Origin of the sequence: Streptomyces sp. NPDC058741, from assembly GCF_042746715.1 — a bacterium.
In the GTDB taxonomy this organism is placed as follows: Bacteria; Actinomycetota; Actinomycetes; order Streptomycetales; family Streptomycetaceae; genus Streptomyces.
This window is the reverse complement of the sequence record NZ_JBHYQH010000020.1, coordinates 57672-113588: the sequence shown is the minus strand read 5'-3', so window position 1 is coordinate 113588 and position 55917 is coordinate 57672. Positions and strand designations below refer to the sequence as shown.

Sequence of the window (55917 nt, the reverse complement as noted above, 5' to 3'; positions counted from 1 at the left end):
TTCGCGGCCGGCCGGCCCTTCTGCCAGATCGTTTCTGCACGGGCCTGGACGGCTTCTTAGGCCTCCCGACCAGTTGTGACGTTCCGTGAGTGCTTCGGGGGTGTCGGCGTCCGGGATCATTCGGTCCCTTCACCCAACCGGTGCAGGCAAACAGGACGAAGTACAACAATTCGCCACAGGCTGGGTGCGGTGTCCCGCGAACCGTACCCGGAGGTATCCGTGCCGCGTCCGTTCCCGCGCGCCCGACTGCGCAGCACCGCGGCCGTGTTCACCACCATGTCCGCCCTCGCGGCGACCTCCCTCGGCACCGGCCCCTCGGCCGCCGAGACCGACCCGGCGGCGCCCTGCGCCCTGGAGCGCACCGAGGCCCATCACTCGGAGGGCCTCGACACCTGGAACGCCGCCTACCCGCGCCCGACCCGGTCGCTGGACGCGGTCATGATCTTCCTGTCCTTCCCAGACGCCCACCCGCGGACCACGCCGCGGGAGCTGACCGCCGACCACTTCCCGGCCACCACCCGTTTCTTCGAACGGGCCTCCTACGGCCGCTTCACCCTGCGCCCGCACGCGCTGCGGCACTGGATCCGGATGCCGCAGCAGTCCACGGCGTACGCCATACGCCGCGACTGGGGCCCCGAGCACCGGGCCGCCTACCTGCGCGACGCGCTGGCCGTCGCCGATCCGCAGGTGGACTTCTCGCGCTATGAGGTCGTGTACTTCGTCGCCGACCCGGACGCACCCGGTGTGGACTCCGACGCGACCAAGGTCGTGAACCTCACGAGTCCGCTGCGCGCCGACGGGACCGATCTGCGGCGGATCGTCACGGTGTTCGAGCGGCATCCGCCGGATCGGCTGGTTCTGGCCCATGAAACCGGGCATGTGTTCGACCTGCCCGACCTCTACCACCGGCCCGCCGACGGCAAGGGCGACTGGGACACCCATGTCGGCGACTGGGACCTGATGGGCAGCCAGTTCGGACTCGCCCCGGATCTGTTCGGCTGGCACAAGTGGAAGCTGGGCTGGCTGGACCCGCGCCAGGTGTACTGCGTCCAGGACGCCGGCCCCACCCGGCTGACCCTGGAGCCGCTGGCGGCGGCGCCCGGCGTGCGGGTGGCGGGGGCCGCGGGAGCACCGGCCTTCGGGCTCGGCCGGGGCACCAAGCTCGCGGTGGTGCGGACCGGGCAGGACACCGTGCTCGGCCTGGAGGCGCGGGGTCCGGCGGGCAACGACACGGCCGCGTGCCGGCAGGGGGTGCTGGTGTACCGGGTGCGGGCCGGCGCGCAGTCCGGGAGCGGCCCGATCGAGGTGATCGACGCCCATCCGCGCACCGAGGCGTGCTGGGTGGAGTCGGTCTACCCGCCCCTCGCGGACGCGCCGATCGCCCCCGGCGAGAGCTTCACGGTGCCGGGGGAGGGTGTGCGGGTGGAGGTGGAGGGGCGCACGGCGTCGGGGGCGTGGACGGTGAAGATCGCGGTGGGGCGCTGAGCGCCCCGCGCCGTCTCCGGGGAGACGTGAAGGGCCCCTCGCGAGCGCGAGGGGCCCTTCACTGTCGGTGCGCCGCCAGGGACTCGAACCCCGGACCCGCTGATTAAGAGTCAGCTGCTCTAACCAACTGAGCTAGCGGCGCCTGCTGACGTCGTAGACCCTAGCATCCTGGTCGGCGCGAGGAAAAATCGATATCCGCACGGCGGAGCGGGCCGCACGCACCGCCGCCCACAGCAGTACCTCGGGCCCCGGGAGCCAGGGCAGACGGGTGCCGGGGGCGACCAGCCAGCGGGGGCCGGGCCGGGCGCAGGCCTGGTCCGAGGCCTCGGGGCAGGACGGGGCCGGGAGCGCCTCCGTGACCGCCGCCGCACTGCCCGCCGGTGCCGGGAGGGTCACCGCGTCGCCGGTGCCGTGGCACAGGAGCGGCGGCAGGGCGTCCGTGCGGCAGCCCTCCCGGCTGTCCCGGCCGTGCGCGTTCCACTCCTCCCACTCCAGCAGCGCCGGCAGTCGCTGGGCCGTGCCCGGCGCGGCGAACAGCAGCATCCGGCCCCGGAACTCCGCGACCGGGCCCGAGCCCGGGCCGTCGTCCCACAGCCGGTCGAGCATCCGCCGCCCGAACATCGCGGGCGCGCTGACCACGTCGAAGACCGACCCGCAGGGCAGTACGACCGGGGCGTCGGGCCGCTCCTCCCCGAGGGCGAGCGTGCTCCGCCGGTACGTTCCTGCCGAGGCCAGCCAGGCGGCTCCGTCCGGGGTGACGTGGGAGACGTTCCATGCGCTGCTCATGGCATCCACATCTACCCGGCGTGCACGCGCGGTTCCCCAGAGTTGCCGAAAACCGGGACGGCGGGGGAGGGGAGCGGGTATCTTGCCCGCCTGGCATATGCCATGAAGGGGACGGGACGCGTGTCACACGGGGTCGCCGGGCCCCCGGCCCTCGACGCCGCCCCGCAGCAGGTCCCGGCCGAACTCGACCATCTTCTTGGCGTAGTCCTCGGTCCACCCGGCCCGCTCGGCGATGTCCGCCGTCGTCAGCCGGTCGAAGCGCCGCGGATCGGCCAGCTGCGCCGCCGCGATCGCCTGGAACTCCAGCGCCCGGTCCGCCGCGGCCCGGAACGCCAGTGTCAGCTCCGTCGCCCGGGTCAGCAGCGCCCGGGGGTCGTCGATCGACTCGAGGTCGAAGAAGTGCTCAGGGTCGGAGGCCGCCTCCGCGGGCTCGAAGAGCAGGGGCGCGGGGCGTAGCCGCGGTTCGTTCCGACGCGGCGTGGGCTCCGCCATGTCTTCTCCTCCTCGTACGTCGCGCTGGGCCCGCCCGGTGGAGCGGGCCACCGTCCATTGTCTCGCGGGCGCGCAAGAGGGCATCGCCGTGGTGGGAACGGGCGGCGCACCACCCGGTGTTCGCCCTGGGCCCCCGGAACGCGCGGTGCGCGGCCACGTTCGGCCACCCGGCGCCGGTCACGGCTGCCACGCCACCCGGTGCTCCGCCAGATGAGCCAGCACCGCGTGGTTCGCCTCCCAACCGTCGGGGAACTTCACGACCGTCCCGAGCTGTACCGGCTCCGTCGACGGATAGTCGTCCAGCAGTCCGCTCACCCCGGCCCGGCAGACCACGACGCAGGCGTGCCGGTGGCGGGAGGCGAGGACGCAGAGGCGGCCGGTCTCCAGATGGAAGGCCGTGGCGTCGGGGCGGCCGGACAGGGGGTGCAGGACGACCGTGACGTCGTACTCCCGGCCCTGCAGCCGGTTCGCCGTGTCCACGACGACGTCGGTGACGCCGAGGTCGGCCAGGGCCGCGCGGACGGCCGCCGCCTGGTCCCGGTGGGCCGTGCCGACGGCGATCCGGTCGGCGGTCAGCGGCGCGGGGTCCGGTGAGCGCTCCGACGTCGCCGCGCCGCCCCGCTCCAGCAGGCGCCGTACCACCCGCGCCACCGCGCGCACCGCCTCCGGGTCCGTGCGCGGGGTGTGCCGGGCGGGCAGCTCCAGCAGGCCCCAGCCCGACGCGGCCGCCTCGTCGATCACCCGGTCGGGGCCCGAGCCGTCCGACGGCACCGCGAAGGACAGGGCGCGGTCCCCGGGGCCGGTGCCGCTGCGGAACGGGGTGTACGGGTAGAACGCGTCCGACACCAGCGGCGCCGCCGAGGCCGGGAGCCGCCAGGAGACCGGCAGGCGGTGCTGGGGCAGGTCGGGGTTGTGCGCGAGCAGGGTCGTCACCGCCGACGCGGACGGGTCGTAGGCGAGGCCGGCCCACTGCTCGCTGCCCACGATCGCGAACGGGTCGAGCTGCCCCGGGTCGCCCACGAACAGCGCCCGCTCGAACAGTCCGGCCACCGCGAGCAGCGCGTCGGAACGCATCTGGTACGCCTCGTCGACGATCGCGTGCCGCCACGGCTCGTCGGCCTTCACGTGCGCCCACTTCGCCGCCGTGGAGATCACCACCGCCAGCCCGGCGAGGTCTCCGGCCTTCGCCGACTTGCGGACGTTCGGCAGGCCGTCGAGCGCCTTGTCGTACGGGTCGGCGTCACTGCTGTGCAGCCGGCCCACCGGCAGCTCGGGGTTCTTCTCGGCGAGCCGCAGCACGAGGTCGTCGACCTGGGCGTTGGTCTGCGCGACCACCATCAGCGGGCGACCGGCCTCGGCCAGTTCCAGCGCCGCGCGGACGACCAGCGTGGACTTGCCCGCGCCGGGCGGGGAGTCGACCACCACCCCGCGCGCGGTGCCGTGCAGGGTGTCGTGCAGGATCGCGTCGGTCGCCCGGGCCGCGGCGGCCGAGGGGTCGAACACCGTGGTCACAGGACGTCCTCCTCGGTCACCGGGTCCGCCGCCTCCAGCGCCGGTTCGCCGGACGGCCCGCCGTGCGTCCACGGCGTCCGCTCCGGGTCGGGCAGCTTCGCGCCGCCGCGCTGCTCGTGCTCGAACAGGGTGAAGCAGACCCGGTCGCCCTTCTCTGGCACCGACCCCGGCTCGGGCTCCTTGCCCCGGCCCATCCTGTCCAGGATCCGCAGCACGAGGTACGCGCCGTCCTCCTCGGACGCGACGAACTCCGCCGACTGCTGCTTCCCGCCCAGCGACCGGTGGACCTTCGTGCGCTCCCCGAGATGCGGCCGGTCGTCCGTGCGGACCGTGACCAGGGGACGGGGGCTGGGCCGTCTGCCGTCGCTGTACGCCATGACGACATCGGTGACCTCCCCCGCGAAGGCCTCCCCGGACAGCCGCCGCCCCGCCATCACCAGCGGGTCGTCGAGGGCCTCCTGCGCCTCCAGCCGGTCCTGTTCGCGCTCGCGCGTGGCCAGCTTGTTCGCCGCGGTGACCGCGTCGTCGCGGCGCGGCTGCGGGGGCTCGCCGGCCAGCACCCGGTCGCGGTGGCCCGTGAACGACCAGCGGTCGCGGGTCCACCGCTCCTCGGCATGCGCCCCCTCGGGCAGCTCCCGCAGCAGGTCCAGGCCGCGCCAGACCGCGTCCCAGGTGGGCCGGGTGCGGCTGAGCACCAGGGCGCGGATCTCCCGCTCGGCGGCGGTCAGCGCACCGAGCCGGTCGTCGGCCTCCAGCCCGTCCTCGGCCGCCGCGAGAGCCGTACGGGCGCGGTCGTAGCGCTCGATGGCCGGGGCCAGGAGCTTGTTGTCGAACGCCGGGTCGGTGGCGGGACCGGCCGGGGGGCAGGTCAACTGGCCCTCGGCGTCCCGCTCCAGCTCCGCCCGCAGGGCCGCCTCGGCGCCGGTCTCGCCCCCGGGCGGGTCGATCCAGGCGAGCAGCGCCCCCAGGTGCTGGTCCTCCAGCGAGGACTGCCCCGTCGCCCAGTGCCGGCCGAGGACGTCGGTCATCGCCAGCAGCAGGCAGGAACCGGGCACCCGGGCGCGCTCCCCGAAGTGCGTGAGCCACCGCCCGAGCAACGGCACCCGCGGCGGCGCCGGGTAGGGGGCGTCCGGATCCTGCTCGGCCGTGCGCCGGAACCGCGTCGACCGCCCCAGCAGCCGCACCAGGTCGACGCCCGCCCGGCTCGGCACGATCAGCTGCGGCGCGTCCGCGCACAGGTCGACCTCGACCTTGACGCGCTTGCCGGTCTCCGGGTCGGCCTCGGTGCGCTCGGCGGGCTCCACGACGTCGGCGAAGGCGTCGACGTACGGCAGCACCACGTCCGCCAGCCGGGCCAGGAACGCGAACCGCAGGTCGCGGTCGCGGGGCTGCGGGACGGCCAGCAGGAGCGGCGTGTCCCGCTCGGTGCCGACCAGCGCGCCCAGCGGGGCACCGGCCTCGCCGGCGGTCATGAGCGGCACCAGGACCAGCGGACGGTCGGAGAGGTGGCGGTGCCGGACGGTGGCGGCGGGCTGCGCGCGGCCCGTGCTGACCGCCTCGAGGCGGGCCAGTGTGGAGATCAGCGACACACCGCCTCCAGGGCCTCGGCGCGCAGGGCCGCCGCGCGCCGCAGGGCCGCGACCGCCGGGTCGTCCGGGTCCCCGGCCTCGCCGCGCGCGGCCGCCAGGACGTCCTCGACGGTCGCCAGACCGCCCAGCTCGGCACGGACCGGCCGCCCCAGGGACGTCACGGCGCCCTCCTCGCGGGAGCGGGTCCGGCAGTGGAAGGCCAGCTCGCACGCGGACAGGCACTCGGGCGCGTAGGCCGCCGGGACCGACTCCACGGCCGCCGTCAGCTCCTCGGCGGGCAGCTCGGGCGAGAAGCACGTGCCCTCGGGCAGCGCGTCGGCGATGTCCTCGATGCGGGTGAGCCGGGTCAGCTGGCGTGCCGTGACCGCGCGCTGCTTGCGGATGTCCACGGCGGACGCGGCGGGCAGGTTGGAGAAGTCCCGGGGGCAGACCAGCAGGACGCGGTGCCGCACGCGCGGGGCGGGATCGAGCCGGGCCGCGACCTCCTCCAGCGCCAGCACGTACACCGCCGCCTGCCGGGCCGCCGCACCCACCTTCGCCGGGTCCGCCGAACCGTCCAGCAGCGGGAACGACTTGATCTCCACGACCGTCCAGCTGCCGTCCGGGTGCACTACGACCGCGTCCGGCTCCAGGAACGCGGGGGAGCCGGCGACGTCCAGCGCGAGCATCGGGTGGTCGAGCAGCGTCCACGCACCCGCGTGCGCGGCGGCCTCCCGCAGCTCCAGCGCCGTACGGGCCGTCCGCCCCTGGGGGCCGGTGGCGGTCAGGTCGGGCACGCGCGCGTCGGAGGGCGGCTCCGCGGAGCGGTCCAGTTTCTCGTGCACCAGCCGCAGCAGCTCCGCGCCGCCGTCGGCCTTGACCCGCGCCTCGAAGGCGTGGCCCCGCGTGAGCGCGAACTGCGACTGCCCGAAGGCCGAGGGCGAGCCCAGCGCGCTCGCCAGCACCGCCTTGTCCACCCCGGCGCCGTCCAGGATCGCGCGGCGCGCACAGCCGGGGTTGGCGGCCAGCGCCGCCAACGCGCGCGCGTCCAGCGCCTTCGCGGGTACGTCGGGTCCGCGCAGCTCAGCGAGCCTTCCCCAAGCTCTCGACTGCGCTCGAGCAGGGGAGACCCCTATCCGGAGTGCCGTCCCCAGCGTCCTGGGGGGAGGCACTCGGGTCGGCTCCCGCTCCGAGGTGCGACTCGCGCTGCCGTGGAATTCGCTCACCCGCGGAAGTCTTGCATCCGGCACTGACAATCGGGGAACCAGCGGCGGAGGAGGCCGCCGGGACCGGCGCGAGAGCCGGTGCGAAGCGGGTCCGCACCCGGTCCGCCGTCCGCGTCACGAAGGGCGCCAGCAGCAGGCCCGCGCCCATGACGGCCGCGCCCGCGACCGCGTCGAGGAAGTAGTGGTTGGCGGTGCCCATGACCACGATCGTGGTGATCAGCGGGTAGGCGACCCCGGCCGCCTTCGCCGTGCGCGTCCCGCCGTGACGCCACAGCATCACCCCGCACCACAGGGCCCAGCCCACGTGCAGACTCGGCATGGCCGCGTACTGGTTGGTCATGCCCCCCAGGCCGCGCGGCGCGCTCGCCGCACCGCCCCACCAGCCGTAGGAGCTGTACTGGGCCATCGTGTCCACGAAGCCGTGGCTCGCGTCGAGGAGCCGGGGCGGGCAGGTCGGCAGCAGGGTGAAGCCGATCAGGCCTATGAGGGTCGAGGTCATCAGCCAGGTCCGCTCGGCCCGGTAGCGCACGGCCCGGGACCGGAACAGCCACACGAGGATCGCCGGCGTGGCCAGGTAGTGCAGGGACGCGTACCAGAAGTCCGCCGGTACGCCTATCCATGCCTCGCGCGTGAAGAGACGGTTCAGCGGATGCTCGAAGTTGATGCGCAGCGCCTTCTCGAAGCGCAGCAGCGCCAGACCGTGGTCGACCGCCCCCGAGACGTCGCTCCGGGCGAGGAGCCGACCCGCCGTGTAGCACGCGTAGACCAGCACGATCAGCGGCAGCTCGGTCCACCAGCGCAGCAGGGGGGCGGGAGCCGCCACCTCGGTGCCCGGTGTCTCGGTGTGCGGCAATCCGATCGCCCTCCCCCTTCTCGTCACGCGGCGCCCGGCCGTCCGGTCGTGCCACTTTACGGCGTACGTGCGCTCCCTGGGGGGCGCCCCCGCCCCTTGAAGACGCAGGGGTCGACCCCTGGGTTGCCCGTCACGGGGGTGCGCGATGATGGAGGAGTTCCGCTTGCGTTGTTCTTCCGGAAAGGTTCCCCATGGCTGCGCGCATCCTGCTGGCCCGCCACGGACAGACCGAGTGGTCCCTGTCCGGCAAGCACACCGGCAGGACCGACGTGCCCCTCCTGGAGGAGGGCCGGCGCGGGGCGAAGCTGCTCGGCGAGCGCCTGCACCGGGCGCCGTACGAGGGCCTGCCGGACGTGGAGGTGCGCACCAGCCCGCTGGCACGCGCGCGTGAGACGTGCGAACTGGCCGGTTTCGGCGACCGCGCGCAGCCCTGGGACGCGCTGCTGGAGTGGCACTACGGGGCGTACGAGGGCATGACCCCCGCGGACATCCACGCCGTCCGGCCCGGCTGGCTGATCTGGCGCGACGGGGTCCCCGAGGGCGAGACCCTCGCGGAGGTCACGGCCCGGGCCGACGAGGTGGTCTCCTGGGCCCGCTCCGCCGACCGCGACGTCCTCGTCTTCGCCCACGGGCACATCCTGCGTTCCATCGGCGCGCGGTGGCTCGGCCTGCCGCTCGACTTCGCGGCACGGATCCGGCTCAGTCCGACGTCCCTGTCGGTGCTGGGCTGGGCCTACGGGGAGCCGGCGATCGAGAGCTGGAACGACCTGGGCCACATGGCCTAGATCGTTCGCGGTGACGAGGCGTGCCGCTCCAGGAACGCCGACACCCCCGACGCCCTCCGGTGCGGCGCCAGCACCCGTGCCGTGGCCGCCAGCATCGTCTGGATGCGGGACGACTGGACCTCCTCCAGCAGGTCCAGCACGCGCATGCCCGCCACGGCCGCCTCGTCCGGCCACCCGTGCCGCGCGAGGTCGTCCGCCAGTTCCGCCGTGTACAGCGCGATGTTGCGCTTGAAGTGCGGGTCCTGCAGTTGGGCCGCCCGGCGCGCGTGCCGGGCCGCCCGGCGCCAGTCGCCGAGGGCGGACCAGCACTGCGCCTCCAGGCCCTCCAGTTCGGCCTCGCCGTAGAAGCTCATCCACTCGGGGTCGGCGTCCGAGGGGCCCCGGTCGAAGAGGGCCTGGGCCCGCACCAGGGCCTGTTCGCAGCCGACGCGGTCCGCGAGGCCGGCCCAGCCGCCCGCCTCGCGCAGCGCGAGCAGCGACATCAGCCGGGGCGAGCCCACCGGCCGGGCCACGCGCTGGGCCGCCTGGGCCGCCCGCACCGCCTCGCGCGGCCGGCCCGCGTCACGCGCGAGGAACGCGGTGTTGCAGAACGCGTGCGCCTCCAGGCCAGGGTCGCCGGTCATCCGGGCGGTCGCCAGCGCCTCCGCGTAGTGCGAGCGGGCGTCGTCGAACCGCCCCGAGTCATGGGCCAGCCAGCCCACGGAGATGGCCAGTTCGCCGGCGCCCGAGTACAGCCGGTCCACCGTCGTCTGCCGGGTCGCCCCGGCGTCCAGCAGGGCGTAGGCGGCGCGCAGCGGTGCGGCCGCGCGGCGGTAGAGGCCGTCCGCGCCGTGCCGGTCGTCCAGCAGCCGGATCCGGCGGACGGCTTCTTCCAGGGCACCCGCGTCACTCGCCCCGGCCCGGCGCGCGGGGCGCTGTGCCGCCGCGGCGTCGAGGGCGAGGCCGACGGGTCCCAGCGAGGCGGCGGCCACCGTGGCGCCCCCGCCGGTCATGAACGCGCGACGCAGCACGTCGCTCTCCTCGTAGGTGTCGTGCGGTTGGTACGGGTCGTACGGGTTCCGTGTCTCATACGGTTCGCACACCCCGCCGGACCCACTGGTGGCGTCCACCGGGTCCGTGGCGCACGCCAGGGGCGCGTCCTCGGCGGCGTGCACCCGGCGTCCGCGTACCGACGAGCGGGGCGCGAACCCCAGGTCGGCGAGCGTGCGGCCGGGGAACAGGTGCAGGAACACCCGTTCGTAGGCGTAGTTGGGACAGCGGATCTCGCCCGCCTCGACCCGGCCGATGTAGCGCGCGTCGCAGCTGACCCGCTCGCCGATCTCCAGTCCGGCCCGGCGGACCGCCGCGGCGAACTCGGCCGGCGAGCGCCCGCCGCGCAGCTGCCGGAAGGCGAGGTTCGGCCGCGGGGGCCGGTCGGGCTGGGACGAGGTCACCGTTGACGACGCCATGGCCGGGTCCTCTCGTGCGAACCGTCGAACCATGCCGGACGCGAGGCGACGTGGGATCTTGTGCCCGCATGGTCGGTCTCGTGTCCGGCGGGCAAGAACGTACCTGCTGTGTCGGATCCCTCACGCCGGGTTTGGCGACAAAGCGGGTATCTCCTCTGTGATCTGCCATGAAGTGCCATCCTTTACGGCTGACTTCCGCCGTAGCCGTTGACGGGCCCGCCGCGTTGAGCCCTGTGGACCGGGAGAGGGCCCTTTCTCCCGGCCGCTCGTCCTAGCAGGGGTTCTCGTGGTGGAGGCCGGGATGCAGACCAGCCGGATCAACAACCCTCGTACGCAGCCGAGTACACCGTCGGCGGCGGTACGCGCACCGGGCGTGGAGGGCGGCGCGCCCCCACCCGGCTGCGACGTGGTGAGGGTGCCCGCCCGGCAGGGCCTGGAGGCGGTCGACATCCTGCGGCGCGGAACCGCCGAGGCCGTAGGCCCCGTGCTGCACGACGACGGCGGCGACACCCTGGGCTTCCTGGTCCCACCGGGCACGGCCGCGGCGTGGGACGTGCCGGGCAGCACGTGCACGGAGACCGACGGCCGCGGCACGGTCCTCTCGCCCGAGCCCCCGGTGGAGGGCTCGGACTGGCTGCTGCCGCCCGGCGAGGCCGACCTCGCCACGGACCCGGCGGTGCTGCGCGAGGCCCTGGGGGAGGCGGCCCGGATGATCAGAGCGGCCGACAGCTGCCGCTGAGGCACCGGTGCGGCCCGGGCGTACGCCCCGGCCGACGCCCGCCCCGATAATGACCCCATGGGGAAGTCCAGGGGCCGGCGCAGACAGGCCGACACGGAGGCCGTCGTCGAGAACGTCGACGGCGGTCTCGCCGAGCTGATCCCGGACCGCGACCGGCCCCGCGCCCGGACCCTGGTGATCGACGGCGCCCCGCAGTCCCATGTCGACCCGGACGACCCGGCGTACCTGTCCTTCGAGTACCAGCGCCGGCTCGGGCACGTGATCGACCTCGCCGCACCGCCGGGCCGGCCCGTGCACGCCGTGCACCTCGGCGGCGGCGCGTTCACCCTCGCCCGCTACGTCGCCGCCACCCGCCCCCGCTCCACCCAGCAGGTCGTCGAACGGGACGCGGCCCTGGTGCGACTGGTCCGCCGCGCGCTGCCGCTGGACCCGAACGCGCGGATCCGGGTGCGGTCCGTCGACGCCCGCGAGGGCCTCGCCAAGGTGCCGGACGGCTGGGCCGACCTGGTGATCACCGACGTCTTCAGCGGTGCCCGCACCCCGGCCCATCTGACCTCCACCGAGTTCCTCGACGACGTGCGCCGGGCCCTGGCACCCGGCGGGATCCACGCCGCGAACCTCGCCGACGGGCCGCCGCTCGCCCACCTGCGCGGCCAGATCGCCACCGCCGCCGCCCGCTTCGCGGAGCTCGCCCTGATCGCGGACCCGCCGGTGCTGCGGGGCAAGCGCTTCGGGAACGCCGTCCTGGTCGCCTCCGACGCCCCCCTGCCCCTGGCCGAGCTGACCCGCCGGGCTGCCTCCGACCCGCACCCCGGGCGGGTCGAACACGGCAGGGCCCTCACGGACTTCACCGGCGGCGCCCCGCCGGTCACGGACCTCGCGGCGGTGGCCTCGCCCGCACCGCCGGCTTCGGTGTTCCGGTGACCGCGCCGGTCGGCGTCGCCCCTGAGGCGGTGTCGATGTCCCTGTGACCGTGACGTCGGCGTGGGTGGCCCGGTGCCCCCCGGGCCCCGTTGACCGTGCCGGTCGCCTCACGCCCTCGGCACGGTCAGTACGTGCCGATCTCCACACGCGGCGGCCCGTCGTGCCAGGTGCAGAACACCGACACCCGGTCCGCGCCCGAGGAGAACTCCACGCGGATCCACGACTCCGTCCTCCACACCTGCATCGACCAGCCCGCGCCGGGAGTCGCCGAGACCAGTGAGGCGGAGGTCCTGCCGAGGTCGAAGACCGCCCGGCCGCCGTCGGTGTCGTAGCTCCTGACCTCACCGGTGGCGGTGGGGGAGGGGGACGGGGACGGAGGGCCGGACGGTGCGGGGGTGGGGGCGGGGCCCGGCCTCCTGGGCTCCGGCGGGGCGGTGCTCGGCGCCGGAGCCTTCGGCGGCGTCGTCCGCGCCGCCCGCTCCGGTGGCGCGGCCGACTGCTTCGGCGCCCGCGTGGCCGCGTCGGCGGCCTTGATGGGCAGGGCGCGCGGCGGATCGTAGGCGGTGCCCGCCATCACCGTGTGGACACCCCACCACGACAGCGTGACCGCCGCGCCCGTGGCGAGCAGCCAGGCCAGTACGTGTACGAGTCCTCTGCGCATCGCCGGCCATACTGCCTCACGCACCCCGGGCGTTGTCCACGAACGGACCTCGTACGGCGACCGGTTGTCCCCAGCCGCGGAGTTGTCCACAGGCCCCCACCCGGCTGTTCGGGATGGCGTACGGTGCGGCGCATGGCACGTGTGCTCGTGGTCGAGGACGACCAGTTCGTACGCTCCTCGCTCATCCGGCACCTGACCGACGCCTCGCACACCGTGCGCAGCGTCGGGACGGCACTGGAAGCGCTGCGCGAGGTCGCCCATTTCCGCTTCGACGTCGTCATCCTGGACCTCGGGCTGCCCGATCTCGACGGGTCCGAGGCCCTGAAGATGCTGCGCGGCATCACGGACGTCCCGGTGATCGTGGCCACCGCCCGGGACGACGAGACGGAGATCGTCCGGCTGCTCAACGCCGGGGCGGACGACTACCTCACCAAGCCCTTCTCGGTCGAGCACCTGTCGGCCCGCATGGCCGCCGTGCTGCGCCGCGCCCGCTCCGCCGCGGGGCAGGGGGAGTCGTCCCCGGTGATCCGGGTCGGCGGCCTCACCGTCGATCCGCTGCGCCGCCGGGCCGAGTTGGACGGCACCCGCCTCGACCTCACCCGCCGCGAGTTCGACCTGCTCGCCTTCCTGGCCGGCCGCCCCGGCGTCGTCGTCCCCCGCAAGGAACTGCTCGCCGAGGTCTGGCAGCAGTCCTACGGCGACGACCAGACCATCGACGTCCATCTGTCCTGGCTGCGGCGGAAACTGGGCGAGACGGCCGCCAATCCCCGCTATCTGCACACCCTGCGTGGTGTCGGGGTGAAGCTCGAACCACCGGTCGCGGAGGTCCCGCGATGAGGTGGGCCCTGGTGAAGGTCGCGCTGGCGGTGACGACCATGGTGGTGCTCGCCTTCGCCGTCCCGCTCGGACTGGTCATCCGCGAGATGGCCCGCGACCGCGCCTTCTCGGGCGCCGAGCGGGAGGCCGCGGCCGTCGCCCCCGCCCTGTCCATCACCACCGACCGGGACCAGCTCGAACGCGTCGTCGCCTCCGCCGGCTCCGACGCCGGGATGGCCGTGCACATACCGGCGGGCGAGGGCCGGCAGTCCCTCCGGCTCGGGCACCGGCGCGCCGTCGACGGCGACATCGCCGCCGTGCGCCGGCTGGGCCGCGCCTCCACGACCGCCGTCCCCGGCGGCTCCACGCTGCTCCAGCCGGTCGCGCTCAGCACCGGCGAGATCGCCGTGGTCGAGGTGTACGTGCCGGAGTCCGAGGTCACCAACGGCGTGGGTACGGCCTGGGCGGTGCTCGCCGGCGTCGGCGTCGCGCTGGTCCTCGGCTCCGTCGCGGTCGCCGACCGGCTCGGCGTGCGGATGGTCGGCCCCGCCCGGAGCCTGGTCGAGGGAGCGCACGAACTGGGCGAGGGCAAGCTCGGCGCCCGTGTCCCCGAGGAGGGCCCGACCGAACTGCGCCTGGCGGCCGTCGCGTTCAACTCGATGGCGGACCAGGTCGTCCAGCTCCTGGCGAACGAGCGGGAGCTGGCCGCCGACCTGTCCCACCGGCTGCGCACGCCCCTGACCGTGCTGCGGCTCAACACCGCCTCCCTCGGCGACGGGCCCGCCGCCGACCAGACCCGGACCGCCGTCGAGCAGTTGGAGCGCGAGGTCGACACCATCATCCGCACGGCCCGCGAGGCCAAGCCCCGGACGGCCGCCACCGGTCCCGGCGCCGGGTGCGACGCGGCCGAGGTGGTCCGCGAGCGGATGGCGTTCTGGTCGGCGCTCGCGGAGGACGAGGGCCGCGAGTGGCGGATGGCCGGGGCCGACCGGCCGGTGCGCATACCCGTGGCCCGTGCCGACCTGGCCGCCGCGCTCGACGCGCTGCTCGGCAACGTCTTCCGGCACACGCCGGAGGGCACCGCCTTCGCGGTCGACGTGCACGACGGCGACGACACGGTGATCGTCCTGGTCTCCGACGCCGGCCCCGGCATACCGGACCCGGAGGCGGCGATGGCGCGGGGCCGCGGCTCCGGCAGCGACGGCTCCACCGGCCTCGGCCTGGACATCGTGCGCCGGCTCGCGGAGTCCACCGGCGGCGACGTCCGCATCGGCTCCTCGGTCCTCGGCGGCACCGAGGTGCGCCTCTGGATCCAGCTGGACGGCCGGGCCCCCGCGAGCAGGGGACACCGCCAGATCCGCCGCCGTCCGCGCGGGCGCCTTGCGAACGCCCGCCGCTGAGAACGGGAGCAGAACGACGGGGCGCGGCACTCCCCTCAGTGCGCCGCGCCCCGCCCCCCGTCGGCTCAGACCGCCTCCACCTCCGGCAGGGTGCCCGAGCGGGCCGCCCGGCCGTACCAGAGGGCACTCGTCTTCGGCGTGCGCTCCAGCGTCGCGTAGTCGACGTGCACCGCGCCGAAGCGCTTGCCGTAGCCGTAGGCCCACTCGAAGTTGTCCAGCAGCGACCACAGGAAGTAGCCGCGGACGTCCGCGCCGTCGGTGATGGCGCGTTGCACCGCCGACAGGTGGCCGTGCAGGTAGGCGACCCGCTCCGGGTCGTGGACCCGGCCGTCGGAGCCGATCTTGTCGTCGTAGGCCGCGCCGTTCTCGGTGATGTACAGCGGCAGGCCCGGCGCCTCCCGGGAGTAGCGCATGATCAGCTCGTGCAGACCGGTCGGGTCGATCGTCCAGCCCATCTCTGTGCGGTCGCCCGGCGTCTGGTGGAACGCCACGTCCGACACGCCCGGCCACGGCGAGTGCTCGCTCGCCCCGTGCCCGTCCGCGCGCGGACCCGGAGCCGCCGGGTCGGCCGCCGACACCAGCGACGGCGTGTAGTAGTTGAGGCCCAGCGCGTCCAGCGGCTGGTTGATCAGCTCCAGGTCGCCGTCCTGGACGAAGGCCCAGTCCGTGACGCCGGACGTGGTGACGTACAGCGACTCGGGGTAGGCGCCGTGCAGGAGCGGGCCGTGGAAGACGCCGTTGGCCAGGTCGTCGATCCTGCGGGCGGCGGCCAGGTCCGCCGGGTCCTGCGAGAGGGGGCGCACCACCGCCGAGTTGAGGGCGATCGCCACCTGGTTGCGGGCCGGCATCACCGAGCGCAGCGCGGAGGCGCCCAGGCCGTGCGCCAGGTTCAGGTGGTGCGCGGCGCGCAGCGCGGCGAGCGGCTCCGTACGTCCCGGGGCGTGCACCCCCGAGGCGTACCCGAGGAACGCGGCGCACCAGGGCTCGTTGAGCGTCATCCAGTGCTCGACGCGGTCGCCGAGCGCCTCACCGGCGATCTGCGCGTACTCGGCGAACCGGTGGGCCGTGTCCCGCTCGGGCCAGCCGCCCGCGTCCTCCAGCTCCTGCGGCAGGTCCCAGTGGTAGAGCGTGACGGCCGGCTTGATGCCCTTGGACAGCAGCTCGTCCACCAGCCGGCGGTAGAAGTCCAGGCCCTTCTGCACGGCGGGGCCCCGGCCCGTCGGCTGCACCCGCGACCACGAGACGGAGAAGCGGTAGGCGCCCAGGCCCAGGTCCGCCATCAGCGCCACGTCGTCGCGGTAGCGGTGGTAGTGGTCGACAGCGATGTCACCGGTCTCACCACCGGCCGTCTTGCCGGGGGTATGGCTGAAGGTGTCCCAGATCGACGGCGTACGGCCGTCCTCCCGCACCGCCCCCTCGATCTGGTACGCGGACGTCGCCGCGCCCCAGAGGAAGGCGGGAGGGAAGGTGACCGCGGCGGCCGAATTCTCGGAGTCAGACATGGAAGCGCTCCCAAAGGGGGTCGTCGTGAGGCACGAGAAGGAAGAGGGGGAACCGGGGCCGAGGCGGCGCTGACCCGGCCCCCGGAGATGCGGAACGAGGGCGTCAGCCCTTGACGGCGCCCTGCATGATGCCGCCCACGATCTGCTTGCCGAAGATCGCGAAGACCAGCAGCAGGGGCAGCGTGCCCAGCAGCGCGCCGGCCATGATCAGCGACTGGTCGGGTGTGTAGCCGCGGCCGAGACCCGCGATCGCGACCTGGACGGTCGGGTTGCCGGTCTGGGTCAGCACCAGGAACGGCCACAGGAAGTCGTTCCAGGCCTGCACGAACATCAGCATGCCGAGCACGGCCATCGCGGGGCGGGCGGTGGGGAACACCACGTGCCAGATCACACGCCAGCTGCTCGCGCCGTCCACCCGGGCCGCCTCGATGATCTCGTCCGGCAGCGCCTGGATCAGGTACTGGCGCATGAAGAACACACCGAACGCGCTGACCAACGACGGGAAGATGACCGCCTGCAGCTGGTCCGTCCAGTCCAGCTTCGCGACCATCATGTACAGCGGGATCACGCTGAGCTGCGGCGGCACCATCATCGTGCCGATCACGATCAGCATCATCGCGCCCCGGCCCTTGAACCGGAGCTTGGCGAAGGCGAACCCGGCGATCGTCGAAAGGAACACGATGGTCGCCGCCGACACGCCCGCCACGATCGTGGTGTTGAGGAACGCCTCACCCAGGTTGGCGTCCCGCCAGGCGATCTCCAGGTTGCTGAACAGGTTGGAGCCGAACCAGAACGGCGGCGGCGTCTGGGCCAGCCGCGCGTTGTCACGCGAGGCGGCGATCGCCGTCCACACCAGCGGGAACAGCGAGACGATGGTGAACAGGGCCAGCACCAGGTAGGCGACGGGTCCGGCGTGCAGGGTCCCGCCCGCCCGCGCGGCCTTCGGCAGGCGCGAGCGCTTCTGCTCCTGGGCGGGGGTGGTCGTTTTCTCGGGGGGCGTCACAGTCGTCGTCACGGCCACACTCCTTAGCTACTGGCGCGCAGCCGGCGCGAGATGACGTAGTTGACGATGCCGACGACGATCAGGATGAGGAACATCGTCCAGGCGATCGCGGAGGCCCGGCCGAGGTGCTGGTTCACCCAGCCCTGCTCGTACAGGTACAGGCCGAGCGTCTGGAACTGGTGCTCGGCGCCGCCCGAGGCGCCCTTGTTCGCGTCGAACAGCAGCGGCTCGCCGAAGACCTGGCTGGCGCCGATGGTCGACACGACGACCGTGAAGAGGATCGTGGGCCGCAGCGACGGCAGCGTCACGTGGAAGAACTGCTGCCAGCGGTTGGCCCCGTCCAGCGCGGCCGACTCGTACAGCTCGTTCGGGATGGCCTGCATCGCCGCCAGGTAGATCAGCGCGTTGTAGCCGGTCCAGCGCCAGATGATGATCGTCGAGACGGCGATCTGCGACGGCCACGTGTCGTTCTGCCAGTCGATGTGGTCGACGCCGGCCATGTCCAGAACCCAGTTGATCATGCCGTAGTCGCGGCCGAAGAGCAGCACGAACACCAGGGAGGCGGCGGCGATCGAGGTCGCGTACGGCGCCAGCATCACGACGCGGTAGAAGGTCGAGCCGCGCAGCTTGTAGTTCAGGATGTGGGCGATGCCCATGGCCATCAGCAGCTGCGGAACGGTGGAGATGATGCCGATGGTCAGGGTGTTCTTCGCCGCGTTCCAGAAGAAGTCGTCGTCGAAGATCCGGGTGTAGTTGCGCAGCCCCACCCAGTTCATGTCGGTGGGCGCGGTCAGTTCCACCTGGTGCAGCGAGGCCCAGCCCGTGTAGACCAGCGGGAACAGGCCGAACGCGACGAACAGCAGGAAGAACGGCGAGACGAAGGCGTACGGGCTCCAGCGCACGTCCCGCTGCCAGCGGCGGGACAGCCGGGCCCGGCGGCGCTCGTCCGCCGACACGGACGGCGTGGCCGGGTCCGGACCGGCCGGGGCCGCGCCCCCCTCCTTGGAGGGGAGCGCGGCGGTGTCGGGGCGGGTGGCCATACGGGTCACTTGTCCAGGTTGTTGTCGATGGTCTTCACGGCCGTCTCCCAGGCCTCCTCGGGCGACTTGCCCTTGGTGACCAGGACGAGACCGTTGTCGTTCAGGGCCGACCCGATGATCTGGTCCTTCGGGCCGATGACCTGGACCGGGCTCGTCTGCGCGGCCTCGGCGAAGATCTTGCCTATGGGGGCGTCACCGGTCATCTTGTTCTTCGCGTTCTGCACGGCCGGGGTGTCGTACGCCGACGGCGTGCTCGGGAAGCTGCCGCGCTTCTCGAACAGCTTCGCCTGCTGCTCCGGCGCGGTCAGCCAGGCGGCCAGCTCGGTGGCCTCCTTCACGTGCTTGCCGCTCTTGGGCACGCTCAGGAAGGAACCGCCCCAGTTGCCGGACTTGGGCGCGGCCGCCACGTCCCACTTGCCCTGGGCCTCGGGCTTGGACTTGCTCTCGATGTAGCCGAGCATCCACGGCGGGCAGGACATCGCCGCGAACTTGCCGTTGGCGATGGTGGTGTCCCAGGCCGGCTGGAACTGGGTCTGCGCGCCCACCAGGCCGTCCTCGGCCGCCTTCGCGGTCATCATGAACGACTTCTTGACGACCGGGTTGTCCTTGTAGATGACCTTGCCGGACTCGTCGTAGTAACGGACCTTCTCGCTGGACATGATGGCGCTCATCAGGCCGCCGGGGGAGTCCATGAACGTGGTGCCCTCGGGCGCCTTCTTCTTGTACTGCCGGCCGACGTCGATCAGCTTCTGCCAGTCGCCCGTCCACATCTTCGCGAGCTCCTCGCGGTCGGTCGGCAGACCGGCCTTCTCGAAGAGGTCCTTGCGGTAGCAGATGGCCATCGGGCCGACGTCGGTGCCCAGACCGATCGTCTGACCGTCCTGGGTGGTGGCCTGCTGCCACTTCCAGTCGAGGTAGTTGTCCTTCTTCACCCCGGGCGCCTTCGAGAGGTCCTCGAGCTTGCCGGCCTGCGTGGCGACCACTTCGGCGATGTTGCCGACCTCGACGCCCTGGATGTCCATCAGGCCGCTGTTGGTGGTGAGGTGGTTGACCAGCGCGGGGTAGTAGTTCTCGTTCCGCTCGGTGACGTTCTCCTGGATCTTGATGTTGGGGTGGAGCTTCTCGTACTCGGCGTAGAGTCCGGCCTCCTTGAAGCCGAAGGTGCCGAAGAGACCCAGGGAGATGACGGTCTTGCCGTCCTTGCCTCCGGACGATTCCGAGTCGCTGCCGCCGTCGTCGGCGCAACCGGCCAGCAGACCGGCGCCCAGCGACGCCACCGCCGCCAGCACTACCGCCTTACGTGCTCGCATCTGAGGTCCTCCTGTTGCCCTGACGTGCCGACCCCCCGGGCCACCTGCATGGTTGGGCCCATTTTCACTCGCTGCGGCTCGGGCGGGGAACGTGCGGGATGTGTAGGTGTCAGGTACCGTGGGAGCGCTCCCATCAGTGATGTGTTGAAGGGTCGCGGGTCGGAGCGAGGGTGTCAAGGGAGCGAGCGCCGGGAGATGCGTTCAGTTATCGGGCTGTTAACTGGACCCGTGGAGCGCGTGCGGGGCTTGCGCGGTTGACTCGTTTCGGTCATCGGTTCACTCCCGCCGGATGCGTCCGGTCCGTAGCGGAGGACCCTCGCACCCGGACCGGAAGGGGCCGGTACCGGCTCTGACGGGGCTGTTAGATTCCAGCCAGCGTGACATAGGAAGGAAGGCGGAGCCCATGGCAAGCCACGGAGCGCGGGGCCGGAGCGGGGGCCGGCCCACCCTCGAAGAGGTGGCGGCGCGCGCCGGAGTGGGCCGCGGCACCGTCTCCCGGGTGATCAACGGCTCGCCCCGGGTCAGCGACGCGACCCGCGCGGCCGTCGAGGCGGCGGTCGCCGAGCTCGGCTACGTCCCCAACACCGCGGCCCGCGCCCTGGCCGCCAACCGCACGGACGCGATCGCGCTGGTCGTGCCCGAGCCGGAGACGCGGTTCTTCGCGGAGCCCTACTTCTCCGACATGCTCAAGGGTGTCGGGGCGGAGTTGTCCGAGACGGAGATGCAGCTGCTGCTGATCTTCGCGGGCAGCGACCGCGAGCGTCGCCGCCTCGCCCAGTACCTGGCGGCCCACCGGGTCGACGGAGTCCTGCTGGTCTCGGTGCACGCCGACGACCCACTGCCCGACCTGCTGGCCCAGCTGGAGATCCCGGCGGTCATCAGCGGCCCCCGGTCCGCCGCGGAGGCGCTGGCCTCGGTGGACTCGGACAACTACGGCGGGGCCCGCCAGGCCGTCGAGCACCTGCTCTCCCACGGCCGCCGCCGGATCGCCCACATCACCGGCCGGCTCGACGTCTACGGCGCCCAGCGCCGTATCGACGGCTACCGCGACGCCCTGCGCGACGCGGGTCTCGGGGAGGTGGACACGCTGATCGAGCCGGGCGACTTCACCGAGGACGGCGGTCTGCGCGCGATGACGGCGCTGCTGGAGCGCCACCCCGACCTGGACGCGGTCTTCGCGGCCTCCGACGTCACCGCGGCCGGCGCCCGGCAGGCCCTGCGGGAGGCGGGCCTGCGCATCCCCGGCGACGTGGCGCTCGTCGGTTACGACGACTCCGCCATCGCGCGCCACATGGACCCGCCGCTCACCAGCGTCCGCCAGCCCATCGAGGAGATGGGCCGCCGGATGATCGACCTCCTCCTCACGGAGATCGCCGACCGCCGCCCTGCCGCGTCCAGGAGCCCGGAGCGCCGCCAGCTGGTCCTGGCCACGGAGCTGGTGCCGCGGTCGTCCTCGTGACGGCCCGGCCGGCCGCACACGAACACGAAAGAGGGGCTGCTCCGGTTTCCCGGAGCAGCCCCTCTTCGCACAGGGTGAGTGACGGGACTCGAACCCGCGGCATCCTGGACCACAACCAGGTGCTCTACCAGCTGAGCTACACCCACCATGACCGGCGTGGAGATCAGTGCGTTCTCCGACCGGCCGAGAAAAAGTGTACAGGGTCCGAAGGGGTGCTCGCGCCAGGCTTTTCCGGCGGACCCCGTCGGCCCCCTGTCACGCCTGCTGAGCAGGCAGGACGTGCTTCGCCGCGATGGCCCGCGCGGTGTCGGAGTCGGGCCCGGGCTGCGGCACGAAGACGGCCTCGCGGTAGTACCGCAACTCCGCGATGGACTCGCGGATGTCGGCCAGCGCGCGGTGGTTGCCGTTCTTCTGCGGGCTGTTGAAGTACGCCCGCGGGTACCAGCGGCGGGCCAGCTCCTTGATCGACGACACGTCGACGATCCGGTAGTGGAGGTAGTCCTCCAGCGTCGGCATGTCGCGCAGCAGGAAGCCGCGGTCGGTGCCGACGGAGTTGCCGCACAGCGGGGCCTTGCCCGGCTCCTTGACGAACTCCCTCACATACGCCAGGACCCGGTCCTCGGCGTCCTTCAGCGTCGTGCCGTCCGGCAGCGCGTCGAGCAGCCCGGACGCGGTGTGCATCTGACGCACCACCTCCGGCATCGTCTCCAGCGCCTGGTCCGGCGGCCGGATGACGATGTCCACGCCCTGGCCGAGCACGTTCAGCTCGGAGTCGGTGACGAGGGCGGCCACCTCGATGAGCGCGTCGTCCGACAGCGAGAGGCCGGTCATCTCGCAGTCGATCCACACCATGCGATCGTTCATGTCCCTCACCTTACGGCGCGCCGCCCTGAGCGGTGCCGACCGGGCGAGGAACGGCACGGGCCCGCGCGGACGGCGTCCTCGCGGGCCCCGTCACGACCTCAGGTCGCGCTGCGCTGCCCCGGCAGGCTCGCCGACAGGGCCGGGGAGGCCCCGACCGCGCCGGCCGCCGCCGTACGGCGGGACTGCAGAGGCACCGGGTGCTCCTGGTGCAGGGCGGCCGCGGCCTGGCCGGGGTGCCCGCCGTGGCCCGGATGGCCGGGGTGTCCCGGCCCGCCGGATCCGTAGCCCCCCGGACCGCCCGGGGCGGCCTCGGTGTCCTGCGGCCGCTCGCCCTGCGGGCGCCGGGCACGGTAGGCCGCCCGGTACGCGGCCGGCGACGAGCCCAGCTGGCGGCGGAAGTGCCCGCGCAGCGCCACCGGCGACCGGAAGCCGCAGCGTCCCGCGACCTCGTCCACCGAGTAGTCCGACGTCTCCAGCAGGCGCTGCGCCTGGAGCACCCGCTGCGTGATGAGCCACTGCAGCGGCGCGCTCCCGGTCAGCGAGCGGAAGCGGCGGTCGAACGTACGCCGGCTCATGTACGCGCGGGCCGCCAGGGTCTCCACGTCGAACTGCTCGTGGAGGTGTTCCAGCGCCCAGGCGACGACCTCGGCGAGCGGGTCGGCGCCGATCTCCTCGGGTAAAGACCTGTCGAGGTAGCGCTCCTGTCCGCCGCTGCGGCGCGGCGGCACGACGAGTCGTCTGGCCAGGGCCCCGGCCGCCTCGTTGCCGTGGTCCGTGCGCACGATGTGCAGGCACAGGTCGATGCCCGCGGCGGTGCCCGCCGACGTCAGCACGTCGCCGTCGTCGACGAACAGCTCGCGAGGGTCCACGTGCACCGACGGGTAGCGCTTGGCCAGCGTCGGTGCGTACATCCAGTGTGTCGTCGCGGGGCGGCCGTCCAGCAGGCCCGCCGCGGCGAGGACGAAGGCGCCGGTGCACAGCCCGACGATGCGGGCGCCCTCCTCGTGGGCGCGGCGCAGCGCGTCGAGCGCTTCGTCCGGCGGCGGGGACGTGATCGAACGCCAGGCCGGTACGACGACCGTGCCCGCGCGTGAGATCGCTTCCAGGCCATGTGGTGCGCTGAGTTCCAGGCCACCTGTGGTCCGCAGCGGGCCGTCCTCACCCCCGCACACCAGAAGTCGGTAACGCGGTACGCCGGCGTCCTGGCGGTCGATCCCGAACACCGACAGTGGGATGGAACTCTCGAAGATGGGGCCGCCGCTGAACAGCAGCACCGCGACGATCTCCTTGCGACGTCGCCCGGAAAGCTTCCGGGCCGCGGCTTCCGGCGCGGCAGTGGAGTCGTGGCTCATCCTGCTAAGCCCTCCTCGGTGGTCGCGGCTCCTCGGTTGTGTCGCTCCTGCACGTTTCCCCTCGGTCCTGCACGAGTCCCCCGCCGTAGACAGTCAAGATCGAATCTACTGTGTCCGGTCGTGCCACAGTGGCCGGTTCATCACTCGGCACATTGTCGACTTGGCAACTTGACGTGAAGCATTCGATCACGAAGCGTTGCACTCGTGGGGCGTGCAGGGAAGTGCGCCTTGTGGCAGTGGCCAATCCACGTAGGGTGCGCAGGGCCCCTGAGGCCCTTTCCGTGCAGGTCGAACGGGGGTTGCGGGGCGCTTCGGCAGGGCGATGCACAGGTGCGAGAAGTTGGCTGAAAAGCGCCGCACGAGTGCATGGAAACCGGTCAGTTGACCGGTGCGTCTCCCCCGGTGTGCCGTCCGCCCCGGTGCGGGCTCGTTCCGGGGCGGTGGCGCCGGCCCCGGTGGGGTGCCAGCTCCTCGGCCGCGAGCCGGGCGGCGCCGCGCTCCGACTGCCCCAGCAGGAACCGGCAGGCGCACGTGACGGCGGCGAGTCCGAGCGCGGCGCCGGCGGCGCCGGCGAGCGAGGTGCCGCAGCAGAGGAGCACGACCGGGACGAGCAGGCAGCTGAAGACCGCCCAGCGGACCACGTCCGTCGCGGCGTCCCGCGGCGACGTCGCGCGGTCCTCCTCGGAGGCGGCGCGAGGTCCGGGCATGTGTGCTCCCGGGGGCGTGGCTCACGGTGTTCAACGCACCGCGGGGGAGTCGGTCACTGTGCGGCCGCTCACCCCGCGGGTGAGCGAGCCGTGCGCAAACCGCCTGTACGGGGCAGCAACCATTGCGTGACGGGCGCCGCCTCGTGCATGCTCCCTGGAACCCGCAACCCCGGCGGGCGGGCCCTGGGCCAAGGATGCGTGCCGCCGTACCCTTGGGGGTATGGGGACGGGAAGACCATTCCCGGACACAGCTCAGCCGCACACTGATGTCCCACCCATAAAGGATCACAACGTCGAGACAGCCATGGCCGGTCACGAATTCTTCGAACCCGCGGACCGCAAACGGCCCGTCGCCGATCCCACGGCGGCCGAGCCCTTGGCGGCGGACGAGCCACGCCATTCCTGCGACCCCGCCTTCAAGCACGGGGTGGTCGTCGGCTTCGACGGTTCCACGTCGAGCGAGCGTGCCCTGGCCTACGCGATCGGCATGGCCCATCGCTCCGGGTCGGGCCTGATCATCGTGCACGTCGCGAACCGGCTGCCGACCACGGTGTGGGCCGGCTGCGAGCCACCCGTCTTCGTGGACGTGCCCGACCACCGCACCGAGGTGCTCGGTCTCGAACTGGCCTGTGCGGACTACCTCGCCGAGGTGCCCTGGATCCTGGTCGAGCGCGGCGGCGACATCTGCCACGAACTCGAGGAGGTCGGCCGGGAGTACGAGGCCGACGCCATCGTCGTCGGATCGACGAACGGCATCGTGGGCCGCATCTTCGGTTCCGTCGCGGGGCGGCTCGCCAAGCGGGCGCAACGGCCCGTCATCGTCATTCCCTGAGCGCTCCACTCCCCCGCGCCGCCCGCAGGCCGGGCGCGGTGTGCGGGGACCTGCCGCGCAGGCCCCCGCGTCTCGGGGGAAGTCCGGCTACTCCACCGTCACCGACTTGGCCAGGTTGCGGGGCTTGTCGATGTCCCGGCCGAGCGCCAGCGCCGTGTGGTAGGCGAGGAGCTGGAGCGGGATGCCCATGAGGATCGGGTCGAGCTCGTCCTCGTTCTTCGGGACGACGATCGTCTCGTCGGCCTTCTCCTGGTGCTGGTGGGCCACCGCGAGGATCCTGCCGCTGCGGGCCTTGATCTCCTCCATGGCCGCGCGGTTCTTCTCCAGCAGGTCGTCGTCGGGGACGATCGCGACCGTGGGGAGGGCCGGCTCGATCAGGGCCAGGGGGCCGTGCTTGAGCTCGGAGGCCGGGTAGGCCTCGGCGTGGATGTAGGAGACCTCCTTGAGCTTCAGGGAGGCCTCGCGGGCCACCGGGTAGCCCCGGACGCGGCCGATGAAGAGCATCGAGCGGGCCTCGGCGAACTGCTGGGCCAGCTTCTTGACGTTATCCTCCTGTTCCATGATCTCGGCGATCTGGGCGGGCAGCCTGCGCAGGCCCTCGATGACGCGCTTGCCGTGGCGGACCGACAGGTCGCGGGTGCGGCCGAGGTGGAGGGCGAGCAGGGCGAAGGCGACCGTGGTGTTGGTGAAGCACTTCGTGGACACCACGCAGACCTCGGGTCCGGCGTGCACGTAGATGCCGCCGTCGGCCTCGCGGGCGATCGCCGAGCCGACCACGTTCACCACGCCCAGCACACGGGCGCCCTTGCGCTTGAGCTCCTGCACGGCGGCCAGCACGTCGTAGGTCTCGCCGGACTGGGAGACGGCGACGTAGAGGGTGTCGGGGTCGACGACCGCGTTGCGGTAGCGGAACTCCGAGGCCGGTTCGGCGTCGGCGGGGATGCGGGCCAGCTCCTCGATCATCTGGGCGCCGATCATGCCCGCGTGGTACGAGGTGCCGCAGCCGAGGATCTTCACACGGCGGATGCGCCGGGCCTCGCGGGCGTCCAGGTTGAGGCCGCCCAGGTGCACGGTGGAGAAGCGGTCGTCGATGCGGCCGCGCAGCACGCGGTCCACGGCGTCGGCCTGCTCGTGGATCTCCTTGTGCATGTACGTGTCGTGGCCGCCCATGTCGTAGGAGGCGGCCTCCCACTCGACGGTGGTGGGCTCGGCGGTGGTGCGGGTGCCCTCGGTGGTGTACGTGCGGAAGTCGTCGGCCTTGAGGGTGGCCATCTCGCCGTCGTCGAGGGTGACGATCTGGCGGGTGTGGGCGACCAGTGCGGCTATGTCCGAGGCGACGAACATCTCCTTCTCGCCGATGCCGAGGACGACCGGGGAGCCGTTGCGGGCGACGACGATGCGGTCGGGGAAGTCGGCGTGCATCACGGCGATGCCGTAGGTGCCCTCGATCAGCCGGAGGGTCTCGCGGACCTTGTCCTCCAGCCTGGTCGCCTGCGAGCGGGCGATGAGGTGGACGAGGACCTCGGTGTCGGTCTCGGAGAGGAACTCGACGCCGTCCGCCTCCAGCTTGCGGCGCAGGTCGGAGGCGTTGTCGATGATGCCGTTGTGGACGACGGCGACCTTGCCCTCGGCGTCCAGATGGGGGTGCGCGTTCACGTCGGAGGGGGCGCCGTGGGTGGCCCAGCGGGTGTGGGCGATGCCGGCGGTGCCCTTGAAGCGGGCCGGGACCTTGGCCTCCAGGTCCCGGACGCGGCCCTTGGCCTTGACCATCCGCAGGCCTGCCGTCTTCGGGGACGTGACGACGATGCCCGCGGAGTCGTAGCCGCGGTACTCCAGGCGCTGCAGGCCTTCCAGGAGCAGGGGAGCGACGTCACGCTTCCCGATGTAACCGACGATTCCGCACATGGATACGTATTCCTAGCCGTAGACGATGCGCCGCAGCTGCCGGAGCGAGAGCTCCGGCGGGGCCACCGCGCGGTACTTGAGGTCCGCCTCGATCCGTTCGAAGATCGCCGCGTTGACCAGGCCCTGGGCCTGGAGCTCGCGGTGGCGGCGACGGACGTACTCCTCGGTCGTCTCGTCGAAGTAGGCGAGCACGTCCTGGATCACCCGCAGCGCCTCGCCCCGGCTGAGGGGGCTGGATCGCGTCAGATGATCAACGAGTTCGTCGTGCACCCGGTAGATCCTGAAGCACCGGCCCGCCTTTCGCAAGAAATCTGCCCGGTTTCGGGCAGAGGATGTGCGTCCTGCTTCTCCTTTGCCCGAGGCCTCACATCCGCTTCAGGATCGCCCGCTCGGCCAGGGCGAACTCGTCGTCCGTCAGGACGCCCGAGCGGTGCGGGTCGCCGAGCTCGCGCAGGCGGCGCAGCAGGGCGTCGTGATCGGCCTCGGCCGGGGTGGCGGACGCCCCCGGAAGAGCGGGCGGCTCCGGTCGCGCGGCGGCGGACCGGGACGGGTGCGGAAGCCTGGCCTGGACCGCCGCCGCGACCAGGGCCGTCAGCGGGTCCTTCCTGAAGCCCCGCAGCTCCACGGTGTTCGGGTCGTACGTGGGCGGGGCCTTGGTGGGGGCGTTGCGCACGGTGAAGCGCAGATGGCCGTTCTCCAGTCCGGCCGCGGGCTGCCACTCCACGCCCGTGACGTCCTGGAGCGCCAGGGTGCGGGTGCCGGCGGCGGCCATGGCGTCCTCCGTCTTCCAGTTCCACTCCAGGCGTATGGGCTCCCCGTCGAGGCCGGCGGTGCCGTCCCCGGCGGAGACGGTCAGCGGGACGGCCGGCCCCGGCAGCAGGTACTCGGTCACCGGGCCGGACGGCACCTGCCGCGCCCCTGAGAACGACGGGCACCCCGAAGGACCGTACTCCGGGGTGCCCGACCGCCGTGGGGTCAGAAGCCCGCGAGGGGGTTCTTCAGGGTGCCGACCAGCTGGAGCGCGCCGGCCGGGTCCGACAGGTCCACCATCTGCTGGTTGTCGTGCAGTTGGAGCCGGTTCAGACAGGACAGCGCGAACTCGGGGGCGAACATGTCGTACCGCTCGAACTTGTCGGCGAGTGACGGCGTCGACTCCTGGTAGGCGCGGGTGACCTCCGCGACCGTGCGCCAGAAGTCGTCCTCGGCCAGGATCCCCTCGGTGGCGAGGTTCGCCGCGAGGAAGCGGAAGAAGCAGTCGAAGACGTCCGTGAAGATCGACAGGAGCTTGGTGTCCTCCGGGACCTCCACGCGCAGCCGCTCCACCGCCGGCGGCAGCACCGCGTCCGGGTCCATGACCGCGATCTCCTCGGCGATGTCCTTGTGGATCGCGCGCTGCACGACCCCGTCCTCCAGCACCAGGATGACGTTCTCGCCGTGCGGCATGAAGACCAGGTCGTAGGCGTAGAAGCTGTGCAGCAGCGGCGTGTAGTACGCCTGGAGGTAGCGGCGCAGCCACTCCCGCGGCGCCAGGCCCGACCGCTCGATCAGCGCGCCCGCGACCGACGCCCCCTGGTGGTCGACGTGGACCAGGGAGGCCATCGTGGCCAGCGACTCGCCCTGCGCCAGGGACGGCACCGGGCTCTCCCGCCACAGCGCGGCGAGCATCTTGCGGTAGGGCGAGTAGCGGTCGGTCGCCCGCTCGTACTCCAGGTGCCGGTAGCCGACGGCGGCCCGCTCCCGGATGATCGACAGACCGGTGGACTTCAGCACCGGGTCGCCCTCGATCAGCCGGGCCAGCCAGTCGTTGATCGCGGGGGTGGCCTCCATGTAGGCGGCCGACAGTCCGCGCATGAAGCCCATGTTGATGACGGACAGGGCCGTCTTCACGTAGTGCTTCTCGGGGCTGGTCCGGTTGAAGAAGGTGCGGATGGACTGCTGGGCCAGGTACTCGTCGCCGCCCTCGCCCAGGCACACCAGGTGCCCCCGGGCGACCTCCGCCGCGAAGGTGACGGAGAGCTTGTTCCACCACTGCCAGGGGTGGACCGGGATGAACAGGTAGTCAGCCGGGTCCAGGTCCTTCTCGCGCAGCACCCCGTGGAAGCGCTCCACGGTCGCCTCGCCCAGCTCCTGGCGCAGGAACGACGTGTACTCGATGCCGGCACCGGCCGTGAACGCCGCCCGCGAGCGGTGCGCGGCCAGCCACACCAGGCGGACCGGGCTCGCCGTCTCCGGCGCGTAGGAGAGGTACTCGTGGATGCCGAAGCCGAGCCGCCCGTTGTTGGCGACGAAGCAGGGGTGGCCCTCGGTCATCGAGGTCTCGACGGTCTGGAAGTCGGCGCGGGCGAGCTCGGCCGCCGTCGTCCTCGGCTTGGCGAGCTTGTAGCAGGTGCCGGAGAGGGTGGAGGAGATCTCCTCCAGGTAGACCGGCAGGATGCTGTCGCTCAGCCCCAGCGACGTCCGGAACTCGATGAAGAAGTCCAGCGGGGCGAGCGGCAGTTCGGCTCCGTCCCGGTGGCGGGTGATCGACTCCGCCGCCACCTGCCAGTGGTCCAGGGCCCGGCGGACGGCGGTGAAGCGGTAGACGGTGGAACCGTCGTCGCTGCGGACGACGTACTGCCCGCCGTCCCGTTCGGGGGTGATGAGCCGCTCGTGGGCGAACTCGGCGAGCGCTTTGCGGATCAGCAGGCGGCCCGCCTCGTCCCACCGCTCGGGGGACAGGTGCGCCACGGCGTCGGACAGGGTCATATCGCCCCTCCTCGGGCGGCCAGGAACTGCTCACGCGTGCAGAAGCTGAGCAGCGCGCGCTTCTCCGGCTTGTCGATCTCGCGCTCGGGGACGAAGCCGACGGCCTCGTTGAGCGCGTGGACCGCCGTGTTGCGGACGTCGGGCTCCACCACGACCCGCCGGGTGCGCGGGTCGGCGAACAGTTCCTCCATCACGGCGGTGATGACGGCCCGGGTGAAGCCGTGGATCGGGCGGTCGGTCGGCGACACCAGGAAATGCATGCCGACGTCGCCGGGCTCCGCGTCGTACAGCCCGGCCAGCTCCACGTACCGGGGGTCGTACCTCTCCATCAGGAACGCCGGCCGGCCCTCGTGCAGGCCCAGGTGGGCCTGGTGGTGCTCGTGGGCGGCGATGCGCGTGTACTCGCGCTCGACGTCCCGCGGTGTCGCGTCCTGCATCATCCAGTAGGCCGCCTTGGGGTGCGTGACCCAGGAGTGCAGCAGCGCGGCGTCCCGCGGCGGGTCCAGCGGGCGCACGGTCAGGGTGCCGATGGTGGTGGTGCTCATACCGCGAACTCCTGGAAGGCGATGGACTTCTCGACCGGGTAGTACTCGGAGCCCAGCAGCTCCCGGATGATGTACGCGTTCCGGTACGGGCCCATGCCCAGGTCCGGGCTGGTGATGCTGTGGGTGTGGACCCCGGCGTTCTGCAGGAAGATCCCCCGGCCCGTGACGTCGATCGCGTAGTTGCGGGCGACGTCGAAGTTGCCCCGGGAGTCGTAGCGCAGGCGGTCCCTGACCGGCGCCAGGAACTCCGGCTCGGCGTACCGGTAGCCGGTGGCCAGGACCAGGCCCTCGGAGGTCAGCTCGAAGTCCTTGCCCTGCTCCTCCTGGCGGAAGGACAGGGTGTACGTGCCGTCGTCGTACGCCGCCGCGTTCAGCGAGGAGTTGGTGAGCAGCCGGGTGGGGACCGGGCCGCCCAGGCTCTTCTGGTACAGCAGGTCGAAGATCGCGTCGATGAGGTCGCCGTCGATGCCCTTGAACAGGCCCTTCTGCTCGGTCGTGAGGCGGTAGCGGGTCGCTTCGGGCAGCTCGCGGAAGTAGTCGACGTACTCCGGTGACGTCATCTCCAGCGTGAGCTTGGTGTACTCCAGCGGGAAGAAGCGCGGGGAGCGGGTGACCCAGTTCAGCCGGTAGCCGTGGACGTCGATCTCACCGAGGAGGTCGTAGTAGATCTCGGCGGCCGACTGGCCGGAGCCGACCAGCGTGATCGACTCCTTGCCCTGCAGCCGCGCCTTGTGCTCCAGGTAGCGGGAGTTGTGGATGACGTCGCCGCCCAGGCCCCGGCAGGCCTCGGGGATGTGGGGCGGGGTGCCGGTGCCGAGGACCAGGTGGCGCGCCCGGTAGGTGTCACCGCCCGCCGTGCGCACCACGTACAGCTCGTCCTCGTGGGTCACCTCGGTCACCGTCGTGCCGAAGCGGATGCTGCTCAGCCTGCCCGCGGCCCAGCGGCAGTAGTCGTCGTACTCGACCCGCAGCGGGTAGAAGTTCTCCCGGATGTAGAACGAGTACAGCCGGCCCTTCTCCTTCAGGTAGTTCAGGAAGGAGTACGGGGACGTGGGGTCGGCGAGGGTGACCAGGTCCGACATGAACGGGGTCTGCAGATGGGCGCCGTCCAGGAACATGCCCGCGTGCCACTCGAAGTCGGGCTTCGACTCCAGGAAGACGCCGTCGAGGTCGTCGATGGGCTCGGTGAGGCAGGCCAGGCCCAGGTTGAACGGGCCGAGCCCGATCCCCACGAAGTCGTGCACGGAGGCGGGGCTTTCAGGACGCGCGGTCAAGGGACTCTCCCAGGTACTGCTCGGCGTGGCCGGCGATCAGGTCGAGGACGGCGGCGATGTCGGACGCCCGCGTCTCGGGGTTCAGCAGGGTGAACTTCAGGTAGTGACGCTCGCCGACCTTGGTGCCCGCGACGACGGCGTCACCGGAGGCGAACAGGGCCTTGCGGGCGTGGAGGTTGGCGCGGTCGGTCTCGGCCGGGTCGGTGACGGCGGCCGGGACGAAGCGGAAGACGAGGGTCGACAGGCTCGGCTCGACGACGACCTCGAAGCGCGGATCGGCGGCGAGCAGCTCCCAGCCCTCCCGGGCCAGCGCGCACACCTCGTCGAAGAGCTGCCCGATGCCGTCGGCGCCCATGGTCCGCAGCGTCATCCACAGCTTGAGGGCGTCGAAGCGGCGGGTGGTCTGCAGGGACTTGTCCACCTGGTTGGGGATGCGCTCGCGCACCATGCGGCGGGGGTTGAGGTACTCGGCGTGGTAGGTCGCGTGGCGCAGCGTGGCGGCGTCGCGCACCAGCACGGCCGAGGAACTCACCGGCTGGAAGAAGGACTTGTGGTAGTCGACGGTGACGGAGTCGGCGCGCTCGATGCCGGCGATGCGGTCCCGGTGCTTCAGTGAGGCGAGCAGACCGCAGCCGTAGGCGGCGTCGACGTGCATCCAGGTGCCGTGCTGCTCGCACAGCTCGGCGATCTCCGGCAACGGGTCGATGGAGCCGAAGTCGGTGGTCCCGGCGGTGGCGACGACGGCCATGGGCACCAGGCCGTCCGCGCGGCAGCGCTCCAGCTCCCGGGCGAGGGCGACGGTCCGCATGCGCTTGTCGTGGTCGACGGGGACGGAGACCACGGCGTCCTGGCCGAGCCCGAGCAGCTTCGCCGACTTCCTCACGCTGAAGTGGCCGGCCTCGGAGGCGAAGACGCGCAGCTTGGCGGGGGAATCGCTCTTCGCCTCCTCGCGGGCCAGCAGCAGCGCCTGGAGGTTGGACTGGGTGCCGCCGGAGGTGAACACGCCGTCGGCGGCGGGGCCGAGGCCGATGCGCCCGGTCGTCCAGTCGATCAGTTTCCGCTCGATGAGCGTGCCGCCCGCCGACTGGTCCCAGGTGTCCAGCGAGGAGTTCACGGCGGACAGCACGGCCTCGCCGAGCACGGCCGGGATGACGACCGGGCAGTTGAGGTGCGCCAGGTAGCGGGGGTGGTGGAAGTAGACCGCGTCCCGGAGGTAGACCTCCTCCAGTTCGTCGAGGACCGCGGTGGTGTCGTGCAGCGGCTGGTCGAGGTCGATCGCGTCGATGCGGGGGGCGAGGGCGTCGACGGTGACGCCGGTGAACGGCCGGTCGGTGGCGGCGAGTTGGGCGGCCACCCGCTCGACTCCTTCGGTCACGGAACGGCGGTACCGCTCCGCGGTGGTGTCGTTGAGCAGGTGCGAGCGCATGTGGGGGTCCTCCGGTGGGGACAGTCCGGTGCGGGTCGGGAGCGGGCTGCTCACGCGCCCGACTTAGGTTAGCCTAGCCTAAGTTAGACGTACGAGGGTGCGTCTGTTCCGTGACCGGGGTCACTCGCGGTGCTCCCGGTGGCGGCGGGAGGGCGGAATCAGCCCTCCGCCCGCACCTGCTCCTCGCTCAGACCGCGGCGCCAGTAGCCGACGAACGTGACCCGGCGGCGGTCGATCCCGCGCTCCCGCACGAAGTGCCGGCGCAGCTCCTTCACGCGCCCGGACTCACCGGCGATCCAGACGTACGGCCGCTCGGCGTACGGCAGACGGGCGGCGCGGAGGGCGTCGAGGGCCATGGGGGAGTCCTCGGCGCGCCTCTCGCGCACCAGCCAGGTGATCTCGGCGTCGGCCCCGGTCGCCAGGTCCTGGATGTCCCCGGCGTGCGGGACCTCCAGCCAGACCCGGGCGCGGGTGCCGGCGGGCAGCGCCTCGACGATGGCCGAGGCGGCCGGTACGGCGGTCTCGTCGCCCCAGACGACCACCAGGTCGGTGTCCTGGGGCGGCCGGAAGCGGATCGCCCGGTTGTCGGCCAGGGCCGGGCCGAGCAGCAGTACGCGGTCGCCCGCGGCGGCCCGGGCGGCCCAGCGGGAGGCCGGCCCGGCCTGGGCCCGGGCGCCCGGCTCGACGCCGTGCAGCGCGAAGTCGATGTCGATCTCGTCCGGGTCGCGGCGCAGCGCGCGGAGCGTGTACGAGCGCATCACGGCCCGCACGCCGTCCGGCAGTTCGCGCCACCCCTGCCACCAGCCGTCACCGAGTTCGAGCGGTACGACCGGCTCGGGCTGGCCGGGGTGCGGCAGGAACAGCGACAGCGACTGGTCGCGCCCGTCGGAGTGGAAGGCGTGCAGATCGGGACCGGCGAAGGTGACCCGGACCAGGGACGGCCCGAGCCGCCTCGTTCGCACGACCTGGAGGGAGAAGAAGCGGAACGGGGCGGCTACGGCGGTGGTCATGGATGGACTCCTGAGTCGTCGTCAGGGACGGGGCGCTCCGTCAGGGGCGCTGAGCGCCTAGCCGACCTTCTTCGCGGTCTCGATGGCCTTGGCCAGGTTCTCCACCAGCGGCACGCACTTGTCGTAGGACAGGATCGGCTCGGCGGAACGCGGGATGACCTGCCCGGCCTTGACCGCGGGCAGCTTCTTCCACGTCGCCTCGGTGATGTCGGCCGGCTGGATGGCCGAGGTCCGGTCGTCCATCATGATGATGTCGGCCTGGTACTTGTCGACGTTCTCCCAGCTCAGGCTCTCGAACCAGCCGCCGCCCTCGGCCTTGGCCTTCTCCGGCGGCTCGACGAAGTTCACGCCGAGGGCCTTGAAGTACTCCAGGTCGACGGACAGGTTGGTGCCGGAGACGTAGAACAGCTCCTGGCTCGCGGAACCGGCCATCACCGTGAGGCCGGGGTTCGCCTTGGCGGCCTTGCGCAGCCGCTCGGAGGCCTCCTCGAACCGCTTCTTGGCGCCGGCGGCCTTCGCGGACTCCATGTCGCCGCCGAGGGACTCGGCCAGCTCCCACATCCGCTGCAGCGGGGCGGTGAGCTGACGGTCGTACACGGATATGCCGACGCTCGGGGCGAGCTTGGCGATCTTGTCCTTGGAGGACTCGGGGACGTACCAGAGCGTGCCTGCGTCGTCGAACATCGTGGAGATCAGCACGTCGGGGGCGAGGGTGGCGTACTTCTCGACGTTGAACTGGTCCCAGGCGTTGCCGAGGACGGTCACCTCGCTGACGTCCATGTCGCCGGCCTGCACGTCGGGCTTGCCGTCCGGCGTCCTGGTGGGACCGAAGACGCCCTTGACGGAGATGCCGTAGTCGTACAGCGCGGCGGCGACACCGGTGAAGGCGACGATGCTCGCGGGGGCCTTGCCGAGCTCGACCGTCTGGCCGCGGTCGTCCTTGAACGACCACGGGCCGGACGTGGCGGCACCGGTCGCGTCCGAGCCGCCGCCCTGGGAGTCCTCTCCGCCGCACGCGGTCACGAGGGCGCCGAGTCCGAGGGCGCCGCCCGCGGCGAGGATGCCGCGGCGGGAGAAGCGGGCGGTGCTGGCGTTCGGCATGACGAGGTCTGCTTTCGTGCGTGACGGAGCCACTGCTGGCGCGGCGGACGGCCGCTTGGCTGGGACGATGATTAGGTTAGCCTAACCTCGGTTCCTGTCCAGAGGGCCCCGGTGTCCGTGCCCGGGTGGGCGCGCGGGGACGCCGAAGGGCGCAGTGATCCCGGTCACTGTGCCCTTGCCTCGTCGGACCCGGCTGCCGGCCGGGTCGGCCGCTCAGCCCACCAGCCCCAACTCCCGCGCGATCAGCATCCGCTGGACCTCGCTCGTGCCCTCGCCGATCTCCAGGATCTTGGAGTCCCGCCACATGCGGGCGACCGGGTACTCGTTCATGAAGCCGTAGCCGCCGTGGATCTGGGTGGCCTCACGGGCGTTGTCGACCGCGACCGTGGAGGAGTGGAGCTTGGCCAGGGCCGCTTCCTTCTTGAAGGACTCGCCGGCGACCAGGCGGGCCGCGGCGTCCCGCCAGGCGAGGCGGGCCGTGTGGGCCTTCATCTCCATGTCGGCGATCTTGAACTGGATGGCCTGGTTCGCGGCGATCGGCCTGCCGAAGGCGTGGCGCTCCTTGGCGTACTTGACCGACTCGTCGACGCAGCCCTGGGCCAGGCCGGTGGCGAGCGCCGCGATGGCGACGCGGCCCTCGTCGAGGATGCGGAGGAACTGGGCGTAGCCGCGGCCCTCCTCGCCCAGGAGGTTCGCCGCCGGGACGCGGACGTCCGCGAAGGACAGCTCGCGGGTGTCCGAGGCGTTCCAGCCGACCTTCGAGTACGGGGCCGCGACCGTGAAGCCGGGTGTGCCCGACGGGACGATGATCGAGGAGATCAGCGGCCTGCCGTCGGGCTTGCGGCCCGTGACCGCCGTGACCGTGACCAGGCCCGTGATGTCCGTGCCCGAGTTGGTGATGAAGCACTTGCTGCCGTTGACGACCCACTCGTTCGTCGACTCGTCCAGCCGGGCCGTCGTGCGCGTCGCGCCCGCGTCGCTGCCGCCGTCCGGCTCCGTCAGGCCGAAGGCGCCCAGGAGTTCGCCCGAGCACAGGCGGGGGAGCCACTCCCGCTTCTGCTCCTCCGTGCCGTAGAGGTGGATCGGCATCGCGCCGAGCGAGACGCCGGCCTCCAGGGTGATGGCCACCGAGGAGTCGACCCGCGCCAGCTCCTCCAGGGCCACGCCGAGGGCGAGGTAGTCACCGCCCATGCCGCCGTACTCCTCCGGGAACGGCAGGCCGAACAGGCCCATGCGGCCCATCTCCCGGACGATCTCGTAGGGGAACTCGTGCCGCTCGTAGAGGTCGCCGATCTTGGGCGCCACGACCTCGTGCGCGAACTCCTCGACCGTGCGGCGGAGTTCTTCCAGCTCGGGGGGAAGGCGGTAGTCCATGGGGTCAGTGCTCCTCGGTGTCCTCGTGGGACAGGGCTCGGACGGTGCGGGACGGGCTGGGCCGGCCCAGGTGGGCGGCCATCCACGCGCTGGCGGCGACGAGGCGGCCGAGGTCGATTCCGGTGTCGATGCCGAGGCCCCGCAGCATCCACACGAGGTCCTCGGTGGCGAGATTGCCCGTCGCCGACTTCGCGTACGGGCAGCCGCCGAGGCCGCCCGCGGAGGCGTCGACCGTCGTCACGCCCTGCTGGAGGGCCGCGAGGGTGTTGGCCAGGGCCTGGCCGTAGGTGTCGTGGAAGTGCACGCCGAGGGCGGAGGGCGGGATTCCCGCCTCGTCCAGGGCCGCGAGGAGCGCGACCACATGGCCCGGTGTCGCCACGCCGATCGTGTCGCCCAGGCTCAGTTCGTCGCAGCCCGTGTCCAGCAGGGCGCGGCAGACCCGGACCACCTGGGGGACCGGGACCGCGCCCTCCCAGGGGTCGCCGAAGCACATGGACAGGTAGCCGCGGACGTGGACGCCGTCCGCCTTCGCCCGGGCCACCACCGGCTCGAACATCGCCAGCGCCTCGTCCACCGTGCGGTTGAGGTTGGCCTTGGCGAAGGACTCCGTCGCGCTGGCGAAGACCGCCACACGCCGGGCGCCCAGCGCGAGGGCGCGGTCCAGGCCCCGCTCGTTCGGGACGAGGACCGGCAGGGCCACCGGGAGGTCGCCGACGAGCGGGAACAGCTGCTCCGCGTCCGCCAGTTGGGGGACCCACTCGGGGTGGACGAAGCTCGTCGCCTCGATCGTGGTCAGGCCCGCCTCGGCCAGGCGGCGGATGAACGCCGCCTTGATCTCCGTGGGGACGGTCGCCTTCTCGTTCTGCAGGCCGTCGCGCGCGCCCACCTCGTGGATGCGGACCCGGGCGGGCAGGCCCGCGGCCGGGACGGTCATCGGGAGCCCCGGGACTGTCATTCCGCCGCCTCCTCGTTGGGTGCGATGACCGCCAGGACCTGGTCCATGGCGACCGTGGTGCCGGGCGAGACGTCCAGCTCGGTGACCTTGCCGGCGTGCGGGGCGGAGACGACGTGCTCCATCTTCATCGCCTCCACCACGAGCAGGCTCTGACCGGCGCTCACCTCGTCCCCGACGGCCACCTTCACCACTGTCACCGTGCCCGGCATCGGCGCGGTCAGCGAGTCGGCGCCCGCGTGGGCCGCCCGGGTGAGGGACGCGGCCACCGGGTCGTGGTCGCGCACCTGCCAGGCGTCGCCGTCGCGGCCGAGCCAGTCGGCGGCGCGGTGGAAGGTGTGGCGGACGCCGTCCAGGGTCACCACGACCCGGTCGTCGGTGACCGTCGCCGTGCCGCGCGGGGTGTACTCCAGCGGCTCCCGCACCCGGAGGGGGAAGGCCGGCGGCTTCGGTGTGCCGCCCAGGCGCCAGCCGCTGGGGACCGAGAAGGGGTCCGTCCAGCCGCCCGGCTCCGGCTGCAGGGCCTCCCCGCGGACGGCCGCCGCCGCCTCGTAGACCTCCTCCGGCACGTCCGTGGAGACCAGGCCGTCCACCTCGCGTTCGACCAGGCCGGTGTCCATGTCGCCGGATACCACCGCCGGGTGGGCGAGCAGGCGGCGCAGGAAACCGGCGTTGGTCTGCACGCCCAGGGTGACCGTCCCCGCCAGGGCCGCGCGCAGCTTGCGCAGGGCGGTGGCGCGGTCGGGGCCGTAGGCGATGACCTTGGAGAGCATCGGGTCGTAGAGGCTGCCGACCTCCGTGCCCTCGGTGAGGCCCGAGTCGGTGCGCACGCCGTCGCCCTGCGGCTCGCGCAGCCTCAGGACCGTGCCGCCGGAGGGGAGGAAGCCGCGGGAGGGGTCCTCGGCGCAGATCCGGGCCTCCACCGCATGGCCCGTCAGCCGTACGTCCTCCTGGGTGAAGCCCAGGGGCTCCCCGGCCGCCACCCGCAGCTGCCACTCGACCAGGTCCAGGCCGGTGACGAGCTCCGTGACCGGGTGCTCCACCTGGAGGCGGGTGTTCATCTCCATGAAGTAGTAGGAGGACGGGTCGGTGCCCGGGACGATGAACTCCACCGTGCCCGCGCCCCGGTAGCCGCAGGAGCGGGCCGCCTGGACCGCCGCCTCGCCCATCGCGGCGCGCGTCTCCTCGTCCAGGAGCACGCTGGGCGCCTCCTCGATGATCTTCTGGTGGCGGCGCTGGAGGGAGCACTCGCGCTCGCCCAGATGCACCACGTTCCCGTGGCCGTCGGCCAGGACCTGGATCTCGATGTGGCGGGGGCGGTCGATCCAGCGCTCCACGAGGAGCGTGTCGTCGCCGAAGGAGGCGCGGGCCTCGCGGCGGGCCGAGGCGATCTCCTCCTCCAGCCGGGTGAGGTCCCGCACCAGGCGCATGCCCTTGCCGCCGCCGCCCGCGCTGGGCTTCAGCAGCACGGGCGCGCCCAGCTCGCGGGCCGCCTCGGCCAGGTCGGGGTCCCGGCCGCCGGGGACCACCGGCACCCCGGCCTCGCGGACCGTCTCCTTGGCCCGGATCTTGTCGCCCATCAGCGCGATCGCGTCCGCCGGAGGACCGACGAAGACCAGTCCGGCCTCGGCGCAGGCGCGCGCGAAGGCGGCGTTCTCGGCGAGGAAGCCGTAGCCCGGGTGCACGGCCTGCGCGCCGGTGCGTGCCGCGGCCTCCAGGAGGCGCTCCACCGACAGGTAGCTCTCCGACGCGGGGGCCGGGCCGATCCGCACCGCCGTGTCCGCCTCGCGGACGTGCCGGGCGTCGGCGTCCGCGTCGGAGAAGACGGCCACCGAGCGCACGTCCATCGACCGCAGCGTCCGGATGACGCGCACGGCGATCTCGCCCCGGTTGGCCACCAGCACTGTCTCGAACATCGTCGTCCGTCCCCTCACATCCGGAAGACGCCGAACTGGGGGTCACCCAGGGGCGCGTTGGCACACGCGGTCAGGGCCAGGCCCAGGACCTGACGGGTGTCCATCGGGTCGATCACACCGTCGTCCCAGAGGCGGGCCGTCGCGTAGTAGGCGTTGCCCTGGCGCTCGTACTGGGCGCGGATCGGGGCCTTGAAGGCGTCCTCGTCCTCGGCGGGCCAGGACTCGCCGCGCGCCTCCAGCTGGTCGCGCTTGACGGTCGCGAGCACCGAGGCGGCCTGCTCGCCGCCCATGACCGAGATCTTGGCGTTCGGCCACATCCACAGGAAGCGGGGGGAGTACGCCCGGCCGCACATGGAGTAGTTCCCCGCGCCGTACGAGCCGCCGACCACGACCGTCAGCTTCGGCACGCGCGTGCAGGCCACCGCCGTGACCATCTTGGCGCCGTGCTTGGCGATGCCGCCCGCCTCGTAGTCCTTGCCGACCATGAAGCCCGAGATGTTCTGCAGGAACAGCAGCGGGATGCCGCGCTGGTCGCACAGCTCGATGAAGTGCGCGCCCTTCTGGGCGGACTCGGAGAACAGGATGCCGTTGTTGGCGACGATGCCCACCGGGTGGCCGTGGATCCGGGCGAAGCCGGTGACCAGGGTCTGGCCGAACTCGGACTTGAACTCCGCGAAGCGGGAGCCGTCGACGACCCGGGCGATGATCTCCCGGACGTCGTACGGCGTGCGCGAGTCGACCGGGACCGCGCCGTACAGGCCCTGCGGGTCGACCTTGGGCTCGATCGCCTCCGTGACCTCCCAGGGGAGGGGGCCCCGGGTGGGGAGCGTGGAGACGATCGTGCGGACGATGCGCAGGGCGTGCGCGTCGTTCTCCGCGAGGTGGTCCGTGACGCCCGAGATCCGGGAGTGGACCTCGCCGCCGCCGAGCTCCTCCGCCGTGACGACCTCGCCGGTGGCCGCCTTCACCAGGGGCGGGCCGCCCAGGAAGATCGTGCCCTGGTTGCGGACGATCACCGCCTCGTCGCTCATCGCCGGGACGTACGCCCCGCCGGCCGTGCACGAGCCGAGGACGGCGGCGATCTGGGGGATGCCGGCGCCGGACATGCGGGCCTGGTTGTAGAAGATCCGGCCGAAGTGCTCGCGGTCCGGGAAGACCTCGTCCTGCATGGGCAGGAACGCGCCGCCCGAGTCCACCAGGTAGACGCAGGGGAGGCGGTTGTCGAGGGCGACCTCCTGGGCGCGGAGGTGCTTCTTGACGGTCATCGGGTAGTACGTGCCGCCCTTGACCGTGGCGTCGTTGGCGATGACCACCGTCTCGCGGCCGCCGACCCGGCCGATGCCGGCGATGACGCCGGCGGCCGGGGCCTGGTCCTCGTACATCCCGTCGGCCGCGAGCGGGGCCAGCTCCAGGAACGGCGAGCCCGGGTCCAGGAGGGTGTCCACCCGGTCGCGGGGCAGCAGCTTGCCGCGCGATGTGTGGCGGGCGCGGGCCTTCTCGCCGCCGCCCCGAGCGGCCGCGGCGAGCTTGCCGCGCAGCTCCTCCACGAGGGTGCGGTGCGCCTCCTCGTTGGCCCGAAAGGCCTCCGACGCGGGGTCCGCCGCGCTCGTGAGCTCCGGTGCCTCGTGCATCCTGCGGGTCCCCTCACGTGTTAATGAGCGTTAACGCATTTCCTTCAGGTTAACGACCGCTAACCTCCCTGTCTAGAATCGATTTCATGACCACCAGAACCGACGCCCCCACCCGCCGTGAGCAGATCCTCAAGGAGGCCGCGCGGCTGTTCGCCGAGCGGGGCTTCCACGGGGTCGGGGTCGACGAGATAGGCGCCGCGGTGGGGATCAGCGGGCCCGGGCTGTACCGGCACTTCGCGGGCAAGGACGCGATGCTCGCGGAGCTCCTGGTGGGGATCAGCGGGCAGTTGCTCACCGGGGCGAAGCGGAGGGTGGCGGAGGCGGACGGGGACGGGCCGGAGGGGGTGCTCGACTCGCTCATCGAGGGGCACATCGACTTCGCGCTCGACGACCGGCCTCTGATCACCCTGCACGACCGGGAGCTGGACCGCCTGCGGGACAGCGACCGGAAGATGGTGCGGCAGCTGCAGCGGCAGTACGTGGAGCTGTGGGTGGAGGTCGTGCGGAAGGTCTACCCGGGCCTGGGGGAGCCGGCGGCGCGGTCCGCCGTGCACTCGGTGTTCGGCCTGCTGAACTCGACGCCGCACCTGGGGCGGGGCGGGTCATTGCCCGGGCGGGGGGCCACGGCGGAGCTGCTGCACCGGATGGCGCGGGGGGCGTTCGCGGCGGCGGAGGGCTGACCTCGGGCCCTTCGGGTACCTCGGGTGCCTCCGGTACTTCGGGTGCCCAGGGCGCCTCACGTCGTGCACCTCACCTCGGGCTCACCCGGCGTTTCCCGGGGCGTGACGAGCGTTACCCCGCACCCACCCTGGACGGTCGTCGATACTCGCCGGTATCTTGGGTGAGCAAGCGCTTAGACATGCTGAGGTCCGTGGAGGTGGCGGCGTGCGCCGTACGGTGTTCAACGAGGATCACGAGGCGTTCCGGGAGACCATCCGCGCCTTCATCGAGGCCGAGGTCGTACCCGTGTACGACGAGTGGTTCGCGGCGGGTCAGGCGCCCCGCGACTTCTACTACAAGCTTGGTGAGCTGGGCATCTTCGGCATCAACGTGCCGGAGGAGTTCGGCGGTGCCGGCCTGGAGTCGCACAAGTTCGAGGCCGTGCTCTACGAGGAGACCGCCCGCGCCGGTGTCCAGTTCGGCGGCTCCGGCGTGCACGTGCTGCTCGCCCTGCCGTACATCAAGATGCTGGCGACGGACGAGCAGAAGAAGCGGTACCTGCCGAAGTTCGTCACCGGCGAGGAGATGTGGGCCATCGCGATGACGGAGCCGGGCACCGGTTCCGACCTCGCGGGCATGAAGTCCACCGCCAGGCTCAGCGAGGACGGCACGCACTACGTCCTCAACGGCGCCAAGACCTTCATCACCGGCGGCGTGCACGCCGACCGGGTGATCGTCTGCGCCCGCACCGCCGCCCCGACCGCCGAGGACCGCCGCCACGGCATCTCCCTGTTCGCCGTGGACACCACGTCCGAGGGCTACTCCGTCGGCCGCAAGCTCGACAAGCTCGGCCTGAAGACCTCCGACACCGCCGAGCTCGCGTTCGTCGACGTCAAGGTCCCCGTCGAGGACCTCCTCGGCGAGGAGAACAAGGGCTTCTCCTACCTCGGCCACAACCTGGCCTCGGAGCGCTGGGGCATCGCCTTCGGTGCCTACGCCCAGGCCAAGGCCGCCGTCCGGTTCGCCAAGCAGTACGTGCAGGAGCGCACCGTCTTCGGCAAGCCGGTCGCGCACTTCCAGAACACCAAGTTCGAACTGGCCGCCTGCCAGGCGGAGGTGGACGCCGCCGAGGCCGTCGCCGACCGCGCGACCGAGGCCCTGGACGCCGGTGAGCTGACGCCCGCCGAGGCCGCCTCCGCGAAGCTGTTCTGCACCGAGGTCGCGCACCGCGTCATCGACCGCTGCCTCCAGCTGCACGGCGGCTACGGCTACATGAACGAGTACCCGATCGCCCGCCTGTACGCGGACAACCGCGTCAACCGCATCTACGGCGGCACCAGCGAGATCATGAAGTCGATCATCGCGAAGGACATGGGGCTGTGAGCCGGCCGTAGTCATCGGCCGGTACGACGGTCCTCATGAGCCAGGCACTTCAGGACCTCCTCGATCTGCTCGACCTGGAGCAGATCGAGGAGGACATCTTCCGCGGCCGGTCCCGGTCCGCCGTCGTCCCGCGGGTCTTCGGCGGGCAGGTCGCGGCGCAGGCGCTCGTCGCCGCCGGGCGGACGGTCCCCGAGGACCGCGCCGCGCACTCGCTGCACGCGTACTTCCTGCGTCCCGGCGACCCGGGAGCGCCCATCGTCTACACGGTCGACCGGATCCGCGACGGCCGCTCCTTCACCACCCGCCGGGTGGTCGCCGTCCAGCACGGCAAGCCGATCTTCCACCTCTCGGCGTCCTTCCAGGTGGCCGAGGACGGCCTGGACCACCAGGAGCCCATGCCGGACTCGCCCGACCCCGCCACCCTGCCCACCGGTGAGGAGCGGCTGCGCGGCTACGCGCACCTCGACCCGGGGGTCGTGGAGCGGTTCCTCCAGGCGCGGGCCGCCGTCGACCTGCGGTACGTCGACGAGCCGCCGTACGGGAGGTTCGGCGCGCCGCGCGAGGCGCACTCGCAGGTCTGGTTCCGCACCAACGGCAAGCTGGCCGACGACCCCCTGCTGCACGTCGTCCTCGCCACGTACGTCTCCGACATGACACTGCTCGACTCGGTGCTGCTCGCGCACGGGCGCGGCGGCTGGGCCGTGGGGGACGTCGTCGGGGCCTCGCTGGACCACGCGATGTGGTTCCACCGGCCGTTCCGCGCCGACGAGTGGCTGCTGTACGACCAGGAGTCCCCGTCCGCGTCGGGCGGCCGGGGACTGGGCCAGGCCCGCATCTACACGCAGGACGGGCGGCTGGCCCTCACTGTCATCCAGGAGGGCGTGGTCCGCGTCCCGCGCGGGCCGGGCGCTAGCTGAGGCCGGCCTCCGCGAGCAGGTACGCCGTCATCGGGTCGTAGTGGCGCGGGCTGACCACGTGGTCGTCGAGGGGCACCGTCACCTGCACGGTGCCCTCCGCCTCGGCGAGGAACAGGGCCGGGTCGTTGCAGTCGGCGTAGCCGACGGAGTCGACGCCGTGCTGCCCCGCGTACCCCGCCCAGCCGTGGTCGGCGACGACCAGGTCGGGCAGCGGGCGCCCCTCGCGCTCCAGGCCCGTCAGGATCGCCTTCATCGGCTCGCCCGAGTGGGTGTGCCACAGGCTGGCGCCGTGCTCCAGGACGGCCACGTCCGCGAACTGCATGACGTAGCCCTCCTCCGTCGTCAGGCCGTCCGGTATGACGACGATCTCGCAGCCGGCCGTGCGCAGGGCCTGCGCGGTCGCGCGGTGCACGTCGAGCAGGCCGCCGGGGTGGCCGGTGGCGAACAGCACGCGCTGGCCGCCGTCCGCCGCCTTGCGCAGCCGGCCGGCGAGGCGCTCCAGGGCCGCGACCGTGAGCTCGGGGTCGATGGTGTCCTGGCCGTAGCGGTGCTGGGGGTCGTCGTTCACGCCGGCCCGTTCCGCCATCACCGCGAGGACGTCCTGCTCGTCGGTCCAGCGGTCGCCGAGTTCCAGCCCGAGCCAGTAGTGGCGGTCGCCGTTCGCCAGCTTGCGGTAGTGGGAGAGGTTGTTCTCGCGCGGGGTGGCGACGTCGCCCGCGATGCGCGTCCTGACGAGGTGTTCGACGAGTTCGGCGCGGCTGGGTGTCCCGGATATCGGCATGGCATCCATTGTGGGGCAGCCGCCTGTGGGCGTCCCTGGCGTATCGCGCGCTGGGACGTGCGTCACGTACTCAGACGGACTCCGCTCACGTACTCACAGCTGCCGCAGCGCGAACCACAGTTCCATGCGGACGTCCGGGTCGTCGAGGTCCGCCCCCAGCAGGGACGCACAGCGGGCGATGCGCTGGCGGACGGTGTTGCGGTGCACGGTCAGGGCGACGGCCGTGCGGTCCCAACTGCCGTGCAGCGAGAGCCAGGTGCGCAGGGTCTCGGTGAGCGCCGGATGGTCCGTGACCGGGGCGAGGAGCGCGCGGGCGTGGGCCGACGTCTCGCCGGGCGGCACCAGTCCGGCGAGGGCGGGGCGCGCGCTGTGCCGGAGCAGCGGGGCGCGGGTCGCGCGGGCCCGGGCCAGGGCGCGGGCCGCCTGGGTGTCGGCGGCGGCCCAGTCCTCCGGGGCGACGGCGGCACTGACGCCCAGCGTCCAGCCGGGCAGGGGGTCCGGTGCCCGGCCGGGCGGGACCAGGACGCGTACGGTCTCGCCCGCCGGGTCGACCAGGGCGGAACCGAGCGCGGCACCCAGCGCGGAGGCCGCGACGGGGCCGGGGGCGCCGTCCGTGTCGGGCCGCGCGTGCACGACGACCCACGGCCCGTCGCCGAGCAGCGGCGCGACCTCCTCGGGCCGGGCGCCCAGCAGCAGCCGGAGCAGGGCGGAGGAACGGGCCGCGCCGGTGCCGCTCTGCTGCTCGCCGGTGAGGAGGGACAGGAGCACGGCGGCGACGCCCGCGACGGTGCGGTCCCCGGAGGCGCGCTGCGGCGTCACGACCCCGAGCACGAACCCGTGCCCGGCGCCCAGGCTGTAGGCGGCGAGATGGAGCCCGGCGATGGTGCCGGTGGCGGATGCGGGGGCGGGATGGCCGGACGCGGGGCGGCCGGAATCGAGGTGGCCGGGGTCGGGGCGGCCGGGGTCGGGGCGGCCGGGGTCGGGGCGGCCGGAGGTGGGGCGGCCGGAATCGAGGTGGCCGGGGTCGGGGCGGCCGGAGGTGGGCGGCCGCCGGGCGCTCCCCCGAACGCACGTCCGAACCGGTCCCGGCTCCCCAGTAGAGTCGTAGAGCAAGCAGTTCATACGCGATGAAGCGTAGGAAAGAAGGCGTTCTCCATGAGCAGCAACGAGACTCCTCGCGGGCCCGTCGACTCCTCCCGCGTCCCGCGGTACGCCGGGCCCGCCACCTTCGCCCGGCTGCCCCGGCTGGACGAGGTGGGCCGGGCCGACGTCGCCGTCGTGGGCGTGCCGTTCGACTCGGGCGTCTCGTACCGGCCGGGTGCCCGCTTCGGCGGCAACGCGATCCGCGAGGCGTCCCGGCTGCTGCGCCCCTACAACCCGGCGCAGGACGCCTCCCCGTTCGCCCTCGCCCAGGTCGCCGACGGCGGCGACATCGCGGTGAACCCGTTCAACATCAACGAGGCCGTGGAGACCGTCGAGGCCGCCGCGGACGACCTGCTCGGCACGGGCGCCCGCCTGATGACCCTCGGCGGCGACCACACCATCGCGCTGCCCCTGCTGCGCTCGGTCGCCAAGAAGCACGGCCCGGTCGCCCTGCTGCACTTCGACGCCCACCTCGACACCTGGGACACCTACTTCGGCGCCGAGTACACCCACGGCACCCCGTTCCGCCGCGCGGTCGAGGAGGGCATCCTCGACACCTCCGCCCTCTCCCACGTCGGCACCCGCGGCCCGCTCTACGGCAAGCAGGACCTCACCGACGACGAGAAGATGGGCTTCGGCATCGTCACCTCGGCCGACGTCTACCGGCGCGGCGCCGACGAGGTCGCCGACCAGCTCCGCCAGCGCATCGGCGACCGGCCGCTGTACATCTCCATCGACATCGACTGCCTCGACCCGGCCCACGCCCCCGGCACCGGCACGCCCGAGGCCGGCGGCATGACCTCGCGCGAACTGCTGGAGATCCTGCGCGGCCTGGCCTCCTGCAACCTGGTCTCGGCGGACGTCGTCGAGGTGGCCCCCGCGTACGATCACGCCGAGATCACCTCCGTGGCGGCCTCGCACACGGCGTACGAACTGACCACGATCATGTCCCGCCAGATCGCCGCGGCCCGGAAGGACTCGGAAGCCACGTGACCCACGACCACGACCTGGTGCTCCGCCCGACACCCGCCCAGAGGGAGGCCGCGCTCAACCCTCCTCCCGGCCGCACCGGCGGAGACCTGGTCGTGGAGACCCTGGCCGGGCTGGGCGCGACGACCGTCTTCGGCCTGCCCGGCCAGCACGCGCTCGGCATGTTCGACGCGCTGCGCCGCTCCGACCTCAGGTACATCGGCCTGCGCGTGGAGAACAACGCCGGGTTCGCGGCCGACGCCTACGGCCGGATCACCGGTGAGGCCGCGCCGCTGCTGCTGTCGACCGGGCCGGGCGCGCTGACGTCCCTCGCCGCGCTCCAGGAGGCGGCGGCCGCCTCCGCGCCCGTGCTGGCGATCAGCAGCCAGGTCCCGCGGGCGGGCCTCGGCGGCGGGCGGCACGGCTACCTGCACGAACTCCCCGACCAGGCGGCCTCGTTCCGGGGCGTGGTCAAGTCCGTCCACACCGTCCGCACGCAGTCGCAGATCCCGTCCGCGATCGAGGCGGCCTGGACGTCGGCGCTGTCCGCCCCGCACGGCCCGGTGTGGGTGGAGATCCCGCAGGACGTCCTGCTCGCCGAGACGTCGATCCCGGTCGTGACGGGCGGCGACGCCTTCCCGGAGGAACTGCCGCCGCGCCCCGAACTGACCGCCGTCGCCGCCGACCTGCTGTCGAAGGCCGCCCGGCCGGCGATCATCGCGGGCGGCGGAGTGGTACGGGCGGACGCGAGCGGCAAGCTGCGGCAGCTCGCGGAACTGATCCAGGCCCCGGTGGTCACCACCCCCGGCGGCAAGGGCGCGTTCCCCTGGACGCACCCCCTGTCGCTCCAGTCCTGGATCGAGGACCGGCACACCACCGACTTCCTGGAGGACGCGGACGTCCTGCTGGTCGTCGGCTCGGGCCTCGGCGAACTCTCCTCCAACTACCACACGTTCAGACCGCGCGGCCGGATCGTCCAGATCGAGGCCGACCTCGGCAAGCTGGAGTCCAACCACCCGGGCCTGGGCATCCACGCGGACGCGCGCCTCGCCCTGCAGGCGCTGCTGGAGACGGTGTCGCCGCGCGAGGACGGGGCGGCGGCGGACCGGGTCCGCCAGGTGCTCGGCAAGGTCGCCGACCGCATCGCCGCGCAGGAACTCACCCTGGAGCAGGACGTGCTGGCGTCCGTGCGCAGGGCGCTGCCCGCCGACTCGCCGTCCTTCTGGGACATGACCATCCTCGCGTACTGGGCCTGGTCGGCCTTCGACGCCAAGGGCCCCAACCGCATGCACTCCGCGCAGGGCGCCGGCGGCCTCGGCTACGGCTTCCCGGCGGCCCTCGGCGCGGCGGCCGCCGACCCGACCCGGCCGGTCCTCGCGGTCTCCGGCGACGGCGGCGCCCTGTACTCCATCGCCGAGCTGGCCACCGCCCGCCAGTACGACCTGGACGTCACCTGGCTCATCGTCGACGACGGCGGCTACGGCATCCTGCGCGCGTACATGAACGACGCCTTCGGCCAGGCCACCGCGACGGAACTGACCCGGCCCGACTACGTCGCCCTCGCGGAGTCCTTCGGCGTCCCCGGGGTCCGGACGACCCCGGAGAGCCTGGAGCGGGACCTCGCGAAGGCGCTGCGGACGCCCGGGCCCTCGGTGGTCCTGCTCCCCGCGGTGCTGCGGATGTTCGCGCCGACGCACCTGGGCTGAGCGAGGGCCCGGCGCACCACGGGTACGGACGGGCGGCACTCCGTCCGAAGAGCGGCGTCGGACGTTCCCGCAGCGGTCAGTGGAACCAGAACAGCAGCGTGTCCGGGTTCGTCCCGCGCCCGCGCGCGCTCTCCCACTCCGCCGCCTCGAACCGCATCACCTCGGCGAACCGGCGTGCCGCGTCCCGGAACTCGGGGGTCAGCCGGACGAGTACGGACTCGTAGGTGTCGGCGAGGGCGGCGGCCCGCCGGGCCGGCAGGGTGCCGATGGCGGGCACCGCGTCGCCCGGGTGGGGCAGGCGCAGTGGCGGGCCGCTGAACAGGAACGTGCCGGGGAGCAGGTCGGACGGCACGCCGTGGTGGGCCAGTTCGTCGTCCATCGCGTGGAACCACGACGGCCGCCGCCAGGTGCCGAGGTCGGTGGGGTCGGAGAAGTGCGCGGCGACGGCCTGGTAGAAGGCGTAGCTGTACGCGGGGCAGAGGTCGGTGCTCGGGGTGCCGTCGACCAGCTCGTCCAGGGCCCGGCTGATGGAGACCTCCAGGTGGATGCCCTGCGCCCGGAAGCGGGCGTCCGTGCGCGCGCACTCCATGCGGATCCGGGCGAGCGTGCGCTCCTGCTGCCCGGTCCGCTCCACCGAGGTGAGCAGCCGCACCACGGCTCTCATGTCGCCGGTGCTCATCTCGAGGCAGTGGCCCACCGCGTGCTTCCCTTCACCCGTTCGCCGGACACCCGGTGTCCATGATCCGGGACGCGCCGACGGCCCCGGAGCGGGGGCCCGGGCCGTCCGGGTTCGCCGGTAGGACGGGTGACGGGAGATCAGCCGATGTCGGACGGGTCCAGGCGGGTGGATCACGGCCTGTCCCGACGGCGACGAGGCGGCGGTCTCCGAGCCGCAAGTCCCCTGCGAGTTGGTGCTCTTGCTGTAGTCGCTCTCCTCGCTAGGAGGGGAGACCCGCCTTGAGGGCCGACACGAACGGCGACCACGCTCCGGCGCCGAAGACCAGGGCCGGGCCGTCCGGGACCTTGGAGTCCCGGACGGGTACACCTGACGGGTGTCCGTCCAGTACCTCCAGGCAGCTGCCGCCCTCGCTGTTGCTGTGGGACGACGTGCGCCAGCGCTGCGATGCCTCGGCCCTGGCGGCTATCGGATCAGTCATGGCGGTGTCCGTATTCCTCGGCTGTGGCCCGTAGCAGGGACATCGACTCCTTGAGCGGCAGCGCATCACCCATCGCGAGATCGTAGCGGCCCTGCAACTCCAGTACTACGGACGGGGAGTCGTGCAGCTTCCCCATGCGGAGGCCCTCGCTGTACGCCACGGGTGGCTGGTCGTCGAACCACATGAGGCTGAGCATGTTCTCCATCAGTGGGTGAAAACCCAGCTGGAACGGCAGAACGTGAACGCGTACGCGGCCTCTCTCCGCCAGGCGGACCATGTGCATGACCTGCTAGACCGCGCTGTCTCACTCTGTGACTCGATCGCTACGCAAAGCGAGATCCTCGAATCAACGGAGTTGACGACGTGAGCCGCCGTATCGCCCGCCTCTTCGAACCGCTGCTGCGATTCCTTCTTCCGGGAACCGGACGCCGTCGCCGTCCGGTCACCGCCCCGGTGGGTGCGTGCTGCACCTGCTCATGCGGTGAGGGCCACGGCGCCGGTTCCCCGGCCGGCCCGCCGCTCTTGCGGGGAGAGGACAACGCGATGGTCCGCCCCTGCCTCGCCGCGGTGACCGCGTGACCGGCGGCCAGGGCGGACCGCTGCGGTTGCTGCCGTGGACCGGCCCCGAGGGCAAGCGGTGCTACCTGAGCGGTGACGGAACCGGACGCCTCTCCCGGCTCGCCGACACCGTCGAGTCCGTGCAGCTCGGCATGGCGGACGAACTCCTCGGCCATGCCGCCGACCTGCTCGCCGACGGCAGGGCCACGTCCGCGCAACTGCGCTTCCTGGCGGCCCGGATGACCGAGGCGCTGCGTGACGCCCTCCGCATCGCGGAGAGCCGTGGTGCCCGCCTTCCGGTTCCGGTGGGTGATGGGGCCGACGGCGACGACGGCCCCGGGCCGGAAGTCTGAGGCGGGCTACCAGATCGCCTCCACCCACTCCGGGTGGTCGATGAACGGGTTCCTGTTGTGCTGGTAGGAGTCGTATATGACGTTGTTGCGGTTCTGCTCGAACGCGCTCGGCGGGTCCTCCTGGTGCCACTGCTTCAGGACCGGGAGGCGGCCGTGGTACGGGTTGCTGCCGTTGGTGACGGAGTCGTTGGGCTCCAGGTCGGGCCAGCCGTCGGTGCCCTCGTAGCGGACGGCCATGTAGAGGATCATGCGGGCCACGTCGCCCTTGACCGCGTCGCGCGGCTCGAAGGAGTTCGAGTCGGTGAGGCTGCCGCCGCTGTTGGTGAACGAGCCGCCGCCGTTGTCGAAGTCCTTGTTGCCGCGGATGGAGTTGACCTGGACGTCCTCCGGGCGCAGGTGGTGCAGGTCGGTGCCGGGGCCGGTGGAGGTGCCGAAGTCGCCGTGGGACTTGGCCCACACGTGCTCGCGGTTCCAGTCGCCGACGTCACCGCCGTTGAGGGACTTGCTGCGGGAGATGCCCGAGTACAGCAGGATCACGTTGCCGCTGTCGGCCGGGTCCTGGTCGGTGACCTTCAGGGCCTCCCAGACCGCCGAGTACGACAGCTTCGTCTGGTCGCTGATGATCATGTGGAGGGCGTCCTTGAGGCTGTCACCGGTCTTGCCGGCGGCGTCCTCGTAGTACGCCGGGTCGTAGTCCGCGGCCGTCGTCGCGGCCGTCGAGGCGGTCTCCGTCGCCGTGGCCGGGGTGGCGGCGACGGCGGGAGCGGCGAGGACGGCGAGGACGGCGGCCGTGGCGAGCGCCGACGCCTTCCGGCGCCGGATGCGTGTCGCGAGCATGTGGGGTGTCCGATCTACGCGGGTTGCACGAAGGGAATGACCAGATCGTGACATGAACATGCAGCCGAGGGAATGGACGGGAGGTGGCGATTGCGTGTCGGCGGGGATGAAAACCGCCGCAAGCGACCGTGTGGGTGAGCCGGTACTGGGACAGTTCCGTGAGGGGCGCCGTGCAGACGTCCTCCTCCTGCTCGTCGCTGACAGTTTCGAGGCAGAAGGTGGCAGCGGGCGCCTCAGCGGGTCTTCCAGGGAGGGAAGCGCAGTGCGGGAGTCCCCCAGATTTGGCTGTGCGGTAACAGTGGGTGGGCGAGTGTCCCGTCCAGCAGGAAAAAGTCGGGATCGGCCTCGCGCAAGACGCTCACAGACCCGGCGCGCGCAGGGCGAGCAGGTGGATGACCGCGCTGGTGTAGGCATGGGCGGTGGACTTGCTGATCCCGAACCCGGCGCGATCTTCGCCAGGGTGGTGTGTTCGCGCAGGTACACCAGTGCCACCATCGAGCGCTGGGACGGGCGGAGTTTGCAGCGCCGGTCGCCCTCATGGTGACGATGAGCATGGTGACCCACTCCACGAGCGCATGCGGCAGGTCGAGTGCGGCAGGACAGATGACCAACGAGGCCCCTGAGCAGCATGGTTGAGACGTCAGACATCTCGATCAACTGCGCGGGGGCCTCGCTCGTTGCCATTGGCGGGCTTCACCTGATCGAGGCCCGGCTCGAAGAAGCTCACTGGACGCGGCCACCGCGGCTGAGGGCCCACCTGGCCAGCGACGACAACGAGAACCCCGTATAGATCGCCAGCCTTCTTGGCCTGCGAGGGTGCGCCTGACCCTAGGAATCGAGGGTCGATCGCGCAAACTCCGGCCCCGCTCTTCACGGGGAGCAAGGGCGGGGCGAGTGAGCAACCGCTATGCCGGCGAGCAGTCAGCCCAGCGCTCGCTACCCTTCCGTGAGCTTCGTGTCTACCTCACCGGCGCCAGAGGACCTTCGCTCTCCGCTCGCTGCCGAATCCCAGGCCATGACGGTAGATCTCCGCCACCCAGTACCGCCCATCGTTGCCCCGCGCGAACACTCCGGATTCGACAAGGAAGTCGGCATCGCTGACGTCCAGCCCCACCTCATCCAAAGAGAACGGAACGGTCACCGGTTCGCGTACTTGTTGAAGGCGGCTGAGCAGGTCGCCGATCTCCTGGCTCTCGTCCTGGATGGCACTGATCTTAATCGTGCTGCACTCGAGCAATGCTTTGCGCATGGCGCTTGGAACCAGCACGCGGTCGTCCCAGGTCGTCTGGGAAATCGACTGACGCGCTGCTTCAGCCAGGAACACAACGACGTCTCTCGCCTGTACCTGATCCTTGAAGTCCCCGAGTGCTGCCGGTACCCAGAGGTGGGAACGCGCTTCTTTGGACTTCTCTGTTCCCATCTTCCACCCCCAGACGGGAATGAGCGCGTCGATCAGCGCGTCATAAGAAAGTTCAGCAATTTCGGACTCGGCCATAGGCTTGGGCAGCGCGTGGGCATGTGCGGTGACCCACAGGGCTAGCCGTAGTGCTTCTTCTTTGTTCCAGCGCAGCGCATAGGGCTCGTAGCGCGCAAGCAGTTGTTCACTGTTTTGTCGGACCGCTCGTTTCACCAGGTCCCGCCGTACGAAGACGACGAGCCCGAGAGGACGTCCGCGTAGAGATCGCAGCCAGGCCAGAACGTCGATGAGAAGAACCCGCAGAGCAGTGCGCTTCACTTCTGTGTCCAGTGACTGCAGCAGGTCTTCAAGCCCGTCCATCACGAACACCGCTCGTGACTGCTTGCTCAGTTCCGTGAGCGCCGTCTCCGCTTCACGGTCCTCTGCCACCGGTACCCCAGCAGCGATGGCCAAGCACGCGAGCCACAACTGCCGCCATCCGATCTCGTCGTCCGCGCTAAGTCGGGAAAGACCCTTCCTCAGCCGGTCCTTGATCTGCTGGAACGTCCCGGCTTCCCCTGCTGTCGTGCTGTGCGTGGCGGCGAACGCGTCCCTGAGATCCTGAGTCGTCAGGTCCTCGTTCTCCAGGTTGTCGGACTCCAGCACCGGGACCACGGGGAGATTCAGTCGCACGTCTTTGATGCCGGACTGTTCGGCGAACACGTTCCATTGACGTGCCGCGCAGGCTTTAGCGTACATGAACGTCTTGCCTGCGCCCTTGGCTCCGACGACAAGAGCCAGCGGCGGTTCCGTGCGATGATCGCCGAGCAGCCTGCGCAGGGGATCTGTCGCCAGGAAGCCGCTGGCCGACGACATGCCTTTCCGCTCGGCGTAGATAAGCGGCTGCGCGGTGTCCGCGAGACGTTCACGGAGCATCAGGTAATCAACGTGCGGCTCTTCCTCGTCCGTGTCCGGCGAAGAAATGGAGACAGGGGCCGGAACGATCGGTTCCAAGACCTCGGAAACCTTGCAGCTTTCCAGTACGCGCAATACCGCGTCCCAAGAGGAGGGAAGTGCTAGAAGTTCATCCCGGAACGGGCTGAGCAGAGGTTGCGACAGAACATCAGCGTCCACTTCTCCCGTGTCATCAGGATCGTTCTCGGCTCCGTCGTCCGGTGGCCTCAGCGACGAAAGTAGCGCACCGGTCAGTTCTGCCCGTGCCTGTTCTGCCTGTGCCTCGTGCACGTCCTGCCGGTATTGAGTGACGATCACGGAGCTGGCCGGGTCGGTGCCCCGGAGAGCCGGTGCCCGGCGCCCCAACTGCTTCAGCAGGGTTTTCGTCCCCTCGAGGGACTGATGACTGAGGGTGGTGACGAAGACGCGCTGTACCCGTGGGTCGAGTAGCACGGGCGCGGACAGCTCGGAGGCCCCGGCTCGCAGATCCACGACGACGGTGTCGGCACCGGTGCGAACGGCGAGTGCGGCAAGCGCCTCGGTCAGGAAGTACCGGGAGCGCCCAGGTGTCAGCAGATCAGCCGGTTCGATACGAGGCGGGCCCAGGTGCTGTCTCCTGCTGGTGGGCACCACGGTCACCCGCCCCCCGCTGGCGAATCGTCCTACCTGTTGATTGGGCAGGTAGGCGGCCGCGATGTCGACGGCAGCGGACCAGCCGCCGTCCTCGGATCCCTGCAACAGGGAGAGTAGGTCCTCGTACGAGAAATCAAGCTGTCCACCCTGGGCCTTGTGCATCCATGTGATCCCAGGTGCCTCCAAGTCCGAGTCAACCAGGAGGACGTTGCCACCTCTACGGGCGATCACGTCGGCCATGGCGACCGCGTGCACCGTGCGTCCCACTCCACCCTTGAAAGAATGGAAGGCCAGGATTTGCACATCACCGGGAAAGCGTTCTGATGCAGGCCGTTCCAGGGCGTGCGCCAACTGTGGGGTGATGTGCTTCTCTCGGAGCAGAGGCAGACGCCGCGGTTGATCAGGGCTGTTCGTCTCCGGGGTGAGAATGACGGGGATGCCGGTGAAGTCGGTCGTTCGTGGGTCGTCCAGTCGAAGCATGAGGGTGCCGTCACGCCATTCCGTCGACCCTGTGCCGAAGGCTTCGTCCAGCCAGCGCTGCGCCGTCTCGGCCGCTGTACCGCTCGAGACAATCAGTTCCAGGCCGTCCCACCAGCCGTCTGCCGCACTGAGCCACTCCGGCCAGCAGCCTTCGGAGGCGAGAGCCGCCAGGTGATCGTCAACGTCAACCCAAGTGAACAGGTGCTCCGGGGGCGTCAGCCCTTGCAAATCCATCAATCCGGCCACGGCCTCGTACTCTCCTAGCCTCAATCCCGTTCGCACCACTTGATCAACGCCCGGAGGGCTTCTTTCGCTTCTCTCTCGTCGGTGCCGTCAAGCTTCGCACCATAACGCCACGCCTGATGCAGGTCGGCCAAGGCGACGGACGCGCCGGAGGATGCGTGCAGTCGGCAGCTTCTCAGTCGACTGAGCAAGTCATCCAGGGCGCGAGGCAGTCTCAGTTCCTTTGCGAGCTTGCGCAGGTCGTGGGTGGGCTCAAGCGCTGACGTGTCTCGAAGCCCTCTGCGGGACAAGAGACGTTCTTTCAAGCCGCACTCGGCGGCGTAGAACAACAGGAGTCCCACGGTCGCCGCATCCTCCTTGCCGTGTGCTTCCACCGACTCTGCCGAGACCCTCAGCTCGTCTCGTCTCTTCTTGAGCGCCTTGGCCCCCACCTGAAGCACCATGGCTGCATCCTCGCAGGCATTGCCGAGCGGGCGCCCGCAGAACCGAGGATCAGCGACGGCGCCCGGACCCGCTTTCGCTCACCGCGAAGGCCCCCGAACACGGCGCAGGGATGAAAACCGCTCCCGACGGCGTTGCAGTCTTCCGGCAGACCAGGACGACAGGAAGGCACCGGCGTGACACCGCAACGGGGATGGGCACGACGACTGTGGGGCTACGCCTGGCGGCACCCCAAGGACGTCGTCCTCGCCCTCGGCTCCTCCCTCGCCGGCATGGCCGTGATGGCCCTCGTCCCCCTGATCACCAAGGTGGTCATCGACGACGTCATCAGCGACCACACCCGGTCCATGACCACCTGGGCCGGCCTCCTGGTCGTCGCCGCGCTGGTCGTCTACGTCCTCACCTACGTCCGCCGCTACTACGGCGGCCGCCTCGCCCTCGACGTCCAGCACGACCTGCGGACGGAGATGTACGGCACGATCACCCGGCTCGACGGCCGCCGCCAGGACGAGCTGTCCACCGGCCAGGTCGTCGGCCGCGCCACCAGCGACCTCCAGCTGATCCAGGGCCTGCTCTTCATGCTCCCGATGACCATCGGGAACTTCGCGCTGTTCCTGATCTCCCTGGTGGTCATGGCCTGGCTGTCCGTGCCGCTGACCCTGG

49 protein-coding genes, 2 tRNA genes and 4 pseudogenes (1 of these 55 cut by a window edge) are annotated in these 55917 nt (G+C 71.8%); 16 read left to right on the top strand and 39 right to left on the bottom strand.

Going from position 1 to position 55917, the window contains the following annotated elements; translation table 11 throughout:
• Window positions 1-219: 219 nt before the first annotated feature.
• Complete coding sequence (locus ACFW6P_RS18400; protein WP_386348335.1) at window positions 220-1485, top strand: M6 family metalloprotease domain-containing protein; 1266 nt, start codon at window positions 220-222, stop codon at window positions 1483-1485.
• A gap of 68 nt (window positions 1486-1553) precedes the next feature.
• Here the strand turns inward: ACFW6P_RS18400 and ACFW6P_RS18395 are convergent.
• From ACFW6P_RS18395 to ACFW6P_RS18365, 7 genes are all read right to left on the bottom strand, one after another.
• Window positions 1554-1627: transfer RNA gene (locus ACFW6P_RS18395), tRNA-Lys, on the bottom strand.
• Window positions 1618-2271 carry a hypothetical protein gene (locus tag ACFW6P_RS18390; RefSeq protein WP_386348332.1) on the bottom strand — a complete coding sequence of 218 codons (654 nt, stop codon included), beginning with the start codon at window positions 2269-2271 and terminating at the stop codon, window positions 1618-1620. The genes ACFW6P_RS18395 and ACFW6P_RS18390 overlap by 10 nt, the downstream gene beginning before the upstream one ends.
• A gap of 123 nt (window positions 2272-2394) precedes the next feature.
• Entirely contained in the window at window positions 2395-2763 is a 369-nt protein-coding gene (locus ACFW6P_RS18385; RefSeq protein ID WP_386424108.1) for a hypothetical protein, read from the bottom strand.
• A 177-nt stretch (window positions 2764-2940) separates the two neighbouring features.
• A complete protein-coding gene (locus tag ACFW6P_RS18380; RefSeq protein ID WP_386424106.1) occupies window positions 2941-4275 on the bottom strand; it encodes an AAA domain-containing protein in 1335 nt (444 codons plus the stop codon).
• Complete coding sequence (locus ACFW6P_RS18375) at window positions 4272-5864, bottom strand: hypothetical protein (RefSeq protein ID WP_386424104.1); 1593 nt, start codon at window positions 5862-5864, stop codon at window positions 4272-4274. The genes ACFW6P_RS18380 and ACFW6P_RS18375 overlap by 4 nt, the downstream gene beginning before the upstream one ends.
• Window positions 5855-7015, bottom strand: coding sequence for a hypothetical protein (locus ACFW6P_RS18370; RefSeq protein WP_386348322.1), 1161 nt, complete (start codon window positions 7013-7015; stop codon window positions 5855-5857). The genes ACFW6P_RS18375 and ACFW6P_RS18370 overlap by 10 nt, the downstream gene beginning before the upstream one ends.
• Window positions 6927-7922 carry a phosphatase PAP2 family protein gene (locus tag ACFW6P_RS18365; protein ID WP_386348319.1) on the bottom strand — a complete coding sequence of 332 codons (996 nt, stop codon included), beginning with the start codon at window positions 7920-7922 and terminating at the stop codon, window positions 6927-6929. The genes ACFW6P_RS18370 and ACFW6P_RS18365 overlap by 89 nt, the downstream gene beginning before the upstream one ends.
• Window positions 7923-8113: 191 nt before the next feature.
• Between ACFW6P_RS18365 and ACFW6P_RS18360 the strand changes: the two genes are divergently transcribed.
• Complete coding sequence (locus ACFW6P_RS18360) at window positions 8114-8707, top strand: histidine phosphatase family protein (protein WP_386348316.1); 594 nt, start codon at window positions 8114-8116, stop codon at window positions 8705-8707.
• On the opposite strand, the gene ACFW6P_RS18355 is transcribed toward ACFW6P_RS18360, so the two are convergent.
• Window positions 8704-10155 carry a hypothetical protein gene (locus ACFW6P_RS18355; protein ID WP_386348314.1) on the bottom strand — a complete coding sequence of 484 codons (1452 nt, stop codon included), beginning with the start codon at window positions 10153-10155 and terminating at the stop codon, window positions 8704-8706. The two genes, ACFW6P_RS18360 and ACFW6P_RS18355, sit on opposite strands and share 4 nt — an antisense overlap.
• A 301-nt stretch (window positions 10156-10456) precedes the next feature.
• Here ACFW6P_RS18355 and ACFW6P_RS18350 point away from each other — a divergent pair, with 301 nt between their 5' ends.
• Window positions 10457-10894: a hypothetical protein gene (locus ACFW6P_RS18350; protein WP_386348311.1), complete on the top strand. Its 438-nt coding sequence runs from the start codon at window positions 10457-10459 to the stop codon at window positions 10892-10894.
• 57 nt (window positions 10895-10951) lie between these two features.
• Window positions 10952-11818: a spermidine synthase gene (locus ACFW6P_RS18345; protein WP_386348308.1), complete on the top strand. Its 867-nt coding sequence runs from the start codon at window positions 10952-10954 to the stop codon at window positions 11816-11818.
• Between the two features lie 124 nt (window positions 11819-11942).
• On the opposite strand, the gene ACFW6P_RS18340 is transcribed toward ACFW6P_RS18345, so the two are convergent.
• Complete coding sequence (locus ACFW6P_RS18340) at window positions 11943-12479, bottom strand: hypothetical protein (protein ID WP_386348744.1); 537 nt, start codon at window positions 12477-12479, stop codon at window positions 11943-11945.
• A gap of 132 nt (window positions 12480-12611) precedes the next feature.
• On the opposite strand from ACFW6P_RS18340, the gene ACFW6P_RS18335 reads away from it, so the two are divergent.
• Both ACFW6P_RS18335 and ACFW6P_RS18330 read left to right on the top strand, forming a co-directional pair.
• On the top strand, window positions 12612-13316 hold the full coding sequence (locus tag ACFW6P_RS18335; RefSeq protein WP_386348305.1) for a response regulator transcription factor: 705 nt from the start codon (window positions 12612-12614) through the stop codon (window positions 13314-13316).
• The gene (locus ACFW6P_RS18330) at window positions 13313-14695 is read left to right on the top strand and encodes a sensor histidine kinase (RefSeq protein WP_386348303.1); all 1383 of its coding nucleotides are present in this window, start codon (window positions 13313-13315) and stop codon (window positions 14693-14695) included. The genes ACFW6P_RS18335 and ACFW6P_RS18330 overlap by 4 nt, the downstream gene beginning before the upstream one ends.
• A 65-nt stretch (window positions 14696-14760) precedes the next feature.
• Here the strand turns inward: ACFW6P_RS18330 and ACFW6P_RS18325 are convergent, their stop codons facing one another.
• The 4 genes from ACFW6P_RS18325 to ACFW6P_RS18310 form a co-directional block, all read right to left on the bottom strand.
• Window positions 14761-16197, bottom strand: coding sequence for a GH1 family beta-glucosidase (locus ACFW6P_RS18325; protein WP_386348300.1), 1437 nt, complete (start codon window positions 16195-16197; stop codon window positions 14761-14763).
• Window positions 16198-16300: 103 nt separating this feature from the next.
• The gene (locus ACFW6P_RS18320) at window positions 16301-17212 is read right to left on the bottom strand and encodes a carbohydrate ABC transporter permease (RefSeq protein ID WP_386348297.1); all 912 of its coding nucleotides are present in this window, start codon (window positions 17210-17212) and stop codon (window positions 16301-16303) included.
• An 11-nt stretch (window positions 17213-17223) separates the two neighbouring features.
• Window positions 17224-18240: a carbohydrate ABC transporter permease gene (locus ACFW6P_RS18315; RefSeq protein ID WP_386348742.1), complete on the bottom strand. Its 1017-nt coding sequence runs from the start codon at window positions 18238-18240 to the stop codon at window positions 17224-17226.
• Window positions 18241-18245: 5 nt separating this feature from the next.
• On the bottom strand, window positions 18246-19550 hold the full coding sequence (locus ACFW6P_RS18310; protein WP_386348294.1) for an extracellular solute-binding protein: 1305 nt from the start codon (window positions 19548-19550) through the stop codon (window positions 18246-18248).
• A 403-nt stretch (window positions 19551-19953) separates the two neighbouring features.
• Here ACFW6P_RS18310 and ACFW6P_RS18305 point away from each other — a divergent pair, with 403 nt between their 5' ends.
• Window positions 19954-21009: a LacI family DNA-binding transcriptional regulator gene (locus ACFW6P_RS18305; RefSeq protein WP_386348291.1), complete on the top strand. Its 1056-nt coding sequence runs from the start codon at window positions 19954-19956 to the stop codon at window positions 21007-21009.
• Window positions 21010-21082: 73 nt separating this feature from the next.
• Here the strand turns inward: ACFW6P_RS18305 and ACFW6P_RS18300 are convergent.
• From ACFW6P_RS18300 to ACFW6P_RS18285, 4 genes are all read right to left on the bottom strand, one after another.
• Window positions 21083-21155, bottom strand: a tRNA-His gene (locus ACFW6P_RS18300).
• A gap of 109 nt (window positions 21156-21264) precedes the next feature.
• Window positions 21265-21873, bottom strand: coding sequence for an oligoribonuclease (gene orn / locus ACFW6P_RS18295; RefSeq protein WP_386348288.1), 609 nt, complete (start codon window positions 21871-21873; stop codon window positions 21265-21267).
• Window positions 21874-21971: 98 nt separating this feature from the next.
• Window positions 21972-23225: a helix-turn-helix domain-containing protein gene (locus ACFW6P_RS18290; protein ID WP_386348285.1), complete on the bottom strand. Its 1254-nt coding sequence runs from the start codon at window positions 23223-23225 to the stop codon at window positions 21972-21974.
• 377 nt (window positions 23226-23602) lie between these two features.
• Complete coding sequence (locus tag ACFW6P_RS18285) at window positions 23603-23932, bottom strand: hypothetical protein (protein ID WP_386348282.1); 330 nt, start codon at window positions 23930-23932, stop codon at window positions 23603-23605.
• Between the two features lie 304 nt (window positions 23933-24236).
• On the opposite strand from ACFW6P_RS18285, the gene ACFW6P_RS18280 reads away from it, so the two are divergent.
• Window positions 24237-24764 (top strand): universal stress protein, encoded by a 528-nt coding sequence (locus ACFW6P_RS18280; RefSeq protein WP_386348279.1) that lies wholly within the window; start codon window positions 24237-24239, stop codon window positions 24762-24764.
• 87 nt (window positions 24765-24851) lie between these two features.
• Here the strand turns inward: ACFW6P_RS18280 and glmS are convergent, their stop codons facing one another.
• From glmS to ACFW6P_RS18215, 13 genes and pseudogenes are all read right to left on the bottom strand, one after another.
• Window positions 24852-26669, bottom strand: a complete 1818-nt coding sequence (gene glmS, locus ACFW6P_RS18275) for a glutamine--fructose-6-phosphate transaminase (isomerizing) (protein WP_386424102.1) — start codon at window positions 26667-26669, stop codon at window positions 24852-24854.
• A gap of 12 nt (window positions 26670-26681) precedes the next feature.
• Window positions 26682-26939: a hypothetical protein gene (locus tag ACFW6P_RS18270; RefSeq protein WP_030241288.1), complete on the bottom strand. Its 258-nt coding sequence runs from the start codon at window positions 26937-26939 to the stop codon at window positions 26682-26684.
• 94 nt (window positions 26940-27033) lie between these two features.
• Window positions 27034-27702 (bottom strand): annotated as a pseudogene (locus ACFW6P_RS18265) (DUF4429 domain-containing protein); the annotation flags it as partial.
• Window positions 27645-29414 carry an IucA/IucC family protein gene (locus ACFW6P_RS18260; protein ID WP_386424101.1) on the bottom strand — a complete coding sequence of 590 codons (1770 nt, stop codon included), beginning with the start codon at window positions 29412-29414 and terminating at the stop codon, window positions 27645-27647. The gene ACFW6P_RS18260 and the pseudogene ACFW6P_RS18265, both read right to left, overlap by 58 nt.
• Window positions 29411-29959: a GNAT family N-acetyltransferase gene (locus ACFW6P_RS18255; RefSeq protein WP_386348268.1), complete on the bottom strand. Its 549-nt coding sequence runs from the start codon at window positions 29957-29959 to the stop codon at window positions 29411-29413. The genes ACFW6P_RS18260 and ACFW6P_RS18255 overlap by 4 nt, the downstream gene beginning before the upstream one ends.
• The gene (locus ACFW6P_RS18250; RefSeq protein WP_386348265.1) at window positions 29956-31233 is read right to left on the bottom strand and encodes a lysine N(6)-hydroxylase/L-ornithine N(5)-oxygenase family protein; all 1278 of its coding nucleotides are present in this window, start codon (window positions 31231-31233) and stop codon (window positions 29956-29958) included. Before ACFW6P_RS18250 ends, ACFW6P_RS18255 begins: the two co-directional genes overlap by 4 nt.
• A complete protein-coding gene (gene desA / locus ACFW6P_RS18245; protein WP_386348739.1) occupies window positions 31217-32659 on the bottom strand; it encodes a lysine decarboxylase DesA in 1443 nt (480 codons plus the stop codon). The genes ACFW6P_RS18250 and desA overlap by 17 nt, the downstream gene beginning before the upstream one ends.
• A 158-nt stretch (window positions 32660-32817) precedes the next feature.
• Window positions 32818-33669, bottom strand: a complete 852-nt coding sequence (locus ACFW6P_RS18240; RefSeq protein ID WP_386348262.1) for a siderophore-interacting protein — start codon at window positions 33667-33669, stop codon at window positions 32818-32820.
• A 57-nt stretch (window positions 33670-33726) separates the two neighbouring features.
• A complete protein-coding gene (locus ACFW6P_RS18235; protein WP_386424099.1) occupies window positions 33727-34770 on the bottom strand; it encodes an ABC transporter substrate-binding protein in 1044 nt (347 codons plus the stop codon).
• Between the two features lie 213 nt (window positions 34771-34983).
• Complete coding sequence (locus tag ACFW6P_RS18230) at window positions 34984-36144, bottom strand: acyl-CoA dehydrogenase family protein (protein WP_386348257.1); 1161 nt, start codon at window positions 36142-36144, stop codon at window positions 34984-34986.
• A gap of 4 nt (window positions 36145-36148) precedes the next feature.
• On the bottom strand, window positions 36149-37099 hold the full coding sequence (locus tag ACFW6P_RS18225; protein WP_386348255.1) for a hydroxymethylglutaryl-CoA lyase: 951 nt from the start codon (window positions 37097-37099) through the stop codon (window positions 36149-36151).
• Window positions 37096-39012, bottom strand: coding sequence for an acetyl/propionyl/methylcrotonyl-CoA carboxylase subunit alpha (locus tag ACFW6P_RS18220; protein WP_386348252.1), 1917 nt, complete (start codon window positions 39010-39012; stop codon window positions 37096-37098). The genes ACFW6P_RS18225 and ACFW6P_RS18220 overlap by 4 nt, the downstream gene beginning before the upstream one ends.
• Window positions 39013-39026: 14 nt before the next feature.
• Entirely contained in the window at window positions 39027-40643 is a 1617-nt protein-coding gene (locus ACFW6P_RS18215; protein WP_386348249.1) for a carboxyl transferase domain-containing protein, read from the bottom strand.
• A gap of 86 nt (window positions 40644-40729) precedes the next feature.
• Here ACFW6P_RS18215 and ACFW6P_RS18210 point away from each other — a divergent pair, with 86 nt between their 5' ends.
• From ACFW6P_RS18210 to ACFW6P_RS18200, 3 genes are all read left to right on the top strand, one after another.
• Entirely contained in the window at window positions 40730-41323 is a 594-nt protein-coding gene (locus tag ACFW6P_RS18210; protein WP_386348246.1) for a TetR/AcrR family transcriptional regulator, read from the top strand.
• A gap of 205 nt (window positions 41324-41528) precedes the next feature.
• Complete coding sequence (locus tag ACFW6P_RS18205; protein ID WP_386348243.1) at window positions 41529-42686, top strand: acyl-CoA dehydrogenase family protein; 1158 nt, start codon at window positions 41529-41531, stop codon at window positions 42684-42686.
• A gap of 35 nt (window positions 42687-42721) precedes the next feature.
• On the top strand, window positions 42722-43603 hold the full coding sequence (locus ACFW6P_RS18200) for an acyl-CoA thioesterase (protein ID WP_386348241.1): 882 nt from the start codon (window positions 42722-42724) through the stop codon (window positions 43601-43603).
• Here ACFW6P_RS18200 and ACFW6P_RS18195 read toward each other — a convergent pair.
• Window positions 43596-44384: a phosphatase gene (locus ACFW6P_RS18195; RefSeq protein WP_386348238.1), complete on the bottom strand. Its 789-nt coding sequence runs from the start codon at window positions 44382-44384 to the stop codon at window positions 43596-43598. The genes ACFW6P_RS18200 and ACFW6P_RS18195 overlap by 8 nt on opposite strands.
• Window positions 44385-44477: 93 nt before the next feature.
• Window positions 44478-45287, bottom strand: a pseudogene (locus tag ACFW6P_RS18190) (helix-turn-helix domain-containing protein); the annotation flags it as partial.
• A 252-nt stretch (window positions 45288-45539) separates the two neighbouring features.
• Here ACFW6P_RS18190 and speB point away from each other — a divergent pair.
• A complete protein-coding gene (gene speB, locus ACFW6P_RS18185) occupies window positions 45540-46520 on the top strand; it encodes an agmatinase (protein WP_386348232.1) in 981 nt (326 codons plus the stop codon).
• Window positions 46517-48202, top strand: a complete 1686-nt coding sequence (locus ACFW6P_RS18180) for a thiamine pyrophosphate-binding protein (protein ID WP_386424097.1) — start codon at window positions 46517-46519, stop codon at window positions 48200-48202. The genes speB and ACFW6P_RS18180 overlap by 4 nt, the downstream gene beginning before the upstream one ends.
• A 76-nt stretch (window positions 48203-48278) precedes the next feature.
• Here the strand turns inward: ACFW6P_RS18180 and ACFW6P_RS18175 are convergent, their stop codons facing one another.
• The 3 genes and pseudogenes from ACFW6P_RS18175 to ACFW6P_RS18165 all read right to left on the bottom strand — a co-directional run.
• Entirely contained in the window at window positions 48279-48881 is a 603-nt protein-coding gene (locus ACFW6P_RS18175; protein WP_386424095.1) for a hypothetical protein, read from the bottom strand.
• Window positions 48882-49140: 259 nt separating this feature from the next.
• Window positions 49141-49359 (bottom strand): DUF397 domain-containing protein, encoded by a 219-nt coding sequence (locus ACFW6P_RS18170; protein WP_386348229.1) that lies wholly within the window; start codon window positions 49357-49359, stop codon window positions 49141-49143.
• Window positions 49352-49648: pseudogene (locus ACFW6P_RS18165) on the bottom strand (Scr1 family TA system antitoxin-like transcriptional regulator); the annotation flags it as partial. The pseudogene ACFW6P_RS18165 and the gene ACFW6P_RS18170, both read right to left, overlap by 8 nt.
• Before the next feature lie 286 nt (window positions 49649-49934).
• On the opposite strand from ACFW6P_RS18165, the gene ACFW6P_RS18160 reads away from it, so the two are divergent.
• The gene (locus ACFW6P_RS18160) at window positions 49935-50270 is read left to right on the top strand and encodes a hypothetical protein (RefSeq protein ID WP_386348226.1); all 336 of its coding nucleotides are present in this window, start codon (window positions 49935-49937) and stop codon (window positions 50268-50270) included.
• A 6-nt stretch (window positions 50271-50276) separates the two neighbouring features.
• Here ACFW6P_RS18160 and ACFW6P_RS18155 read toward each other — a convergent pair whose 3' ends face one another.
• Both ACFW6P_RS18155 and ACFW6P_RS18150 read right to left on the bottom strand, forming a co-directional pair.
• Window positions 50277-51107 (bottom strand): endonuclease I family protein, encoded by an 831-nt coding sequence (locus tag ACFW6P_RS18155; RefSeq protein ID WP_386348223.1) that lies wholly within the window; start codon window positions 51105-51107, stop codon window positions 50277-50279.
• A gap of 305 nt (window positions 51108-51412) precedes the next feature.
• Window positions 51413-51718: pseudogene (locus tag ACFW6P_RS18150) on the bottom strand (transposase family protein); the annotation flags it as partial.
• Between the two features lie 17 nt (window positions 51719-51735).
• Between ACFW6P_RS18150 and ACFW6P_RS18145 the strand changes: the two are divergent.
• Entirely contained in the window at window positions 51736-51897 is a 162-nt protein-coding gene (locus ACFW6P_RS18145; RefSeq protein WP_386348220.1) for a hypothetical protein, read from the top strand.
• A 174-nt stretch (window positions 51898-52071) separates the two neighbouring features.
• Here ACFW6P_RS18145 and ACFW6P_RS18140 read toward each other — a convergent pair whose 3' ends face one another.
• Entirely contained in the window at window positions 52072-54816 is a 2745-nt protein-coding gene (locus ACFW6P_RS18140) for a KGGVGR-motif variant AAA ATPase (RefSeq protein ID WP_386348217.1), read from the bottom strand.
• A 20-nt stretch (window positions 54817-54836) separates the two neighbouring features.
• On the bottom strand, window positions 54837-55256 hold the full coding sequence (locus ACFW6P_RS18135; protein ID WP_386348214.1) for a hypothetical protein: 420 nt from the start codon (window positions 55254-55256) through the stop codon (window positions 54837-54839).
• Between the two features lie 174 nt (window positions 55257-55430).
• On the opposite strand from ACFW6P_RS18135, the gene ACFW6P_RS18130 reads away from it, so the two are divergent.
• Window positions 55431-55917: the 5' end (the start) of an ABC transporter ATP-binding protein gene (locus ACFW6P_RS18130; RefSeq protein ID WP_386348211.1), read on the top strand. It continues 3257 nt past the right edge of the window; the window shows 487 of its 3744 coding nt (coding positions 1-487); the start codon lies at window positions 55431-55433; its stop codon lies off the right edge, out of view.

Excerpts from the sequence above, each read along its gene's own strand:
- ACFW6P_RS18390 (WP_386348332.1), bottom strand. The coding sequence starts at position 2,271 with ATGAGCAGCGCATGGAACGTCTCCCACGTCACCCCGGACGGAGCCGCC.
- ACFW6P_RS18385 (WP_386424108.1), bottom strand. The coding sequence starts at position 2,763 with ATGGCGGAGCCCACGCCGCGTCGGAACGAACCGCGGCTACGCCCCGCG.
- ACFW6P_RS18360 (WP_386348316.1), top strand. The coding sequence starts at position 8,114 with ATGGCTGCGCGCATCCTGCTGGCCCGCCACGGACAGACCGAGTGGTCC.
- ACFW6P_RS18355 (WP_386348314.1), bottom strand. The coding sequence starts at position 10,155 with ATGGCGTCGTCAACGGTGACCTCGTCCCAGCCCGACCGGCCCCCGCGG.
- ACFW6P_RS18350 (WP_386348311.1), top strand. The coding sequence starts at position 10,457 with ATGCAGACCAGCCGGATCAACAACCCTCGTACGCAGCCGAGTACACCG.
- ACFW6P_RS18345 (WP_386348308.1), top strand. The coding sequence starts at position 10,952 with ATGGGGAAGTCCAGGGGCCGGCGCAGACAGGCCGACACGGAGGCCGTC.
- ACFW6P_RS18340 (WP_386348744.1), bottom strand. The coding sequence starts at position 12,479 with ATGCGCAGAGGACTCGTACACGTACTGGCCTGGCTGCTCGCCACGGGC.
- ACFW6P_RS18335 (WP_386348305.1), top strand. The coding sequence starts at position 12,612 with ATGGCACGTGTGCTCGTGGTCGAGGACGACCAGTTCGTACGCTCCTCG.
- ACFW6P_RS18330 (WP_386348303.1), top strand. The coding sequence starts at position 13,313 with ATGAGGTGGGCCCTGGTGAAGGTCGCGCTGGCGGTGACGACCATGGTG.
- ACFW6P_RS18325 (WP_386348300.1), bottom strand. The coding sequence starts at position 16,197 with ATGTCTGACTCCGAGAATTCGGCCGCCGCGGTCACCTTCCCTCCCGCC.
- ACFW6P_RS18315 (WP_386348742.1), bottom strand. The coding sequence starts at position 18,240 with ATGGCCACCCGCCCCGACACCGCCGCGCTCCCCTCCAAGGAGGGGGGC.
- ACFW6P_RS18310 (WP_386348294.1), bottom strand. The coding sequence starts at position 19,550 with ATGCGAGCACGTAAGGCGGTAGTGCTGGCGGCGGTGGCGTCGCTGGGC.
- ACFW6P_RS18305 (WP_386348291.1), top strand. The coding sequence starts at position 19,954 with ATGGCAAGCCACGGAGCGCGGGGCCGGAGCGGGGGCCGGCCCACCCTC.
- orn (WP_386348288.1), bottom strand. The coding sequence starts at position 21,873 with ATGAACGATCGCATGGTGTGGATCGACTGCGAGATGACCGGCCTCTCG.
- ACFW6P_RS18290 (WP_386348285.1), bottom strand. The coding sequence starts at position 23,225 with ATGAGCCACGACTCCACTGCCGCGCCGGAAGCCGCGGCCCGGAAGCTT.
- ACFW6P_RS18285 (WP_386348282.1), bottom strand. The coding sequence starts at position 23,932 with ATGCCCGGACCTCGCGCCGCCTCCGAGGAGGACCGCGCGACGTCGCCG.
- ACFW6P_RS18280 (WP_386348279.1), top strand. The coding sequence starts at position 24,237 with ATGGCCGGTCACGAATTCTTCGAACCCGCGGACCGCAAACGGCCCGTC.
- glmS (WP_386424102.1), bottom strand. The coding sequence starts at position 26,669 with ATGTGCGGAATCGTCGGTTACATCGGGAAGCGTGACGTCGCTCCCCTG.
- ACFW6P_RS18260 (WP_386424101.1), bottom strand. The coding sequence starts at position 29,414 with ATGACCCTGTCCGACGCCGTGGCGCACCTGTCCCCCGAGCGGTGGGAC.
- ACFW6P_RS18255 (WP_386348268.1), bottom strand. The coding sequence starts at position 29,959 with ATGAGCACCACCACCATCGGCACCCTGACCGTGCGCCCGCTGGACCCG.
- desA (WP_386348739.1), bottom strand. The coding sequence starts at position 32,659 with ATGCGCTCGCACCTGCTCAACGACACCACCGCGGAGCGGTACCGCCGT.
- ACFW6P_RS18240 (WP_386348262.1), bottom strand. The coding sequence starts at position 33,669 with ATGACCACCGCCGTAGCCGCCCCGTTCCGCTTCTTCTCCCTCCAGGTC.
- ACFW6P_RS18235 (WP_386424099.1), bottom strand. The coding sequence starts at position 34,770 with ATGCCGAACGCCAGCACCGCCCGCTTCTCCCGCCGCGGCATCCTCGCC.
- ACFW6P_RS18230 (WP_386348257.1), bottom strand. The coding sequence starts at position 36,144 with ATGGACTACCGCCTTCCCCCCGAGCTGGAAGAACTCCGCCGCACGGTC.
- ACFW6P_RS18225 (WP_386348255.1), bottom strand. The coding sequence starts at position 37,099 with ATGACAGTCCCGGGGCTCCCGATGACCGTCCCGGCCGCGGGCCTGCCC.
- ACFW6P_RS18220 (WP_386348252.1), bottom strand. The coding sequence starts at position 39,012 with ATGTTCGAGACAGTGCTGGTGGCCAACCGGGGCGAGATCGCCGTGCGC.
- ACFW6P_RS18215 (WP_386348249.1), bottom strand. The coding sequence starts at position 40,643 with ATGCACGAGGCACCGGAGCTCACGAGCGCGGCGGACCCCGCGTCGGAG.
- ACFW6P_RS18210 (WP_386348246.1), top strand. The coding sequence starts at position 40,730 with ATGACCACCAGAACCGACGCCCCCACCCGCCGTGAGCAGATCCTCAAG.
- ACFW6P_RS18200 (WP_386348241.1), top strand. The coding sequence starts at position 42,722 with ATGAGCCAGGCACTTCAGGACCTCCTCGATCTGCTCGACCTGGAGCAG.
- ACFW6P_RS18195 (WP_386348238.1), bottom strand. The coding sequence starts at position 44,384 with ATGCCGATATCCGGGACACCCAGCCGCGCCGAACTCGTCGAACACCTC.
- speB (WP_386348232.1), top strand. The coding sequence starts at position 45,540 with ATGAGCAGCAACGAGACTCCTCGCGGGCCCGTCGACTCCTCCCGCGTC.
- ACFW6P_RS18175 (WP_386424095.1), bottom strand. The coding sequence starts at position 48,881 with ATGAGCACCGGCGACATGAGAGCCGTGGTGCGGCTGCTCACCTCGGTG.
- ACFW6P_RS18170 (WP_386348229.1), bottom strand. The coding sequence starts at position 49,359 with ATGACTGATCCGATAGCCGCCAGGGCCGAGGCATCGCAGCGCTGGCGC.
- ACFW6P_RS18155 (WP_386348223.1), bottom strand. The coding sequence starts at position 51,107 with ATGCTCGCGACACGCATCCGGCGCCGGAAGGCGTCGGCGCTCGCCACG.
- ACFW6P_RS18145 (WP_386348220.1), top strand. The coding sequence starts at position 51,736 with ATGGTTGAGACGTCAGACATCTCGATCAACTGCGCGGGGGCCTCGCTC.
- ACFW6P_RS18135 (WP_386348214.1), bottom strand. The coding sequence starts at position 55,256 with ATGGTGCTTCAGGTGGGGGCCAAGGCGCTCAAGAAGAGACGAGACGAG.